This is a genomic window from Anaerolineales bacterium, from assembly GCA_003105035.1.
Classification (GTDB): Bacteria; Chloroflexota; Anaerolineae; order Anaerolineales; family UBA4823; genus FEB-25.
On the sequence record PQAL01000005.1, the window covers coordinates 115,344 to 173,014 of the forward strand.

The 57,671-nt window shown below is 52.3% G+C and carries 52 protein-coding genes and 1 tRNA gene (2 of these 53 cut by a window edge); 22 read left to right on the plus strand and 31 right to left on the minus strand.

Annotated features, from left to right (window positions below; genetic code table 11):
• Nucleotides 1-1,126: the 3' portion of a hypothetical protein gene (locus tag C3F13_03460; GenBank protein ID PWB55739.1), read on the plus strand. Its footprint begins 125 nt before the window's first position; 1,126 of the gene's 1,251 nt are visible here — the last part of the coding sequence; its start codon lies off the left edge, out of view; it ends in the stop codon at nucleotides 1,124-1,126.
• Between the two features lie 77 nt (nucleotides 1,127-1,203).
• Here the strand turns inward: C3F13_03460 and C3F13_03465 are convergent, their stop codons facing one another.
• Nucleotides 1,204-1,932, minus strand: a complete 729-nt coding sequence (locus C3F13_03465; protein PWB55740.1) for a hypothetical protein — start codon at nucleotides 1,930-1,932, stop codon at nucleotides 1,204-1,206.
• Between the two features lie 231 nt (nucleotides 1,933-2,163).
• Between C3F13_03465 and C3F13_03470 the strand changes: the two genes are divergently transcribed.
• The 6 genes from C3F13_03470 to C3F13_03495 all read left to right on the plus strand — a co-directional run bounded on the left by C3F13_03470 (nucleotide 2,164) and on the right by C3F13_03495 (nucleotide 7,499).
• Nucleotides 2,164-2,733, plus strand: a complete 570-nt coding sequence (locus C3F13_03470; protein ID PWB55857.1) for a hypothetical protein — start codon at nucleotides 2,164-2,166, stop codon at nucleotides 2,731-2,733.
• 78 nt (nucleotides 2,734-2,811) lie between these two features.
• A complete protein-coding gene (gene dnaB, locus C3F13_03475) occupies nucleotides 2,812-4,188 on the plus strand; it encodes a replicative DNA helicase (GenBank protein PWB55741.1) in 1,377 nt (458 codons plus the stop codon).
• A gap of 2 nt (nucleotides 4,189-4,190) precedes the next feature.
• Nucleotides 4,191-4,886, plus strand: a complete 696-nt coding sequence (locus C3F13_03480) for a hypothetical protein (GenBank protein ID PWB55742.1) — start codon at nucleotides 4,191-4,193, stop codon at nucleotides 4,884-4,886.
• Nucleotides 4,813-6,249 (plus strand): DNA replication protein DnaC, encoded by a 1,437-nt coding sequence (locus C3F13_03485; GenBank protein PWB55743.1) that lies wholly within the window; start codon nucleotides 4,813-4,815, stop codon nucleotides 6,247-6,249. Before C3F13_03480 ends, C3F13_03485 begins: the two co-directional genes overlap by 74 nt.
• A 153-nt stretch (nucleotides 6,250-6,402) precedes the next feature.
• Entirely contained in the window at nucleotides 6,403-6,675 is a 273-nt protein-coding gene (locus tag C3F13_03490; GenBank protein ID PWB55744.1) for a hypothetical protein, read from the plus strand.
• Nucleotides 6,672-7,499 (plus strand): iron permease, encoded by an 828-nt coding sequence (locus C3F13_03495; protein ID PWB55745.1) that lies wholly within the window; start codon nucleotides 6,672-6,674, stop codon nucleotides 7,497-7,499. The genes C3F13_03490 and C3F13_03495 overlap by 4 nt, the downstream gene beginning before the upstream one ends.
• Here C3F13_03495 and C3F13_03500 read toward each other — a convergent pair.
• On the minus strand, nucleotides 7,483-8,064 hold the full coding sequence (locus C3F13_03500) for a TIGR00730 family Rossman fold protein (GenBank protein ID PWB55746.1): 582 nt from the start codon (nucleotides 8,062-8,064) through the stop codon (nucleotides 7,483-7,485). The genes C3F13_03495 and C3F13_03500 overlap by 17 nt on opposite strands.
• A 177-nt stretch (nucleotides 8,065-8,241) precedes the next feature.
• Here C3F13_03500 and C3F13_03505 point away from each other — a divergent pair, with 177 nt between their 5' ends.
• Genes C3F13_03505 through C3F13_03515 form a run of 3 tightly spaced genes read left to right on the plus strand, consistent with a single transcriptional unit; the run spans nucleotide 8,242 to nucleotide 11,590 of the window.
• The gene (locus tag C3F13_03505; protein ID PWB55747.1) at nucleotides 8,242-9,156 is read left to right on the plus strand and encodes a sodium ABC transporter; all 915 of its coding nucleotides are present in this window, start codon (nucleotides 8,242-8,244) and stop codon (nucleotides 9,154-9,156) included.
• Complete coding sequence (locus C3F13_03510; protein PWB55748.1) at nucleotides 9,101-10,351, plus strand: hypothetical protein; 1,251 nt, start codon at nucleotides 9,101-9,103, stop codon at nucleotides 10,349-10,351. Before C3F13_03505 ends, C3F13_03510 begins: the two co-directional genes overlap by 56 nt.
• Nucleotides 10,352-10,354: 3 nt before the next feature.
• A complete protein-coding gene (locus tag C3F13_03515; GenBank protein ID PWB55749.1) occupies nucleotides 10,355-11,590 on the plus strand; it encodes a hypothetical protein in 1,236 nt (411 codons plus the stop codon).
• Nucleotides 11,591-11,627: 37 nt separating this feature from the next.
• Here the strand turns inward: C3F13_03515 and C3F13_03520 are convergent, their stop codons facing one another.
• The 4 genes from C3F13_03520 to C3F13_03535 form a co-directional block, all read right to left on the minus strand.
• Nucleotides 11,628-12,065, minus strand: coding sequence for a D-tyrosyl-tRNA(Tyr) deacylase (locus tag C3F13_03520; protein PWB55750.1), 438 nt, complete (start codon nucleotides 12,063-12,065; stop codon nucleotides 11,628-11,630).
• Nucleotides 12,066-12,087: 22 nt separating this feature from the next.
• Nucleotides 12,088-13,080, minus strand: coding sequence for a tryptophan--tRNA ligase (gene trpS / locus C3F13_03525; protein ID PWB55751.1), 993 nt, complete (start codon nucleotides 13,078-13,080; stop codon nucleotides 12,088-12,090).
• A 166-nt stretch (nucleotides 13,081-13,246) separates the two neighbouring features.
• Entirely contained in the window at nucleotides 13,247-13,432 is a 186-nt protein-coding gene (locus C3F13_03530) for a hypothetical protein (protein PWB55752.1), read from the minus strand.
• 558 nt (nucleotides 13,433-13,990) lie between these two features.
• Nucleotides 13,991-15,586, minus strand: coding sequence for a hypothetical protein (locus C3F13_03535; GenBank protein PWB55753.1), 1,596 nt, complete (start codon nucleotides 15,584-15,586; stop codon nucleotides 13,991-13,993).
• Nucleotides 15,587-15,818: 232 nt separating this feature from the next.
• Between C3F13_03535 and amrB the strand changes: the two genes are divergently transcribed.
• The 5 genes from amrB (at nucleotide 15,819) to C3F13_03560 (ending at nucleotide 22,126) form a co-directional block, all read left to right on the plus strand.
• A complete protein-coding gene (gene amrB, locus C3F13_03540; GenBank protein ID PWB55754.1) occupies nucleotides 15,819-16,682 on the plus strand; it encodes an AmmeMemoRadiSam system protein B in 864 nt (287 codons plus the stop codon).
• A 57-nt stretch (nucleotides 16,683-16,739) separates the two neighbouring features.
• Complete coding sequence (locus C3F13_03545) at nucleotides 16,740-18,074, plus strand: HlyC/CorC family transporter (GenBank protein PWB55755.1); 1,335 nt, start codon at nucleotides 16,740-16,742, stop codon at nucleotides 18,072-18,074.
• Nucleotides 18,075-20,630 (plus strand): primosomal protein N', encoded by a 2,556-nt coding sequence (gene priA / locus C3F13_03550; GenBank protein ID PWB55756.1) that lies wholly within the window; start codon nucleotides 18,075-18,077, stop codon nucleotides 20,628-20,630. It abuts the gene before it with no gap.
• Nucleotides 20,631-20,708: 78 nt separating this feature from the next.
• Nucleotides 20,709-21,593, plus strand: coding sequence for a hypothetical protein (locus C3F13_03555; protein ID PWB55757.1), 885 nt, complete (start codon nucleotides 20,709-20,711; stop codon nucleotides 21,591-21,593).
• 32 nt (nucleotides 21,594-21,625) lie between these two features.
• A complete protein-coding gene (locus tag C3F13_03560) occupies nucleotides 21,626-22,126 on the plus strand; it encodes a phosphoribosyltransferase (protein PWB55758.1) in 501 nt (166 codons plus the stop codon).
• A gap of 201 nt (nucleotides 22,127-22,327) precedes the next feature.
• On the opposite strand, the gene C3F13_03565 is transcribed toward C3F13_03560, so the two are convergent.
• From C3F13_03565 to C3F13_03590, 6 genes are all read right to left on the minus strand, one after another.
• Nucleotides 22,328-23,254 carry a hypothetical protein gene (locus tag C3F13_03565; protein PWB55759.1) on the minus strand — a complete coding sequence of 309 codons (927 nt, stop codon included), beginning with the start codon at nucleotides 23,252-23,254 and terminating at the stop codon, nucleotides 22,328-22,330.
• Nucleotides 23,255-23,256: 2 nt separating this feature from the next.
• Nucleotides 23,257-24,534 carry a nitrate reductase gene (locus C3F13_03570; protein PWB55760.1) on the minus strand — a complete coding sequence of 426 codons (1,278 nt, stop codon included), beginning with the start codon at nucleotides 24,532-24,534 and terminating at the stop codon, nucleotides 23,257-23,259.
• Nucleotides 24,535-24,797: 263 nt separating this feature from the next.
• Complete coding sequence (locus C3F13_03575) at nucleotides 24,798-25,967, minus strand: hypothetical protein (GenBank protein PWB55761.1); 1,170 nt, start codon at nucleotides 25,965-25,967, stop codon at nucleotides 24,798-24,800.
• 2 nt (nucleotides 25,968-25,969) lie between these two features.
• Complete coding sequence (locus C3F13_03580) at nucleotides 25,970-28,531, minus strand: hypothetical protein (protein PWB55762.1); 2,562 nt, start codon at nucleotides 28,529-28,531, stop codon at nucleotides 25,970-25,972.
• 16 nt (nucleotides 28,532-28,547) lie between these two features.
• Entirely contained in the window at nucleotides 28,548-29,783 is a 1,236-nt protein-coding gene (locus C3F13_03585; GenBank protein ID PWB55763.1) for a hypothetical protein, read from the minus strand.
• A gap of 33 nt (nucleotides 29,784-29,816) precedes the next feature.
• Nucleotides 29,817-31,157 carry a hypothetical protein gene (locus C3F13_03590; GenBank protein ID PWB55764.1) on the minus strand — a complete coding sequence of 447 codons (1,341 nt, stop codon included), beginning with the start codon at nucleotides 31,155-31,157 and terminating at the stop codon, nucleotides 29,817-29,819.
• Between the two features lie 368 nt (nucleotides 31,158-31,525).
• Here C3F13_03590 and C3F13_03595 point away from each other — a divergent pair, with 368 nt between their 5' ends.
• A complete protein-coding gene (locus C3F13_03595; GenBank protein PWB55765.1) occupies nucleotides 31,526-32,857 on the plus strand; it encodes a hypothetical protein in 1,332 nt (443 codons plus the stop codon).
• 53 nt (nucleotides 32,858-32,910) lie between these two features.
• Here the strand turns inward: C3F13_03595 and phoU are convergent, their stop codons facing one another.
• From phoU to C3F13_03645, 10 genes are all read right to left on the minus strand, one after another.
• Entirely contained in the window at nucleotides 32,911-33,573 is a 663-nt protein-coding gene (gene phoU / locus C3F13_03600; GenBank protein PWB55766.1) for a phosphate transport system regulatory protein PhoU, read from the minus strand.
• Between the two features lie 15 nt (nucleotides 33,574-33,588).
• Nucleotides 33,589-34,443, minus strand: coding sequence for a phosphate ABC transporter ATP-binding protein (gene pstB, locus C3F13_03605; protein ID PWB55767.1), 855 nt, complete (start codon nucleotides 34,441-34,443; stop codon nucleotides 33,589-33,591).
• A 28-nt stretch (nucleotides 34,444-34,471) separates the two neighbouring features.
• Nucleotides 34,472-35,479, minus strand: coding sequence for a phosphate ABC transporter, permease protein PstA (gene pstA, locus C3F13_03610; protein PWB55768.1), 1,008 nt, complete (start codon nucleotides 35,477-35,479; stop codon nucleotides 34,472-34,474).
• Nucleotides 35,437-36,387 carry a phosphate ABC transporter permease subunit PstC gene (gene pstC / locus C3F13_03615; protein ID PWB55769.1) on the minus strand — a complete coding sequence of 317 codons (951 nt, stop codon included), beginning with the start codon at nucleotides 36,385-36,387 and terminating at the stop codon, nucleotides 35,437-35,439. The genes pstA and pstC overlap by 43 nt, the downstream gene beginning before the upstream one ends.
• Nucleotides 36,388-36,565: 178 nt before the next feature.
• Complete coding sequence (gene pstS, locus C3F13_03620) at nucleotides 36,566-37,696, minus strand: phosphate ABC transporter substrate-binding protein PstS (protein ID PWB55770.1); 1,131 nt, start codon at nucleotides 37,694-37,696, stop codon at nucleotides 36,566-36,568.
• Between the two features lie 188 nt (nucleotides 37,697-37,884).
• Nucleotides 37,885-39,636, minus strand: a complete 1,752-nt coding sequence (locus C3F13_03625; GenBank protein PWB55771.1) for a PAS domain-containing sensor histidine kinase — start codon at nucleotides 39,634-39,636, stop codon at nucleotides 37,885-37,887.
• 6 nt (nucleotides 39,637-39,642) lie between these two features.
• A complete protein-coding gene (locus C3F13_03630; protein ID PWB55772.1) occupies nucleotides 39,643-40,347 on the minus strand; it encodes a DNA-binding response regulator in 705 nt (234 codons plus the stop codon).
• Between the two features lie 44 nt (nucleotides 40,348-40,391).
• On the minus strand, nucleotides 40,392-41,102 hold the full coding sequence (locus C3F13_03635) for a hypothetical protein (GenBank protein PWB55773.1): 711 nt from the start codon (nucleotides 41,100-41,102) through the stop codon (nucleotides 40,392-40,394).
• Nucleotide 41,103: 1 nt separating this feature from the next.
• Nucleotides 41,104-42,237, minus strand: coding sequence for a hypothetical protein (locus tag C3F13_03640; GenBank protein ID PWB55774.1), 1,134 nt, complete (start codon nucleotides 42,235-42,237; stop codon nucleotides 41,104-41,106).
• Nucleotides 42,238-42,430: 193 nt separating this feature from the next.
• A complete protein-coding gene (locus C3F13_03645; protein ID PWB55775.1) occupies nucleotides 42,431-43,294 on the minus strand; it encodes a hypothetical protein in 864 nt (287 codons plus the stop codon).
• 276 nt (nucleotides 43,295-43,570) lie between these two features.
• Here C3F13_03645 and lipA point away from each other — a divergent pair, with 276 nt between their 5' ends.
• Entirely contained in the window at nucleotides 43,571-44,503 is a 933-nt protein-coding gene (lipA, locus tag C3F13_03650) for a lipoyl synthase (GenBank protein PWB55776.1), read from the plus strand.
• Between the two features lie 8 nt (nucleotides 44,504-44,511).
• Here the strand turns inward: lipA and C3F13_03655 are convergent, their stop codons facing one another.
• From C3F13_03655 to C3F13_03665, 3 genes are read right to left on the minus strand one after another with little or no spacing between them, the layout of a single operon-like run.
• A complete protein-coding gene (locus C3F13_03655) occupies nucleotides 44,512-45,006 on the minus strand; it encodes a hypothetical protein (protein ID PWB55777.1) in 495 nt (164 codons plus the stop codon).
• Complete coding sequence (locus tag C3F13_03660; GenBank protein PWB55778.1) at nucleotides 45,006-45,782, minus strand: hypothetical protein; 777 nt, start codon at nucleotides 45,780-45,782, stop codon at nucleotides 45,006-45,008. The genes C3F13_03655 and C3F13_03660 overlap by 1 nt, the downstream gene beginning before the upstream one ends.
• Nucleotides 45,783-45,821: 39 nt before the next feature.
• On the minus strand, nucleotides 45,822-46,721 hold the full coding sequence (locus C3F13_03665; GenBank protein ID PWB55779.1) for a quinate 5-dehydrogenase: 900 nt from the start codon (nucleotides 46,719-46,721) through the stop codon (nucleotides 45,822-45,824).
• Nucleotides 46,722-46,976: 255 nt separating this feature from the next.
• On the opposite strand from C3F13_03665, the gene C3F13_03670 reads away from it, so the two are divergent.
• Entirely contained in the window at nucleotides 46,977-47,903 is a 927-nt protein-coding gene (locus C3F13_03670) for a branched chain amino acid aminotransferase (protein ID PWB55780.1), read from the plus strand.
• Nucleotides 47,904-48,523: 620 nt separating this feature from the next.
• On the opposite strand, the gene C3F13_03675 is transcribed toward C3F13_03670, so the two are convergent.
• The 4 genes from C3F13_03675 to C3F13_03690 all read right to left on the minus strand — a co-directional run bounded on the left by C3F13_03675 (nucleotide 48,524) and on the right by C3F13_03690 (nucleotide 52,370).
• Nucleotides 48,524-49,072, minus strand: coding sequence for a YfcE family phosphodiesterase (locus C3F13_03675; GenBank protein ID PWB55781.1), 549 nt, complete (start codon nucleotides 49,070-49,072; stop codon nucleotides 48,524-48,526).
• Nucleotides 49,069-50,427: a hypothetical protein gene (locus C3F13_03680; GenBank protein PWB55782.1), complete on the minus strand. Its 1,359-nt coding sequence runs from the start codon at nucleotides 50,425-50,427 to the stop codon at nucleotides 49,069-49,071. Before C3F13_03680 ends, C3F13_03675 begins: the two co-directional genes overlap by 4 nt.
• Before the next feature lie 71 nt (nucleotides 50,428-50,498).
• A complete protein-coding gene (gene msrA / locus C3F13_03685; protein ID PWB55783.1) occupies nucleotides 50,499-51,056 on the minus strand; it encodes a peptide-methionine (S)-S-oxide reductase in 558 nt (185 codons plus the stop codon).
• Nucleotides 51,057-51,386: 330 nt separating this feature from the next.
• Entirely contained in the window at nucleotides 51,387-52,370 is a 984-nt protein-coding gene (locus C3F13_03690; GenBank protein ID PWB55784.1) for a cation transporter, read from the minus strand.
• Between the two features lie 206 nt (nucleotides 52,371-52,576).
• Between C3F13_03690 and panB the strand changes: the two genes are divergently transcribed.
• The 4 genes from panB (at nucleotide 52,577) to C3F13_03710 (ending at nucleotide 56,536) form a co-directional block, all read left to right on the plus strand.
• Nucleotides 52,577-53,428: a 3-methyl-2-oxobutanoate hydroxymethyltransferase gene (panB, locus tag C3F13_03695; protein PWB55785.1), complete on the plus strand. Its 852-nt coding sequence runs from the start codon at nucleotides 52,577-52,579 to the stop codon at nucleotides 53,426-53,428.
• Between the two features lie 38 nt (nucleotides 53,429-53,466).
• Entirely contained in the window at nucleotides 53,467-54,678 is a 1,212-nt protein-coding gene (locus C3F13_03700; protein PWB55858.1) for an aspartate aminotransferase, read from the plus strand.
• Nucleotides 54,679-55,183: 505 nt separating this feature from the next.
• The gene (locus C3F13_03705; protein PWB55786.1) at nucleotides 55,184-56,131 is read left to right on the plus strand and encodes an EamA family transporter; all 948 of its coding nucleotides are present in this window, start codon (nucleotides 55,184-55,186) and stop codon (nucleotides 56,129-56,131) included.
• A gap of 330 nt (nucleotides 56,132-56,461) precedes the next feature.
• Nucleotides 56,462-56,536: transfer RNA gene (locus C3F13_03710), tRNA-Gly, on the plus strand.
• A gap of 312 nt (nucleotides 56,537-56,848) precedes the next feature.
• Here the strand turns inward: C3F13_03710 and C3F13_03715 are convergent.
• Together C3F13_03715 and C3F13_03720 are read right to left on the minus strand one after the other, a co-directional pair.
• On the minus strand, nucleotides 56,849-57,451 hold the full coding sequence (locus tag C3F13_03715) for an SAM-dependent methyltransferase (protein PWB55787.1): 603 nt from the start codon (nucleotides 57,449-57,451) through the stop codon (nucleotides 56,849-56,851).
• A gap of 92 nt (nucleotides 57,452-57,543) precedes the next feature.
• On the minus strand, nucleotides 57,544-57,671 hold the 3' end of the coding sequence (locus C3F13_03720) for a hypothetical protein (GenBank protein ID PWB55788.1). 1,180 nt of this gene lie beyond the right edge of the window; 128 of the gene's 1,308 nt are visible here — the last part of the coding sequence; its start codon lies beyond the right edge, outside the window; it ends in the stop codon at nucleotides 57,544-57,546.

A 57,671-nucleotide genomic window follows, 5' to 3' on the forward strand; every position in this document is an offset into this window, starting at 1 on the left:
CCTGGGAGACAACCTGGTGATCATGCATACCCTGTTGCCGGAATATCGTGGCAGGGTGAACCTCATCTACGCAGACCCGCCTTTCTTTACCAACCGTCATTACCCCATGCGCATTGGGAGAGGTGAAGACTCGCGCCGCCCGCAGGATTGGCAGCTGGCAGAAGGCTACCCGGACCACTGGCCTGATATTGACAGCTACCTGGATATGCTCTACCCCCGCCTGAAGCTGATGTATGAGCTTCTCGCTCCCACCGGCACGCTTTACCTGCACCTGGATTGGCATGCCGATGCATATGCCCGCCTGCTGTTGGATGAGATATTTGGCGCTGAGAGACTGCTGAATGAGATCATCTGGGTCTACCATGGTCCATCTCCCATCCGCACAGCCTTCAACCGCAAGCATGATACTATCCTCGTATATACAAAAGGTGATGAGTACACATTCAATGTCGATGCGGTCCGCCAGCCGTATGATCCAACCACGGTAAAAACATTTGCATCCTCGCCAAAAGCAGGCTTCGGCAAAGTCCCTGACCTCGCCCGCGGCAAAGTGCCTGAAGACTGGTGGTATTTCCCGGTGGTGGCTCGCTTGCATCGTGAGCGTACAGGCTATCCTACTCAAAAACCTGAAGCGCTACTGGAACGTATCATCCTGGCATCTTCGAACCCGGGTGATATTGTTTCTGACTTCTTCTGCGGTTCAGGAACGACTGCCATCGTTGCTGCAAGGCAAGGTCGCAGCTTCATCGCCACGGATGTGAGCTACCGGGCAGTCCACACCTCCCGTTTGAGGCTGGTTGGTGCTGGTGTACCGGCATTCTCCATCCAGCACACCTCTGCTGGTGGCTTGTTGAATGAAGAATCTAATCTGGCTACTTCGTTAGAGCTAAGACGTGAGGGGCATATCGTATTTCTGCAGGCTGAACGGTTGGATGAAATTGATTATTGGGAAATTGACCCTGCATATGATGGATATTTCTTCCGTAGCGCTGCCCAAGCTCTCCGACCGCCTCGCACCGGCAGCCTGCCATGCCAGCTGAACATTCCTTCGATGAGTAGCGCCTATCCGGTAAATGCCCGAATCGTAGATATCCACGGGAATTCCTGTACTACTAAATTAGATTAACCCTCCCGCTCGGCTAAAAATAAAAATCCGTTAACAAATTTGTTAACGGATTTATCCATTAGTATGTATACCGCAGTTTATGCGTCGAGCCGGTAACCAATCCCCCGTATCGTCTTCAGGAACTGTGGTCTGCGTGGATTCTCTTCGATTGCCTCGCGCAGCCAGCTGATGTGCACGTCAAGCGTGCGGGTATCACCGGTATATTGTGTGTCCCACACTTCAGAGAACAGTCGTTGCCGCTCCACCGCCTCACCAGCATGTAAGAGCAGTACTTTTAATAAGTGAGTGAGGCGCGGGGTCAGCCGGGCTTCGCGCCCCTTGCACCTTACACGCTTCAGCTCCAAATCCAACCGGATAAATCCCACGTGAAGGATATTCTTCCCATCGCCAGGCAGCAAGGGTGCGATGCGATTCAATAGCTTACGCGACGTGAAGGGAAGCTCAAGGACGACATTCGCCGAGGTTTGGGTTGGTGCGTGTTTTTTGTTCCTTTGTGTTACTGATTCTGCTGGATTGCTCTTTTCTGATTCTGTGCTTTCATCTTTTTCTTGGTTAGCCGAAGGTAGTATTAAAACGATGGGAATATTTTTAGACTTGGCGCGGATATCATTACAGATGCGCTTACCACTGCTGCGCAGTGAAGAAGCATTCACTACCACCAGGTCTGGGTCAATTTCAAACAATCGCCTAACAGCCTCGCTACCTGTTGGCACTGTTTCCACCAAGTATTCTTTTTTTCTTAGGGAGGGGACGAAGGATGCAGATTCCATTCGCTTTCCCTCCACCCATAATAAACAAGCCTTCATCTACCAATATTCCACTGTTCAGTTTTGACAGGCGCAAGTAATTCCCCGCAAAAGGAGTGCACGTATTATACCGTAATCCGTATCTGCGGCAAGATGTTAAAGGATTCCTTTAACATTAAGAGAACACATGATTCAATAATTCTTTAAATCATTAATGGTTTGTTATCCTGATATCCATGTTAGAATCACCCAACTAAGGAACAATGGTGCCGGAGGCATCTTATGTCTGATATGGTTGAAGTTGTCATCGATAGTATCCGGGTTAGTCTGATTTCTCAACAGCGGATCGTTATCTTGCGTGAGGTGGATGCTGACCGTTATCTACCGATCTGGATTGGTATCTATGAAGCCGAAGCCATTGCCTTGGCCCTCCAGGATGTAGAAGTAGCTCGCCCTCTAACCTGGGACTTACTGAAGAATGTTTTTTCTGTCCTTGATGCCCGCATCATTCGCGTTGAGGTAATTTCCTTACATGACGATACATATTATGGCAATATCGTCGCCGAGTTCGATGGACATAAACTTGACATCGATTCACGACCTTCCGATGCTATCGCTCTGGCAGTGCGCGCCCATGTGCCTATTCTTGTCTCCCGCCAGATCCTCGATTCAGTCGGGGTGATTCCGGAGGAAGATATGCAGGAAGGCTCTGGCGAGAAAACCCAGGCAGCCGAAGCACCTACCGCAGAGATCAATGAAGAGAATTTATCGGTATTCAAAGACTTCCTTGAGAACCTGGACATCGATGACGAAGACAAGGGCAACCAGGAAGATGATGATAAGAAAAAGCCTGATAGGTAAGTCAAACATTGGGCGTTTAACGCAGTAAAATTGAAACATCCGTCTTAAAAAATCCATTCTGGTTGATGAAAGCAGGGAATGAGCGATTTCATTTCTTTTGAGGAAGCTCCTGCACCTACCCCGCAAGTAGTGCCTCACAGCCGTGAAGCCGAAGAAGCTGTATTGGGGGCAGTGTTAATTAATCCGGAGGCGTATTACGAAGTCTCGCAATTCCTACGCCCCGAGGATTTTTATATCCAGCGTCACCGCTGGCTGTGGGAATCCTTCATCCGCCTGCAGGAACGCCGTGCACCCATTGATTTTCTCACCGTTGTAGAGGAGCTGGATCAGCTTGGCCAGCTTAATGAGGTTGGTGGGGCGGTTTATATCACCATGCTGATTAATAACGTCCCCTCCTCCTTGCATGCCGAGGCGTACGGCCGCATCATCGAACAGACTGCTATTCGCCGCAGGATGCTTGAAGCCGCCAATCAGATCGCCAAGCTCGCCTATCAGGAAGAAAACCGCCTGGAAGCGGTGATGGATGAGGCGGAGAAGGCCATCTTCGGTGTCAGTGAGCGGCGCATGACCCGCGACCTGCAATCCATCAAGACGGTGCTTAGTGATTATTACAGCCGTATCGACCAGCTTTCCAAGCGTGACGAGGAAACTTTCGGTGTCCCCACCGGTTTCATCGACCTTGACCGCTTATTAGGTGGCCTGCAGCCATCCGACTTCCTGATCATCGCTGGCCGTCCTGGAACTGGAAAGACTTCCTTCATGCTCTCTGTCGCCAAGAATGCTGCCCTGATCCATAAAAAGCATATCGCCATTTTTTCCATGGAAATGTCCAATGACCAGCTGGCCCAGCGTTTGATCGCTCAGGAAACCGGCATCGACGCCCACCACCTGCGCACTGGCAAACTCTCTGATGATGAATGGTCTCTCTTTGCTCAGGCAATCGAAGTCCTCAACGACACAATGATCTTCCTGGATGATACCCCCGGTCTGACGCCGATCCAGCTGCGCACAAAATGCCGCCGCCTGCACATGGAATATAATCTGGACCTGATTCTGGTGGATTACCTTCAGCTGATGAGTGGTGGGATACGCTCAGAAAACCGTGTCCAGGAAGTGTCTTACATTTCACGCAACATGAAAATCCTCGCCCGTGAGCTGAATGTCCCCGTCCTGGCGGCTGCTCAGCTCTCACGCGCCATTGAGCAGCGTACAGACAAGGAGCCACAGCTTTCCGACTTGCGTGAATCAGGTAGCCTGGAGCAGGATTCTGACGTGGTCATGTTCATCCACCGTCCTGAGCTCTACGAGAAAGACACCCTCAAGCGCCATCTGGTCCAGATCAAGATTGCCAAACACCGCAATGGCCCGGTTGGGAATATTGAGCTGGTGTTCCGTGAAAACCTGACTAAATTTGAAAACGCCGCCACCCAGATAATTGACCTGCGGAAGGTCTAGCCATGACCTTTCCAGGTTTCTCCGATGAAGCTACTGCCCAAATTCGCATACCTGAGCAGTTTTTTCGCCAGGTTTTACCCGATATTACCAACCTGACTGAGCTAAAGCTCACCCTCTATATCATCTGGCGTCTTGAACGCATAGAAGGCGCCATTCACTACCTGCGTTTCTCCGATCTTTTAAAAGACCCCAACCTGCTCGCATCGATCGCTAAAGATCCTCATAAAGCTCACTCCACCTTGCAAGCTGCCCTGAACAGGGCGGTTAAACGGGGTACACTCCTCCAGGCTGATGTTACGGTAGCCGGCGGATCGGAAAAGCTGATATTCCTCAATTCTCCTCGGGGTCGGGCGGCTGTGGCAGCCATTCAGCGGGGCGAGTGGCACATGGCAGATCATCCTGAGCAGTTGCCGGAGCCTTATCCTGAGCACCCTAATATATTTCAGCTATATGAAGCGAATATTGGACCTCTCACCCCATTGATTGCGGATGCTTTGCGTGATGCCGAGAATACCTACCCGCCCGACTGGGTAGAAGATGCATTTCGCCTCGCCGTAGAACGCAATAAACGCAATTGGCACTATATCGAAGCCATCCTGCATCGCTGGCAGGAAGGAGGACGTGATGACCGAAAAGATCAGCAAGCTCGACGAGACACTGAGGAAGCTATCCGAAAATACGGAGACTGGGAGAGATGAGATAGCCGAAGAAATGGATGATTTGAATTACCTCTCATCAAGCGACCTGGCTGGTGATGTAAACTGCCCGTATTGTCACGGTTTAGGCTACCTGCGTCGCGACCTTCCCCTTGGTCACCCTGATTTTGGTCGTTTGCAGATTTGCTCCTGTCGGCAGGGCCAGGTGTCTCAGCAGATCCACCAGCGCTTGTTCAGCATTAGCAATCTGGAAAATCTCCAGCACCTCACCTTCGAGAACTTCCAGCCTCGCGGCCGGATTGGTTTGGGACCATGGCAGGCAGATTCTCTTGAGCGAGCCTATAACCAGGCGCAGCAATTCAGCCAAAAAGCGGATGGCTGGCTGCTGCTTCAGGGAGGTTACGGTTGCGGAAAAACCCACCTAGCTGCCGCGATTGCTAACTTCACCGTTAGCCTGAGCGTCCCTACCTTATTTATTACGGTTCCCGATTTATTGGATGCTCTCCGCTTCACTTATTCGAGTGAGGAAAGTACTTTTGAGCAACGTTTTGATGAGATTCGCCAGGCGTCCTTGCTCATCATGGACGATTTCGGCACGCAAAATGCCACCGCATGGGCACAGGAGAAATTGTTCCAAATATTAAATTACCGCTATATCAACAAGCGACCCTTGGTGGTGACTACCAACCTGCTGCTCGAGCAAATCGAAGGTCGCATCCGCTCGCGACTTGAGGACCCTGAGCTGGTGACACGTGTCTTTATCCAGGCACCCGATTATCGCCGGCCAACCGATGACACCACGCATTCAGACCTGTCTTCCCTGGCCATGCACAGTGAACAGACATTCAGCAACTGGGATGACCGTCAATCAGAGAATCTTTCTGCTGAATTTTGCGAAAGTTTGGCAAATGCATTAAAAGCTGCCACATCCTATTCCCGCGAACCGCGTGGCTGGTTGGTATTCACCGGCCCATACGCCTGCGGCAAGACCCACCTGGCTGCTGCCATCGCTAATTCTCGCGCCGATTTGGGCCAGCCGCCCTTGTTCATCAGCGTATCTGACCTTCTGGATCATCTGCGGGCAACCTTTAGCACAAACAGCCCGGTCAGCCTCGACCGCCGCTTCGAGGAGATGCGCAGTGCCCCGCTGCTCATTCTGGATGCCTTGGGTGAGCAGTCGCCCACAGCCTGGGCCAATGAGAAGCTGTTCCAGCTGATCGATTACCGCCATATTAACAAGTTACCCACGGTGATCACCACCGCAAAATACCTGAATGAAATCGATGAGCGTATCTTAAGCCGCATCCTGGATGCCCGCTTGTGCACGGTTTACGCCATAAAAGCACCCGGTTATCGGGGAGGCGTAAGCGTGAAGGTCACGCGTCATCGCAAGCGCTCAAAATAACCGCAAGATCATCATCGGCGGGAGGATCCCTCCCGCCTTTTTATTTTCTGTCTTCAATGGGTGGAATGAAATTAATCACAGCCTGTTGGGTTTCTAAATATCGGGGTTCCCTTAGCTTTTAATCCCGATCAAGACGCTGCGTCCTGAAATTCTATGGGATTTATTGACAGCCATTCAATGATGCGATATTATATCCAAATTGTCATATATAATATTGATGAAAGGAATACGATAACCATCATGTCACCGGCTTGTATCTTCTGCAACCATTCCGATCAGGAATCCCCTTTATTGTCCTTCCAATATCAGAATGAGCAATACTGGATCTGCCCAGAGCACCTGCCCATCCTGATCCACCATCCCGAGCAGTTGGCAGATAAGCTACCAGGGTTCCAGTCGAAGTTTGTGCCTGCGGAACATTCATGATCGCCAGCCTGGTACTCTCATTGCGTGAAGGGCTTGAAGCTGCTCTGATTATCGGTATTGTCCTGGGCGCTCTCCGCCGCACGGGCCATGCCCATCTCAACCGTTACGTCTGGGCTGGAGTGGCAGGTGCTGGCGGGGTCAGTTTACTCACTGCCTTCCTCCTGCGCCTGGTGGACCAAGAGCTAGAAGGTACCCGAGAGCAAATCTTCGAAGGGGTCACTCTGCTTCTAGCAGCTGCTGTACTCACCTGGATGATCTTCTGGATGGGTAAACAAGCCAGCAGTATGAGATCTAATCTCGATACCAAAGTCAGCCAGGCAGCCAATCTGGGTGGCCGGGGTGCTTTATTCTTCCTGGCCTTTTTCGCCGTCTTGAGGGAAGGCATTGAGCTGGCCTTATACCTGACGGCTTCGGCATTCACCTCCACTGGCCTCCAGACGTTGCTGGGCACATCGATTGGGTTGTTCGTTGCCGCTATACTCGGCTATCTGCTATATACCACCACCCTTCGCCTCAACTTGAAACGCTTCTTTCAGATTACTGCCTTCATTCTAATCTTTTTCGCTGGTGGTCTTATTGCTCATAGCGTGGCTGAATTCAACGAAGCGGGGGTCATCCCAGCCATCATCAGCCCCATCTGGAACCTCAACCCCCTTCTTAATGATCATTCCTCAATCGGAATGATCTTCAGCACCCTCTTTGGTTACCATGGCAGCCCATCACTGACTGAAGTGATCGGCTACAGCATATATGTCCTGGCTGCCTTGCTGATTCTTTTCAAGCCGAGACTTTTACGCTTCAACAAACTCACTCCTCCCGTGTGACCCACTTTTCCATCCCTTGCGGATAGCGATACTGGCACATTAGGTCAAGCAAAGCTTCCGGCTGGTCTGCCACCACAAACAAAGAAGAATGCTCGACATACAAAAAGCCTTCAACGCTGGCGTGCTTGATCGTCTCCAGTAATGGCTCAAAATAATTTTGGGTATTGAGCATGCCAATTGGCTTCCGATGTAGGCCGATTTGAGCCCAGGTGAGGATCTCAAATAGCTCTTCAAATGTCCCATAACCTCCTGGTAGGGCTATGAATCCATCGGAAATATCTGCCATACGCTGTTTGCGTACGTGCATGTTATCCACGATTTCCAGGCGTGACAGTCCATTGTGCATCAATGTAGGCGTGGCAAACATGCCTGGGATCACCCCGATCACCTCCCCGCCTGCTCCCAGGGCACCATCCGCTACGGCTCCCATCATCCCGGTGGAGCCTGCCCCATAGACCAGGGTCATTGCACGTTTCGCGATGGCAATGCCCATCTCGCGTGCAGATCGCAGGTAAGCTTCCCCCATCTTATCCGAAGAACCGCAATAAACACATACCGATTGCATCACCGCCATCCTAAGAGGTATTTGGAGAACCACGCCATTATAGCATCCATGGCGATTGGGCAGTGAATGGCTGCAGTTACCACCAGAAACCTCAGGAAATCTTTGCCCGCTGGCCCGTACTTGTAATACAATAGCTGTAAGCTTCTATTCGAAAAGCCGGAAAGGAAGTTTATTCGTATGCCTGCTGTCGAACTATCCCATATCAGTAAGTCCTTTGGAACGCTGAAAGCCGTGGACGATGTCTCTTTCGATGTGGAAAAGGGAGAGATCTTTGGTCTGCTTGGCCCCAATGGTGCCGGGAAAACAACTGCCATCCGGGTGCTGTTGGATATATTCAAGCCCGATTCTGGCGAAGTCTCTATCCTGGGCGGACCGATGACAGAATCCAAAAAAGACCACATCGGTTACATGCCAGAGGAACGTGGTCTATACCAGGATATTCCCCTTGACCGCTGCCTGGTTTATTTGGGCACTTTGAAGGGCCTATCTCCCATCGAAGCACAAAATCGAATTTCCAGTTATTTGGTTCGATTCGACCTCGAATCCTCTCACCGCAAGAAAGTCAAAGAGCTCAGCAAGGGTATGCAGCAAAAGGCTCAGCTCATTTCCACGCTGATCCACCAGCCAGAATTGCTCATCATCGATGAACCGTTCAGCGGCTTGGACCCCATCAATACCCAGATGGTGAAGGACCTTCTTCGTGAGCAGCGCGACAAAGGTGTGACCATCCTGATGTCGACCCACCAGATGCACCAGGTGGAGGAGTTATGTGATCGCATCGTGCTGATCGATCATGGCCGTACTGTTTTATATGGTCGTCTAGATGATATTCGCAACCAATTCGCTGGTCACGCGGTAATCGTTAGTACACCAAATGAGCTTCCAAAGTTGGATGGCGTAATTAAGAAAGAGGAGCACAACTCATCGGCATTTCGACTGACCCTTGCACCCACCGTGAGCGCTCAGCAAATCCTGCACCAGCTGGTCGAATCAGGTATCGAGGTCAACCAGTTTGAGATTGCTGCTCCAACTCTGGATGAGATATTCATCCGTGTTGTCCAGCAAAACGACCCGGAGAAAAGTTATGAGTAAGTTCTGGCGAATTACCTGGAGGGAATACTCCAGGCATGTGTTCCGCAAACGCTTTTTAATCACCCTGCTAAGTGTTCCGCTCATGCTGGCTTTGATGGTGGGTCTCGTGGTGATTATCATCTGGATGGATTCAGACCCGACCCCAATCGGCTACATTGATAATTCGGGGATCCTGGCAGACCGCATCCCGCAGCCACCAGTCAAATTTCCCGAACGGAATGCTACATTTACATCTTATGCTGACCAGTCCAGCGCAGAGAAAGACCTCTTAGCTGGCAAGCTCCAGGCATACTATATCATTCCAGCGGATTACTTGCAGACAGGTGATGTGAAGGAAGTGTACCTTGAGGAACCGCGTGGCATCGCAATCCAGCAATTTTATTCCTTCCTGAGCATCAACCTGCTTAAAAACCAGCCCCCCGAAATTGCCAGTCGGCTGATGGATGGGAACAAGATCGTTGTGCAATCCGCAGACAAGACCCGTGAGGCTTCCCAGGAAAAAATCATCAACCTCATTCTGCCATTTGTCGCCGGGATCTTGTTCATCGTTGCCATGAGTACCAGTTCGGGCTATTTGCTTCAAGCCGTGGTCGAAGAAAAGGAAAACCGCACCATGGAGATCATGGTGACCTCGGTCTCTCCCAATCAGCTGATGAGTGGAAAAACCATCGCGGATATGGCAGTCGGGATCACTCAATTGCTCGTATGGGGGATATTTATCTTCCTCATCCTGTTATTCGGAAAATCTTATTTCTCTTTCCTGAGCGGAATCGCCTTCCCACTTGAAACAGTTGCCATATTGGTCGCAGTGATGATCCCTGCCTTCATCATGATATCCGGGTTAATGGCTGCTGTAGGAGCTACCGTGACTGAAGCCAGTGAAGGCCAGCAGGTGATGGGATTGTTTACCATCCCCATTTGGTTGCCCTACATCCTCATCGCCGTCTTCGTTCAAAACCCCAACAGCCCCCTGGCAATTGCCATGACCCTTTTCCCACTCACGGCGCCTATGACCATCGCCATACGGATTGGTTTTACCTCCATCCCAACCGCGCAGTTGCTAGCCAGCTTCATCATCCTGGTGGCATCCGCAATTGGTGCGATTTGGCTGGCTGGCCGCGTTTTCCGTATGGGTATGCTGCGTTATGGGCAGCGCTTACGCTGGAAGGAAATCTTTGCCCATCAAAAGGGATAAGCTATGAATAAGACCTGGTTGATAATTCGGCACGAAATTTTTACCATCCTCTCACGCCCCTCTTTCTTGTTTGTCTTGTTTGGGATCCCAATCATTGGGGCATTAATATTTAGCGTTGGTGGGCAGTTATCCAGGGGTAACCCGGCTCAGAACATACTGTCCTCTTTGATTGGTAGCCCCCAGACTGTGCAGACTGAAGGCTATATCGACCAAAGTGACCTGATCAAACAAATTCCAGCCGATGTACCCGCAGGGCTGCTGATTGCCTTTTCTGATGAAACCAGTGCCCGGCAGGCGCTGCAAACCGGTGAGATCTCTGCTTATTATGTTGTCCCGTCAGATTACCTTCAAACCGGGCAGATCACCGCGGTGAAAGCAAATTTCACCCCAATCGGGGACGGAGGTCAATCTGGTTGGCTTGAATGGACCTTGAAGGTCAACCTGTTGGGAGGCAACACCCAGTTGGCTCAATTATTGAATGGTCCAATCAATGTCGAAAAGACCGCCTTATCCGCAGCACCCCAGCGCGAACAAAGCAGCATGCTTACCTATTTCCTTCCCTACGGGGTTACGATGCTGTTCTACATCATCATCCTCAGCGCTGCCAGCCTGCTGCTGAATAGCGTTGCCAAAGAGAAGGAAAATCGCACCATGGAGATCCTACTTGCCTCCGTCACTCCCACCCAGCTCCTGTCAGGCAAGATCATCGGGTTGGGGCTGTTGGGTTTGCTCCAAACCATCATCTGGGTGGGCACTGGCCGTATCCTTCTGGCGCGTGGAGCGACGACGTTTAACTTGTCACAGGCATTTCAGCTACCGCCTTCATTCCTCTTCTGGGGGCTGGTTTTCTTCCTGCTCGGCTATGCCGTGTATGCCAGCCTGATGGCTGGGCTTGGCGCCCTGGTGCCTAATCTGCGTGAGGCTACCCAGGCTACTATCTTAGTGATCTTTCCGTTGATCATCCCCATTGTCTTGCTCAGCGTCTTGATCCAGGAGCCAAACGGTACACTGGCTGTGTTTTTAAGTCTGTTTCCTCTGACCGCCCCAGTGACCATGATGACCCGCCTGGCGGCGGGTACTGTACCCATATGGCAAACCTTACTTTCAGCCGTTCTCCTGGCTATCACTGCCGTGCTCATCGTCCGCTCAGTGGCGCGCATGTTTCGGGCACAGACGATTCTATCTGGCCAGCCATTCAGCCGAAAGTTATTCATCTCAACGTTGTTTGGGAAACCCTGATCAAGCCTCACCCAGGTCCAGTAACCCAATTGCTGGTTCAGGCTTCCAGCCAGATGGTTACTGGACCATCGTTGATAATTTCAACCTGCATATGTGCCCCAAACTCACCAGTTTGGGTCGGAATACCCAGCTGGCTAAGCTGGCTTGCAAATCGCTCCACCAGTGGGCGGGCAACCTCCGGTAAGGCAGCGTTAGTGAATGAAGGGCGCCGGCCTTTGCGGGTGTCAGCATACAGCGTAAATTGCGATACCACGATCGCCTCTCCGCCAGCCTCCAGCAGGGAGAGGTTCATCTTTCCCCGCTCATCTTCAAATATTCGCAGGTTGCTGATTTTCTCGGCCAGGAAGTGAACCTGCTCCTCCCCGTCCTGTGGGCCAATCCCCAACAGGATCACCATACCTTTGCCGATCTCGGCAATGGCATGCCCTGCCACCAGTACCCTGCCCGATTTCACCCGTTGTAATACAATCCGCATTGGGTTTCTTTCCAGGTTTTGTCTATGACAGTCCGACCGCTTCTCTCACGTCTGCCATGGTTTGCTCCGCGATCTTCCTCGCCCGGTTGGCTCCATCATCAAGCACACCCAGCACGTATGTCGGATCCTTGGCCAGCTCATTGCGACGCTCTCGGAAAGGTGCCAGGTGAGCGTTAAGATTCCGGGCGTACAACATCTTGCAATCCACACAGCCAATTCCCGCTCGCCGGCATTCCTGGTTCACCATGGATACCTCGTCCTTTGAAGAAAATATCTTGTGCATGGTGAACACATTGCAAATATCCGGGTTGCCTGGGTCGCTGCGTAGCTTGCGGTTGGGGTCGGTCACCATCATTCTCACCCGCTTGGTCGTCTCCTCCGGAGTCGCCGAGATCTCAATATGATTATTGAGGCTCTTGCTCATTTTTCGCTCGCCATCGATGCCCAACACGAGCGGAATCTCGGTGTTTTTCATTTGTGGCTCAATCAGCACCTTGGTGTTATAGCGGTAGTGGAACGAGCGTACGGTTTCACGCGCATACTCAAGGTGCGGCGCCTGGTCAATGCCTACCGGCACGATATCAGCCTTGTATAGCACGATATCCGCGGTCATTAACACCGGGTATCCCACCAGTCCATAATTGACATTCTCTGGTTGGTCGCGCACTTTATCCTTGAAGGTCGGCAAGTCGGTAAGCTTGCCCAGGGGTGATACCATGGAGAGGATCAGGTGCAGTTCGGCGACCTGGGGCACATGCGATTGGATAAAAATGATCGTTTCCTGGGGGCGGATACCCGCCGCCAAGAAATCCAGTGCCATATCCATGGTGTTTTCGCGCAGGTTCAGGGTATCCTCCACCGTGGTCAGCGCGTGCAAGTCGACGATGCAGTACACACAGTCGTATTCATCCTGCAAGGCAACGTAGTTTTTTATTGCACCCAGGTAATTCCCCAGGTGCTGCTTGCCGGTGGGCCTGGCACCCGAGAAAACGCGGCCTTTCTTTTGTTGAGTCATATGCCCTCCTTTTTTGTCATTGCGAGAAGTTAGGTCAGGTTTTTTAACCAAACGACGAAGTAATCTTCCTTTGCCATTACGAATGACTGGCCTGCTCGCCGACCTCGACCAAAGCAACTTGTGGATTTGCTAGGGTTTTTGTCGATCTGCAATGATCGTTTACTAGTTACTTCTTCTCTATAAACTTCCTCACAATATCCGTTATCTCACCAGGGTCAGCATGGCGGTGAGTTTCCAGCTTGGAATACAGCAGCTTGCCATTGATCGAAAACTCATACTGTCCACCATCCGATGGCACCAGTGTGATCGTTTCAATCTCCGGCTCAAACTCCTTTAGCAATTCGGCTGCCAGACTGACAGCCCTGTCGGTATAGTGTCAGACTGCGCAGTAAACCAGGTTGATTTTCATTAACATGACGCACCTCCATTTGATTAGTAATGAACACCCCCGCCAGTGATGCGACGGGGGTGAAAAAGCCAGCTTCACGCTTCAGGTACAAGACCTACGATACCTTTTGCCTTGGTAACGGTGGCAGCTCCGGCACGGGCTACTTCTTGTGGTTTCACCCTGCAGCTCCGAGGTCCATTTTGCGCAGGCGCTCTGGCGGGTTTCTCAGCATCTACCGCTTTCTGTGCAGCCGCTTCCACGTATACTCGTCCTCATCGTGGCTGTTACGAATATTGGCGAATAGTATAACATAAATGCCTGCGGGCAAAAAGGACCCACATCAATGTGAGGCTAAGCAACAACTCCAAGCCAGGCTCGCTGGATGTTCCGACCACAAGCTCCATCATCAACAGCTGTTAAAATACTGGTGTATTCCCCTGAGCCATGAGATGAAGATGTGTAGATTGGCAGGAACATCCGAAAATCGGTAAAAGAACCAGTTTCTACCTTTTTCTATATGATTCACGGGAGTGAATAGGCCGTGAGATTTCCACTCTGATCTGTGATATACAACCTGCCATTCGCTACAATTGGGCTTTCCCAATGGATTGAGCCAATCCGGTTATCCGACCATAAAAGGCTGCCAGTTACTGCGCTGAATGCACTGATTACTCCCGAACGAGCTATAAACACTACACCATTCGCAATCAGGGCAGACGTTCCACCACTGCTGGTCCATTTTGGTGTCAGGCTCGCCTCCCCGCTGGCATTGACGGTCAGCTGCAAACCCGCTGAGCCATTACTATTGATTACAAATACCCAGGCGCTGTGATCCGCTGGATTCACCCACACCGCTGGTTGGCTAAAGATACCTCCACCCATAGGTACGCTCATGGTAAACACTTCGCCTCCCGTGTGCCCGGTTCCGTTCTGTCCGCTCAATTGATCCAGGTTTAATAATCTTAAGATCCCGTCCTTGCCGCCTTGTATTGCTAAGTATGGGTATTTCCCAGCTGCTGGGGGAAGGATGGCTGGAGCAGTGCTGCCAAGATCAGCATCGGAATCATCTAGGAACTGGAAGTTTGTCGGCGTGTAGCTATCCAGGGGGGCTCCTGCTGATCCGCTGCCATCTGGTTGAAGGCTGAATACCGTATCGCCCCACATGAATCTGGATGGTTGAAACGTGCCATTTCCCGTGGTCATCAAGATGCGATCATGATAAGGGTCATAGATCACTCCCGGTCGTGCCCAAATCGCGCCCATCGTTTCAGGATAACAATCTGCTCCATTCGTAACCCTTGAATCGATAAAATGTACCGCTTGGTCGCTGCACAACGTATTGAATACTTTCTGTGACCCGTCATTGAGATTGATAGCGGTAATGTGTCCCTGATAGTTGCCTTTGTCGCCCGGATAACCTGCCTGAGCGACATACAGATAACTAATCCCATTGCCTGAGGTGGCAATACTTAAGGCTGATGATCCCTTTTCATCATAACCCTTCAAAGTAGTCAATTCTGGCCAACCACCTGAGGTGATCTCCACCCCCGTTCCAACTGCATACTTATGTACATAACCGTCCAGTCCATAGCTATATACATATTTCCTGTTCGGATCGATAGCCGGAGAGGAGGTGGTATAACAAATTTCATTACGGGTCAGGTTGTTATTGATCAGGCAACCGTTTGGGCCATTTTGCTGAGACCAGACTATCACTCCTGTATGGGCATCCAGTGCCGTAATATGGCCGTCCTTGGTCGTGACGAAAAGCAGGTCATGGATTCCCGATCCGGTGCTTACTGCTGATAGGTATACCGGAGTGCCGTCAGCGATGCCTGGCAGGGGTACTTTGAAAAGCAATTGTAGTTGGGCAACTTTGTTTATGTTGATGTCACTCTCTAAGGTATTATTTCCAGAATGTTCTGCGTCGCCATTGAACTGAAGCCAATCATAGCCTTTTTGACTGCTGACGAGGGGTAGATACTTGGTATATGTATTAGCAGCCGCTGCAGGTTCCGGCTGGCGTAGGTGCAAGCTAAAATATATAGCTATGCTGAGGACACCAATGAGGATTAACGTGATCAACTCGGTATTACGTTTTGCATTCTTGGGTTCCATTTACTTTTCTCCCTGGAGAAAATTATAACAAATAGGGCTAACATTGTGCGATTAATAATTATTCATAAATCGCGGGGCTGAAAAGCGTGTGCTAATTCTTTGTGTTGCATCTGGCCGCACTTGCCGCTCATCTGAGATGGGTGGAAGCAAATCGATTATGCATACCGGTGAATTAATCTCACGCACTCACCCCTAGATATGCTACAATTTGTTACGCGATCAGGAGGGTACGATGAACGCTAATCTTGATATTCGTCCATCACCCATTGCCGGGCAGTGGTATCCAGGTGATCCCAAACGGCTTTCAAGCTCTGTGGATGGTTACATCCACGATGCTGTTCTTCCAGAGCTGGATGGTGAAGTGGTGGCCATTGTCACGCCTCACGCCGGGCATATCTACTCTGGGCCGGTGGCTGGCTATGCCTTTGCTACCCTACGTGGGCTGAAACCTGACCTCGTGGCTGTTATTTCACCCATGCACTATCCGTATAACGAGCCTTTCCTGACCACCGCCCACGATGCCTACCAGACGCCTCTCGGCCTGCTCATGGTGGATCGGGAAGCTGTTCAAAAGTTAAGCGGATGTCTGGAAGAGCAGCTCGGTTACGGCCTGAGCCAGGTGAAGCGTGATCGTGAGCATTCGCTGGAGATTGAGCTCCCCTTCCTGCAGCGGGTGATCGAGTCAGAGTTCAAATTACTGCCGGTCATGGTCCGCGAGCAGGATCGTAGAGGCACACAGGCCTTGGGCATCTGCCTGGCAAAAACCCTGGAAGGACGGAGTGCCGTGCTTGTTGCCAGCACCGATCTTTCGCATTTTTATCCCCTGAACCTCGCCAATCAGTTGGACGAGGTGATGCTAAATGCCATCGCCTCTTTCGACCCCGACGAGGTGATTCGTGCGGAAGAAGAGGGCCGCGGCTTTGCCTGTGGCCGGGGAGCCTTAGCGGCAGTCTTGTGGGCCGCCCGTGACCTGGGGGCTGACCGGGTTAAGGTTCTCAAACACGCCACCTCCGCAGAAGTCACCGGTGATAAATCTCAGGTGGTGGGCTACGGGTCAGCCGTGGTGCTTCGCTCTACGCCAGGTTCACCCGGGTAAGTAGTCGGTGCTTGATAACTTCTGCATGTGTTGATCGCATAGGGTTAATATAAAAATATGTTAGCTTGGGATTTCTTACTGATCATGGCGCTGGTGGCGTTGAATGCCTTTTTCACCAGTATAGAATTTGCATCTGTCGCCGCTCGCAAGGCGCGCATTGAGCTTGCCGCAGAGGAGGGCAATAAGGCTGCGGAGATCGTCAAAGGTTGGCTCGATAATCCTGTATCACGTTCCAGGTTGATCGCAGCCTGCCAGCTGGGGATTACCATCGTCAGCCTGACATTGGGTGCCGTCGGTGAGAACACCTTTGAACAACTCCTGACACCCCTGTTTCGCCAGGTCTCAATGCCACCCAGCCTCGAACGGCTTTCACCTTTGATGGCTGCCCTGCCGCTAATATTCTCGCTAATTATCATCACTAGCATCCATGTTGTATTGGGTGAGCAGGTACCCAAGGTGGCTACTCTGCACCAGCCAGAACGGGTGGCCCTGCTGGGTGCCCAGCCCATGCGCATCTTCAGCCTCGTCTTCAAATGGTTTATCGACCTGCTTGACTGGGTTACCAGGCTAATCCTGCGCTTGTTTGGTTTGGAGCTTGTCGGCGGCCATTCACTGATCTATACCGTGGACGAGCTAAAGCAAATGATCACCGAGTCGGAAGAGGGGGGCGTGCTCGAGCCTCCCGAACGTGAGATGCTTGAATCAGTATTCGATTTTGGCGAGCTGCTCGTGCGGCAGGTAATGGTGCCCCGCACAGAGATTGTCGCTATCGAAGCCAGTACCAGGCTGGATGACATCATCGCCATAGTGACCCAACATAGCTACACCAAGCTACCGGTCTATGAAGCTGACCTGGACCAGATCGCTGGCATTCTGCATGTCAAAGATGTGCTGCGGGTGATGAAGCAATCCGATTGCGAGGAAATCACCGCTGGCGAGCTCGCTCGTGAGACCCTCTACATCCCGGAGACCCTGCCGGTAAATGACCTGCTGCGCCAGTTCAGGCACAACCGCCAGCATATTGCCATTGTTCTGGATGAGTTCGGCGGCACAGCTGGTTTGGTCACCTTGGAGGACCTGCTGGAGGAGATCGTCGGGGAAGTCAGTGACCAGTTTGATAAAGCCACACCTGAGATCCAAACACAACCGGATGGGAGTGTGCTGATCGACGGGCTAACCTTGATGGAAGCTGTTAATCAGCAGCTTGAGCTCAACTTGAGTGACCCCCATTACGATACCATTGCAGGATATTTCTTAGGCAAGCTTGGGCATATCCCAAAGGTGGGTGACGCGGTCGATTCTGGCGGGGTCCAGCTGAAGGTTGAAGCAATGGATGGGCTGCGTATCGCCCGCCTAAGCCTGGTTCGCTTGAAAGACAACCCGCCTGAGTAAATGACCACCTACGTCGAAGTTGGAGTCAATGTCCCGCAGGTGAGTGGGACTTTCCATTACCACCTGCCACCCGAATTGGAGGGGCAGATCAAACCTGGGCACCTGGTCGAAGTACCCTTCAGCCGACAGCGTGTCCAGGGTGTGGTCTTCCGCCTTGTAGACCAGCCTGAAGTGCCCGAGACGAAGCCAGTGACAGCCCTGCTTGATCCATTGGCAGTGCTCACCCCGCAGCAAATCAGGCTGGCTGGTGAGTTATCAGAATCAACGCTGGCTCCCCTGGCAGCCTGTATAGATGCCATGATCCCCCCCGGCCTGGCCCAACAGGCTGATACCCTCTACCAGAAGAGCACGCCTCTCCTACCCGTGGCTCATCCACTGACCTCTCTTCAAAATCGCATGCTTAACCTGATTTCCGAGCGTGGGCCCCTCCGCGCCCGTCAGCTGGATAGTGCTTTCCGCCATGTGGACTGGCGTCCGGCGGCCAGGTCGCTGGTCAATCAGGGTCTGTTGAGCACCCAGACGGTCCTGCCTGGTCCTGCTGTCGGGCCCAAGACGGTACGCACAGCACAGCTGACGTGCACGTCTGAACAAGCTGAGGCTGATATGCCCAGGCTTTCCAGGTCTGGCAGCCCGGCCTTACGACGCCGGCAGGCCATACTCAGTATGTTGCTGCGCGAGCCTGGTGAAGTAGAAGCCGCCTGGTTGTACGCGGAGAGTGGCGGTAACCTGACTGACCTGCAGGCTCTCGAGAAACGCGGCCTGGTTCGGCTCGGAGAAGCCCAGGTATGGCGCGATCCGCTGGAAAGCCTGGATTTTGTCGCCAGCCAGCCGCCAAAGCTGACCAATGACCAGCTGAGTGTTTGGAATACGATCGAAAAAGGTATCCAGCAAGCCGCCACTGTTGAATATATTAAACCATTTCTACTCCATGGAGTCACTGGCTCGGGCAAAACTGAGATCTACCTCCGCTCAGTGGAGGCCACCCTCCAGCTCGGAAGGCAAGCCATCGTGTTGGTGCCTGAGATCGCTCTGACCCCCCAAACTATCCGACGCTTTGTCAGCCGCTTCCCCGGTCTGGTGGGGAGTATGCATTCGCGCCTTTCCCAGGGCGAACGCTTTGATACCTGGCGCAGGGCCCGCCTGGGAGAAATCTCTCTGATCGTTGGGCCGCGTAGTGCCTTGTTCACTCCCTTTGCCAATGTGGGTTTGATTGTCGTCGACGAATTCCATGATGACACCTATTACCAATTCGATCTGCAGCCCCACTATCATGCCAGGGATGTGGCCGTCAGATACGCCCAACTCACCGGTGCAGTCTGCGTGCTTGGGTCAGCCACACCCGATATCGTCAGCCGCTACCGTGCCGAAAAACAGGAATGGCACTATTTGAGCCTGCCTCAGCGCATCCTCGCTCACCGAAAAGCGGTTGAAAACCAGGTGAAAAAGCTGGGCATCAGCTCGCATTACCAGCCAGTCAGCAACGATACCGAATTCATCGAGTTGCCTCCTGTGCAGGTAGTGGACATGCGCACGGAGCTCCAGAACGGCAACCGCTCAATCTTCAGCCTTTCATTGCAACAAGCGCTTGAAAAAACCTTAGCCCACAATCTGCAGGCGATCCTTTTTCTTAATCGGCGTGGCAGTGCCACTTACATTTTCTGCCGCGACTGTGGCTATATTCTCAAATGCCCGCGTTGCGATCTGCCGCTCACCTATCATATGGCTAGCCCGAGGCTAGAGCAGGATGCTGCAGCCTCACCTGATTCCCTCACCTGCCATTATTGCTTTTATAAACGCCAGATGCCCAAGACCTGTCCCCAGTGTGGTAGCGAGCGTATCCGCCAGTATGGCACAGGCACCGAAAAGGTGCAGGCCGAGGTTAATCATCTTTTTCCCACTGCCCGTACCCTGCGTTGGGATTTCGAGACCACGCGTCAGAAAGGCGCCCACGATCTCATCCTGGCGAACTTTGTCAACCACCAGGCGGATGTCCTGATTGGCACCCAGATGATCGCCAAGGGGCTGGACTTGCCCCTTGTCACACTGGTGGGGGCAGTCCTGGCCGATGTGGGTTTGAGCCTTCCCGACGTGCGTGCCGCAGAACGCACCTTTCAAGTGCTCACCCAGGTAGCGGGGCGTGCCGGGCGAAGCCCGCTGGGAGGCCAGGTCATCCTGCAGACTTTCCTGCCGGAACATTATGTCATTCAGGCTGCCTCCCGGCATGATTATCAGGCTTTCTATCACCAGGAGCTGGAGTACCGGCGCCAGCTGCATTACCCACCTTTCTCGCAGCTGGTTCGTCTTGAGTATCGCCACCGCGATGTTGAACATGCCGAATCTGCTGCTAACATCATGGCTCAGCAAGTCCGCAGGTGGCTGGAAGAAGAGAATCGCCTGGAGACCGAGCTGGTCGGACCAACACCCTGCTTCTTCTCACGCCTGGCTGGACTGTATCGCTGGCAGATCGTCCTGCGTGGACCAGACCCTGCCTCATTACTGCGTGGTCGTCACTGGGCTGACTGGCGGGTTGAGGTGAATCCGCCATCTATACTATAATATACTACTCCACCCATACGACGAAATGATTCGTCATGAGGTGGCATCCAGGCTAGTAACATTGTTTGGGAGGTCCATATGGAAAGTTTCAAGCGGGGATGGGGATTCTTAAAACAAGCATGGCAGATGGCTCTCAAAGATAAAGACCTGATCAAGCCTTCCATTTATGCCCTGATCGCTGGCTTTATCATAACCCTGGTTTTAGTCGTCCCCGTCGGGTTTGCAACCTATCTTCTGCAAGATACCCTATATGGTAGATATATCATCTATGTCTTGTGGGCTATCATCATTTTTATCCAGTACATCACCGGGTATGTCTTCTCTGCCATGACCGTCTATCTGATCTTCGGCTACCTGGCTGAAGGTGATGGAAGGATGGATAAAGCCTGGGGCATCGTCAGGCGGGATTTGTGGGATATCGCCAGTTTGGCTGCTGCTTCGACATTAGTCAACTTGTTAGCCAGCGCAGTACGCGGTAAGGATAGAGGCGCAGGTAGGGGCCTCTTGGCTGGGATCATCGAAGCCGTCTGGACTGAAGCAGCTTTCCTGATCCTGCCTGCCATGGTTATTGAGGATATCAACCTGAAAGGCGGTATCAAGCGAGCCACTCAGATCATCAAGGAAAACCTGCTTCTGGTAGGCATCAGCACGGTGGGGGTAAAAGCAATCGTAGGCTGGGTCGGCTTTTTGTTGGGCACAATCGGTGTTGCACTTGGTTTAGGGGTAGGCCTCGGGATCATCTCGGTTAGCCAATCCTCCACGGTCGGGTTGATCAGCGGTGTGACTCTGGGCATTTTGATTGCTACACCCTTCATCCTGTTCGCCACAGTGATCAGCACGTACACAGCCACAGCTTATCACACCTGCCTGTACCTGTGGGCCAGGGATGTCGAGCGTGCCCGCCTGGAAGGTCAGACTGGTGCGGTAACTGCTCCAGGACCGTTAGCCAGCGTGCTGCAGTGAGCCAAGTCAATTGAGCGGTTACGGAGAAAAGCATGACCAAACTACGTCGTGAAGCCTTAACCTGGAATGATGTTGATCAGCTGATCGACCACCTCCTGCCTCAATTTCAGGGTGAATTCGATACGATGGTGATCATTACGCGTGGGGGTATTGTGCCAGGTGGCCTGCTGGCTGAAGCAACGGGCATCCCTACCATCCTCACTGCCGCAGTAGACTTCCCTGCCGAAGCAGAAGCTCAAAAAACCGGGCTTTTCGCCTGGCCAAGGTTTATCGAATTCCCCAGTGATGAGTTGTTGCACGGTAAACGTTGTCTGGTTGTGGATGATGTCTGGGGGTCGGGGCGTACCATCACCGCCGTTAAAAACCGCATCGCAGCTGCTGGCGGTATTCCCTTTACCTGCGTGCTGCACTTCAACCCCCATCGGACGTTATTCGGCACCTTATGCCCTGATTACTATGCCGCCATCACCGATGCGTATATTATCTACCCGTGGGAGATGAACCGCGGCCCCGACAAGGTGCGACTGGGCTAAATTTGAACTGTTGGTCGGGGTGAGGCTGGCGTGTCTCCAGCCGAAACCCAACTTTTTTGGCATAGCTAGATGTAGGTTGGGTTGAGGATGTGTTTCCCTATCCGAAACCCAACGTTTTTTTACCATTTCTACCAATTGGGTTGAGGATGATCGTCTCCCATCCGAAACCCAATTCTTGCCATTACGCCCAGCACACTCAAATCATTTACCTGTTTTTGCTGGTTCGTTTTTTTCTTTTTCATTTGGGTCGAGCAGAATGACCAACCCCAGGGCACCCATATCTGAAAACAACATGGGGGCAAGGAAGGGTGCCCCGCGGATGAAGCGTTCCACCACCACCGCGTTCTCATAAGCCAGGTTATGCAGGATGTGTAAAACCACCCCAACCAAGCCCACCAGCGCAAGCAGCATCATCGCCACCACGTAAATAATCAGGTCGCTTCGCCGGGGTGTGGTAATGGTTCCCAGCACCAGGGCCACCACAGTCCCGAAGATACCAATCCCAGTGGGTACCCACAACCATGGGTTCTCGAAATTGGTGCGGGCGTGGTCCAACACGCTGCTGATCACTGTCGCCAGAGTGCCTAGCCCCACCATAAAGAAGAAGGCGCTGGTTTTGCTGAATGGTAGCCTCAGCTTCCTGCCTCCGAATAAATTTAATATGCCGCTATCTGGGGGTTTCTCCATCCATACCGCGCTGATACCCATCAACCCGACCAGGGCGAAGGTGAGCGGTCCAAGGATGGGTGGTGCCCAGACAAACAGCGGGACGGATACTTTTTCGCCCAGTGGGGCATAAGGCAGGATGGCCCTCACCAGGTGGAAGAAAATCCCCAACAGCCCCACAATGATGCTTGCCAGATAGACCAATGAAGCCATGATTACAGCCAGGGTTCGCTTGCGGATGGCGATCAGGCCGGCGATAAAGAGGAAGATGCCAGCCACGGGGCCGAAGATGATCGGGATCCACTCCTTCGGCATGATTGTCCCGCTGATGGAATGCGCCAGGTAAGTCTCGAGCCCTAATAGCAGCTCGTTCAGGGCAAGCATCAACAGCATGGCCTGGTCACGCGTGATAGGTACGCGCACCCGTTTAACAATTGGGAAAACCGTGGCAAGGTGATACATGGTCAGGGCGTGGCTCCCGCCGCCTGCTGTTTAAGGTCGACCATCTCCTTGAGGTCAGCAAGAGTTTCCTGCAGAGGGTACGCACCGTGCCATTGGGTATAATCCGGGCCTTGCATCCAGGTACCAAACTTGGTTGTCCGGCCCCAATAATGCCACAGGTTGAAATAGGTGAAATCGATCGGCTCGCTGAAATCTGCTGTATTGATCAAACCTGCTTTCTGCAATGGCGCCACCAGGTCATTGCTCTCTTGTACCCAGGTATTCACCTGTTCGGTCGCTCCATCTGCATCTTCGTACAGGGCAGTGATGAAATTCTGGTTATGGCACTCGAAACAAACACTTTGCATGTGCGAGCGGTTATCTTGCCAGTTCGGACGTTTTTGGCTGACCGAAGCAAACAGGAACCACGACAGCCGGTCGCCCACGTCATGCGTGGTGCCGGTGGCTCCGAAACCACTCATATGGCACAGGGCACAGGTGGGGGCAGGAAAATCATTCACCGTCAGGTTCCCAGCTTCAGCATCCCAGTTCCAGTTGTCACCCATCGTGGCATACAGGATGCCATGCGGTGATTCCTGGTAGATCTCCCATTGGGGATGGTCTGGCCCGATGTGACAGTTGTTGCACGTCTCTGGCTTACGCGCCTGCTCCAGGCTGAATTCATGCCGGATGTGGCATTTCTGGCACCTACCGACTGACTCGTCGGCAGCGGGTGCACCAATGCTGTGGCAGTTCTCACAGGCAAATGGTGTGATGGCTGGACCTTCCAGCGCAGCAATCGCATTGCGACCCTTATCGGGTGCGAACGAGCCTTCCGGGATAGCCTCGTACATGGCCATCAGTGTCGGCGAAAGGTCTTTTGAGCCTGCCACAGCGACATACGAAGGTAAGCTGTGCCTGCTCTGATAGTATTGTGCCACCTCTGCTTCATGGCAGGTCTGGCACATGGCGGTTGTCGGTGATGCCAGCACATACAAACCTTCATGCTCAACAGCACCAGGGTAATCAGCTGCCACCTCATGGCACTTGCGACAGGTCACTTCCGCGGCAGCCATACTGCTGTGGCTATACTGGTCGACAATCCCCGGGGTGGCGGTGCGGTGGCACGTCACACACTCGTCGTTGCTGCCCGCTAAAACATCCACTTCGGCCAAGTCAACCGGCTGCCCGGCATTTCCGATAACCAGGATGATCAGGGCTACACCCAAGACCAGGATTACCGCAATCAGGCCGATGATCAATACTCGTAGTGTATTTATCTGCTGCTTTGGTTGATCCATCGATGCCTCCTTATTGGAGATATGAAGGGTTTTCAGGCCAAGAGAAAAGGGTTAAACCACCAGCGATATCAGTCTGCCGCTTGGTCTGCAGAACGTCTTGTTTAGCTTTTGTTGGTACAGAAGTTCGCTGCAAATAAGTGCCTACGCCTACCTGCGATTGCCAGGGTATCTTAACGTAAGCGCATGTTCTTTGCTAAATTATACATTAACAGCAGATAAAAATTCGCCAGATACAAAAGCAAATCCCAAGGTTATACCAGTGATCAGCGGTACCGGCGGCCCTTCCAGCTCACTCCACGCCCTGAGATGACATTGAATGCCGATGTGCCCATCATCGCGGTAAACACCAATGCTCCAAGTGGGAAGGTGAAGGCGTATTGAGCAGCGATCCCAAACTCCCTGCAGGCTTGCACGCGCTTAATTAGCAGATATCCCCACAGGCAAAGCGCTTCCAGCGACACCAGAGTTGCTGGCTGTCCACCTGTGGAAATCAGCCAGGCTAGGCTGCCAAATAACCATACCGGCAGGGCAATCGAAACCACAAGCCCAACAAACGCCCCGAATAGTAACAGCCATAGCCTGTCCTGCAGTCCCAGGTAGATGTTCTTAGTCCAGCCTTCCCACATTTCCGGCAGGGATGTGTACATACGCGTGCTAGCTACCGTCCTACCGTCAGCCACCATCAGGCGGAAACCAGCCCTTTTTACCACGGCTGCCAGTGCCCGATCCTCATCAATGCGATCCTTGACCGCAGCATGTCCACCGACTGCATCGTAGGCGCTACGCCTGATCAGGATGAACTGCCCATTGGCGATAGCATCTGGCTTGGCTGGGTCATTGACCCGTTCAGCCGGGAAGCCATATGCCAGCCCCAGAAAAACAAGTGGCAGCACTGTGCGTTCCCAAAAGCTTCCCAGCTCTTGGGCAGTGAGCATGGAAAACATGTCTGCCGCGTTGTTGATCGCCGCCTGATACGCAGAAGTTAGTAGCTCGGGGCTGGCGAATGTGTCAGCATCCAGAAAACACAACCACTCCCCCCTCGCAGCCGCCGCACCCTGCACCAGGGCGTGCGGTTTTCCTGCCCAGCCTGGTGGCAGGTCGTTTCCATGCAAAATCTGCACCAAACGATGACCTGCTGCAAGCTTGGCCAGGATTTGCGGAGTGGCATCCGTTGAGTGGTCATCAATCACGATGATCTCATAATTGGGGTAGGATTGGTCGAGCAAGGCTTGCAGGCAGCGCAGGATATTGCGCTGCTCATTCCGCGCCGGGATGATGACAGAGATCAGTGGCGCCTGGCGACGTTGTGGCTCTTCCCAGGGTTCGGTGACGCGTTCGACAACAACCGTTATCCCCACGCTGGCATGCAGCTGCCAGGTGATGATGATCCCCAGGATCATCGCCAGGGTCGAGATTACGACGATTGCCGTCACGACTAAACCACCCGCAGGGTACTGCCTCGTTCGGTCTTCTCTACTTCGATGCGGTTGGGGAATGCCTCTTTGAGCTCGTCCAGGTGGCTGATCACCAGCACCTTGGCAAAATCCTGCCTGACCATGTTAATGGCTTCGATCAGGTGCTGCCTCCCGAGGGCGTCCTGGCTTCCGAATCCTTCATCGATCACCAGGGTTTGCAGTCGGGCACCTGCCCGCTGTGCAAGCAGCTCAGACAATGCCAGGCGGATGGCGAAGTTCACCCTGAAGGCTTCACCCCCTGAATAAAGCTCATAATCCCTGGTGCCCGAGCCATCTGAAATGGCGATGTCTAGGGTTTCTTTTAGATCATCGCGTTTTTTATCCTTGAAGGCCGCCTGGGTGACGAATCGCACCGACATATTGCCCTCACTCAGCCTCTCCAGCAGCTCATTGGCACGCGTTTCGATTTCTGGTAAAGCCTGCTCGATCAGCAAAGCCGGCACACCGTCCTTCCCAAATGCTCGGTCAAGCTGCTTATACTGGCTCACCAGCTTGGCTTGCTCCTCGCGCTGCACATTGATCTCCTTCAGCCGTACCTTCAGGTCCTTCAGTACAGCCACTTTCTGCTGGGCTGCGCCCACCTCCATACGCCGGGTATTTTCCTGTTCAAGCAGTTCATGCAGCAGGCGTTCGGTCTCCTCCAGGTCGGGCGCCGCAGCTTCAGCCGCTGCCAGGCGCGCCACAGCTTCGTCATGATCGCCCTGTTGGTTGGAGATATCGGCATGCAATTTCGTCAGCTGGGTCTGGTTATCTTCGATTTCACGCTCCAGGGGCTGCAAGGCTGCCCGGGCTGTTTCCAGAGACCTGAATTCAGCCTCAGCTGAGCGCAGCTGGCCTTCCTGCTGACGGCAGGTGTCGTGTGCTGCTGCGTCATATCCAATCGCCTTCAGTTCCTTATCGATGCCGGCCAGTGCTTTCCGGGCTTCGCTGGCATAATTCCCCCCTTGCAGCAGGGCATTCACTTCAGCCAGCCTGGGAGCACCCCTTTCTTCCCAATCTGCCCTGTTTTTCTCAATGAACTCCAGCTGACCTTGCAGGCGTGTGATATTCTGCAAGTGACCCAGGCGCTCATTTTCAACCGCTGCCAGTGATGCAATGTGTGCCTCGATTTCGCTCACTACCTGGTCAGCTTCGCTCAAGTAAGCCTGGTTGGCGCGATAGCGGTCACCCAGCTCGGTACCCTCGGCCGTGATCGAATCGATCAGCTGGTTGCGTTCATAGGTATCCATCGGCCGCCCGCACAGTGGGCATGCTGGTTCTTCGGTCTCAGTTAGTTTATCCACCCTGGCTTTCAGCTCGATCATTTCCTGTCTCAGGCGTGGGTTTTCAGCGCGTGCCTCCGCTTGCCTCTGGCGGGCGAACTGCAGCTCTACCTCCAACCCACTGCGCTGGTCGAGGGTCTCCTCAGCCTGGGCCAGGTTGTGCCTGGCAGCCTCGAGTTGTGCCTCAGCTTCCAGATGGGCAGAGGCTTGCTCTTGTACAGTTTTGCTGGTGCTGGTCAATTGCTGCATTTCCGTGGATAAGCGGGCTTTCTCAGCCTCAATTTCAAGCAGGGGTGCCTGACGGCGGGCATCGTGCTCCCGAAAACGCCTGGCTACTTCGTCCCAACGCTCTAGCTCCGCTCGTATCGCTTGCCAGCCTGCATAGGCGGCTTCAATCTCGCTTGCCCTGGCCAGCTTCTCTGCATAAGCTTTCTGCTCTGTTACCCGCGATTCCAGTCGTGATTCCATCTCAGCGTAACGCTGCTCGGCGGCTTGCAGCTGGCGTTTCAGCACGTCCACCAGCTTTCGTTGCTCGTTTAGTGATGCCTCTACCTTCCGTGCCTGTTCAAGCAGTTTTTCTTGGGCTCTCCGGGCTTTCTCCAATTGTTTGAGCTCAGTCTGCAGGGATTGTAGCCTGTCGGTGCGGCTGGTCTCTTCGCTTAATTCAGCGTTGATCTCCTGCATGCGTCCCTCCAGGTTCTGGATCTCTGCTTCAGCTGCCCGGCGGCGCCTGATCACCCGCTCACGGTACACCTCCCACACTTCCAGTCCCAGGATATTCCCCAGGATGCGTTTTCGGTCGCTAGCTTTCTGCTGGGTGAACTGGTCCGCCTTGCCCTGCAGGAAGAAAGACGCGTTGACAAAGGTATCGTAATCCAACCGCAAGGTGTGTTCAATCACTTCTTGTGTATTCCGCAAGGTTTCACCAGTCAGCGCTTTCCATTTCCCGTCCGCAGGCTGCAGGATCTGAAATTCCAGCCGTGTTGTCTTGCCTTTCGGCAGGGTTCGTTGGATGCGGTAGGTGTTGCTTTCATATTCAAATACCAGAGCCACCTCTGCTGCCCCAGATTGCAAATTGACAATTGACTCATCGCGCTTACGTGCCTGCCCGAACAAGGCCCAAGTGATGGCATCCAGCAGAGAAGACTTGCCTGCCCCGTTCTGGCCCGAGATACACGCCAGGTCGAACGATGTAAAATCAAGCTCGGTTGTGTCGCGGTAAGAAAGGAATCCGGTGAGGGTTAGTTTAATCGGGATCATCGCTGCTCCATTGGTTTTACACCAGATCCTCGGCTTGTTCCATGATCTCCTGCGCCAGCTTCTGCAGGCTCACCTGATCAGCGTGCGGCACATGGCTCGCACGCCAATACACATCTAACAGCTCGAGTGGGGTCAGGCTGCTCACCCCTTCCCCCGAAGCCAACCGGGCACGTGCTTCCACCAACGCGCGTTTGATCAGGTGGAACTCGAACGCCGTGGAAGCATATTCGCGCAGGGCTGCTTCATCGATCAATGCTTCCCAATCCCGCGGGTATTCGAGCACCAGGCGCACGATGGCATTCTCCATCTTGTCAGCTTTCGGTAGAACTCTCAGCAGCTGCCCGGTAACGTCTTCCTGGTTTTTCAGCAATAGGTGTCGATCAATAAACGGTCGAATTCCCTCTAGCTTACGCCATTCGAGTTCCGTATGACCTTGTTCAATTTTTGCGATGACGAAGAACTTGTCATCCGCAGCTTCTCCGAAATCCACCCGCTCGATGGAGCCTGGGTAGATCACGGGTGGGTGGCAGCCTTCATTCAAGTCTTGCGCCTTGTGGATGTGCCCCAGGGCTATGTAGTCCAGGCGAGGGTCCCGCACCATGGAACCGGGCAAGACCAGGTCTCCCCCCAGCATCACCGTACGTTCTCCGCCATATTCCGCACCTTGAACGGAAGCGTGTGCGGTGAGCACTATCGGCAGGCTCGGGTCAGCGCCTTCCAGCATGTCGTTCACGATCACGCTCAGCCGATCCTCGATCGCCTGGTCAATTTTTTCGGGTTCAATAGAAGTGAATTCCTGTGATGCGATTAACCCCGAGCGCGAGATCCAGGGGATGGCAATCACTTGCAGGGGTAGTCCCCATAATACGCTCGGACCCAAAAAAGAAGGTTTATCCAATACCAGCACCTTAGGCACTTCCAATGTACTGAACGGATCGAGCGTCGGGGCTCGCCCCAGGGCAGGTGAGGTATCGTGGTTACCCACCAACAGGAGGGTGGGGATGCCTGCCTTCGATAATTTCATTACCCGCTTACCCCATTCGCGTTGAAATGTAGGCGCCGGGTTGCGATCCTTGTAGGCATCACCTGCGAATATCACCAGGTCAACTTTCTCGCGGATGGCAGTATCGATAATGGTATCGAGTGATTTCAAAAAATCCAACACCCTGAGAGGCAGGCCGCTGATGGGGTCGTGCCGGCCATAATTAGCCATGTCTATGTGGGCATCGGCAAAGTGCAGGATGGTCAGCATGTTATTCCCTCCATGACCAGGCTGTGGGTTGGCTCAAGGTGAAACACCCAATTGTGATAATTGTTCCAAACCTGGGGCAAAATCAGGGTGCAGGCGCACGCTTTCCTGGAAGTCACTGATCGCTCCCTGTGTATCACCCAGTGCCAGCTTGGCCATGCCGCGCCAGTACCAGGTCTCTTCCAGTACATCGTTGGTGATGGTTTCGAATGTGGCATTCGCCAGGTCGATCACATCCTGGTAGCGCCCGCTGTAATAGTATGCGAAATAAGGTCCTGTCTGGTACCACAGCATGCGGAACGGGCGTAAGTCATCCTCGGGTAAGCCGGCATACAGCTGGAATGCATAATCATAGGCGTAGGCCGCATCCACATATTCCTTGAGGTTCACATGGCTGGTCCCCACATTGAAGGCTGCGAAATACTGGTCAACCCCACTCAATGTGGCTGTTTCCTGCTTGGCTACCTCAAGCGCATTCCGGCTGGAACCATCCACATCTGCGTAATCACCCAAGAGGTTCAGCACTTCAGCTTCCCTTGTTGTCGGGTAGACCACCATGAAAAGGTTGTCAAACGAGCGCCAGCCGTTATTAAAGTCGGTGTAAGTGAATTCGTGGTTCTCACCCTTGTCGATATAGGTATCCTGCACCACCAGCACATCCTTGGATTCGTCATATCCAGTGACGAACTGGTAGTGTCCCAGCCAGCCGTAACGCCCGGTCATATCATAGGTGTAATAGCCCTTTTCAGTGACAATCGGGAAACCAGCCGCCAGCAGCTCTTTCAACAGCTCAATATCCCCACCATAACGGATAACGGCATTGTATTCGTTAGTTTGGGTCCGCACAAAATCCTGCAGCTCATACGGCATGACATTCTTGTCATCCTTGTTGGTCTTCACGTACTCACCAACCACATCCCGGTTGCCGTCCCACCCCCAAAAGGTGAGTGCCATCGACAGGTTAGCCGGACCGCAGAAATTATAGCGGTTGTGCTGGTCTTCATATTTCACGCCCGCCAGGCGAATCGAAGCAGGCAGTGGGGTGGGCATGAGCGTGGGTGTTGGTGAAGGTTGGAGAGTCTCGGTCGGGCCGGACATCGTGGCTGTGGGCGCAAAAGGTGTCGGTGTGATTGTGGGTGCCAGGGCAGTCAGCGTGGCATTGACGATCGCATTTGCCTGGCTCTCGATCTGCGCCTGTTCCTGGGGTTGGAACACCACCTCTTCCGGCGGGTTGATGGCATATTGCAGGCGTATTCGTAGGTTATCGATCCGCCAGGCTAGCCGGCTGTGCACGAACGGGAGATTATAGATAGCCATTGCGGCTACCAGCAAGATTGGGATGGCCAGCAGGTATTTGGGTGAAAATCGGCGACGCATGGCGGGATTATAACACCCCCAATCACCTGCCCGCTACTCATCACAAGGTGCACGGAGTGGTAATGTTGTCCTGTTTTTAAGTTATTGACTACCCCTTCTCCTGATCATTTCCCTTGTTCAGATTTTCGTTGCGTATTCGTGGCTTTTTGTTTGTTAACGGTTAGATTCCCCTAAGCGTCAGATTGTTCACGCAATTATTCGTGTATTCGTGCTTTTATTCGTGGAAGGCTCCCTTCCCAGTCCTTCTCACTCCTCCGTTACTATTCTGTGTGCCAGCTTCCATTCGTATTTTCGTGAATATTTTCTATGCACAGCCCCTCCTCTGATACTCATCGTTAGTATATTTTATTGTAAGGTACAATAACTATATGAAGTCTTCCTTCAGGCGTCTTTTTCTTCTTGTCTGGCTTGGCTTTCTCTCCCTCAGCCTTGTGTTGAGTCTTCCAGCGCATGCCCAAACCGAGAATCCGGTCATCATCGTCCTGACTGCCGATGGACCGATCACCCCTGCCATGGCCTCCTACCTGTCGCGCGGCATTCGCATTGCCGAACGCCAGGGCGCAGAAGCGCTGATCTTCCAGCTCGATACACCGGGAGGTTCGCTCAGCGCGATGGAAACAATGGAACAGGCTATCCTGGCCTCCTCCATCCCTGTGGTGGTCTATGTGGCACCTTCCGGGGCGATGGCAGCCAGTGCTGGTACGGTTATCACCCTCGCCGCCCATGCTTCATCCATGGCGCCTAACACCACCATCGGAGCGGCCAGCCCGGTTGGTGGGCAAGGAGAAAACCTGCCCTCCACCGAAGAAATCAAGGTAAAAAACGCCATGTCTGCGGACGTCCGCTCGCTGACCGAGCGGCGTGGACCAACGGCACAGGCCCTGGCTGAAGACACCATCCGTAGTGCTGCCGCAGTCTCCGAAAGTGAAGCCCTTGAGGCTGACCTGATCGACTTCATCTCTGTCGACCTCAACCAGCTCCGTAGCCAGCTGGATGGCTTCACCGTGTCCGTCAAAGGTCAGCCGGTCACCCTGCACACCGCCAATGCTACTTTTGAGCCGGTTAATATATCGCTGATCGAAGAGCTGCTGTTAATCGTTACCGATCCCAACATCGTCTTCCTGCTCATCACCATTGGCGTCCAGGCCATCATCATCGAGATCTCCAGCCCAGGCGGTTGGGTGGCAGGCTTCATCGGGGTGGTTTGCCTGGCATTGGCCACTTATGGCCTGGGTATCTTGCCAGTCAACTACTTCGGGCTGTTGTTTATCGTCACTTCTTTCGTTTTGTTCATCCTGGATATCAAAGCGCCTACGCATGGGGGCCTCACCGCCGCCGGTGTTGGCAGCCTGATCATTGGAGCGCTGGTTTTATTCAACACACCCACCACCCCAAGTTTTCAACACGTCTCTGTGCCGCTGGTTGTAATCGTATCCATTGTAAGCGGAGCAGTCTTTTTCACCATTATGATGATTGCCGTGCGCGCCCAGCATACCCCTATCCACACAGGTGAAGAGAGCATGCTCGGGCGTGAAGGCATTGCTCGCACCGACTTGAATCCCAAGGGCAGTGTCCAGCTGGGCGGAGAGTTGTGGACTGCAGAGTTGGAAGAAGGTATTACGGACCGCGTGCGCCATGGCACGCGCGTGACAGTCATCAAAGTAGACGGGTTGCGCCTGATCGTCCGTAAAACAGAATAACAATTCCCCTATGGTGGCTGTTTTCAGTTAAGTTAAATCGGGGGCTTGCCTGCTTACTTGGTATCCAGCTCTTTCATTTCGCCTGTAGCTACGTAAACAATGCGCTCGCATATGTTTGTCACCCGGTCACCCATGCGCTCCAGGTTATGGGCTGCCCACATGATATGGTTGGCTCGATCAACGGTCGAAATATTCGTCGTCATCTGCTCCATCAGCTTGCGATAGATCCGATTGTAAAGCTGATCCACTTGCTCGTCTTCCACGGGTATCTGGCGTGCCGCATTCGCATCAATAGCCACGAAGGCATCCAAGGCGCGCTGCAGCATCTCCAGGGCAAAGGTTGCCATCTGTTGCAGCTCATCCAGGATTACCGGATCGATCGCTTCTTCACTGATCAACAGGGTAATCTTGCAGATTCCTTTAGCATAATCCGCAATCCGCTCTAGCTCGGTGATAATTTCAAGGATGGCTGCTAAAAAGCGCACATCACGCGCCATGGGTTGTTGGGTGGCGATGAGGGTGACGCACGCGCTCTCGATGGCATAACGTTTTTCATTGATTACGTAATCAGCCTCATAAATTCGTTGGGCCGCCGCTCGGTTGCGGTGTTTGAGAGCCTCTACTGCATCAATGACCGCCTGCTCTACCATGCTTCCCAACACAAGCACCTGGTCCACCATCATTTGAAGTTGTCGTTCGAATGTATCGCGCGCCATGCCTCTCTCCACCTGCTAACCAAATCGACCCGTGACGTAGTCTTCGGTCTGTTTGTTCTTTGGATTGGTGAATATCTGGGCGGTAGGCCCAAATTCCACCAGGATGCCTGTGCGTGTCTGTGGATCATCGATCATCATGAACGCAGTCAAGTCAGACACACGGGCAGCTTGCTGCATGTTATGTGTCACAATTATAATCGTATACGTTTCTTTTAATGCTTGCATCAACTCTTCTATCTTTAATGTCGCCACCGGGTCCAACGCCGAAGCAGGCTCATCCATCAAGATCACCTCAGGTTGAACAGCCAGGGCACGGGCGATACACAGTCGCTGTTGTTGCCCACCTGATAGCGCCATCGCCGATAGGTTGAGTTTATCTTTGACCTCCTCCCACAGTGCAGCTTGCTTCAAGGCGTCCTGAACAATCTCGTCCAAACCCTGCCGCTTTCCGATGCCATAGAGTTTCGGGCCATACGCCACGTTATCATAAATGCTCTTAGGAAATGGATTCGGGCGCTGGAATACCATCCCAATCTTTCGTCGGATATTAACTACATCCACCGATGAATCGAGAATGTTGTCGCCATCAAAAAGGATTTGTCCCACCGCTTTTGCACTTGCCACCAGGTCGTTCATTCGGTTGACCGAACGTAACAACGTGGATTTTCCGCACCCCGAAGGCCCGATGATCGCAGTGATCTGGTTGGCGGGAATCTGCATATTGATCTTACCCAGCGCCTTAAATTTTCCATAATAAAATGAAAAATCGACAAACTCGATTTTCGTCTGACTCGGCGGGGTTTCCACGGGTCTTTTAATTTCAACCTCAATTGGTTTAACCAAAGGAGAAACATTATTTTCAGCTGTCATAGTGAAATCCATATTGGTTGACATAAAACTACTTTACTTGCATACGCTTTGCGCGCCTCTGAACCCAGATACGGGTAATAATATTAATCGATAATACAAAGGTCATCAGCACCAGCGCAGCTGCCCACGATTGATTAATGCGTTCAGGATAAGGCTGTTGCGCATACTTCCATAAAGTCAATGGCAATGAATCCACCGGTTGATTAACAATATTGCCCATAATGACCAATAATCCCTGGTGGTTGGCAATCCCCGATTGAATGATCTTCCCAATCTCATAATGATCATTACCCAGGGCGGTGAAGAGTAAAGGTGCTGTCTCTCCCGAAGCCCTTGCGATCCCAAGTAGGATACCTGTGATAATTCCCTGGCTGGCGGCTGGGAGTGACACACTCAGCGCAGTTTTCCACTCTGGGGCACCTAATGCCAGGGATCCTTCCCGCATCGATTGTGGCACCAGTTTGATCATCTCCTCCGTTGTGCGGATAACGGTGGGTAGCATCAGGATCGCCAGCGCCACGCTGCCTGCCAGGGCAGAATAGTGTCCTTGGACTTTTACGATGATGGTATAGCAGAACAAGCCCAGGATGATCGATGGTACACCAGATAAGACATCCGTCCCAAATCGGACTGCTACACCCAATGGCGTGTTGGGTCGGTAGGCTACATAATATGCGGCCAGGATTCCCGGTATCACGGCAAATACCGAAGCCAGGATAGTGAGAATGATCGTCCCTTCGATCGCATTCAATACCCCTCCCCCCGGCATCCCTAAAGGCCGTGGCAGGTGGATGAAGAAATCAAGGTTCAGGTATTGCCACCCTTTTATTACTACGTAAGCAATGATCCAGAATAAAATAGCCAGGGCAGCCAACGAAAATAAGACCGATATCGCCATCATTAGCCGGTCGGTCAACTTTCTTCGCCGGTAGTTGGCTTTCGACTCCATCATTTGCCTGGTCGATGCACCCAGCCATATCACCGCCTTTGAGCTCATGCGCGCACCTCCTGGATGCTCCGCCGGCTCACTCGCCATTCGAGTAATCGGGCCAGAATATTGAGCAGCAGGGTAATGACGAATAAGATTAACCCGATCTCGATCAAGGCCTGTGTGTGAAGAGGTGACGCCGCTTCAGCGAATTCGTTGGCAATGATGCTAGACATCGTATACCCCGGCCTCAATAGTGATAATGAACCGCCAATGCTATTGCCAACCACCATAGTGACCGCCATCGTCTCCCCTAGTGCTCGACCAAGTCCCAGGATCACTGCTCCAAGGATACCGGAAAGCCCGTAAGGGATGAGTACTTTCGATATGGTCTCCCACTGTGTGGAGCCTAACGCCAATGAAGCTTCCCTTTGTGCACTCGGGATTGCCAGCAATACATCGCGGGTGATAGCGGTGATAGTCGGTATGATCATGATGCTTAAGATTAATGCCGCTGCCAGCAAGCTTGCCCCACTGGAGGGTACTGGCCCGTGTAGGAACAAGTTCAGTACTGGGAGTTTACCCAGGGTAGCGCCCAGGAAATTCCCTGAAGGCGCGACAACTTTAGGCAAGAAAACGAAGATACCCCACAGACCATAGATTACCGAAGGGATGGCTGCCAGCAGCTCAAACATCCCCCCTATTGTGATGCGCAGCTTCTCAGGGCATAACTCTGCCAGGAAGATCGCCGCTCCCAGGCTGATCGGTACCGCTATTACCAACGATAAAAGAGAGGATATGATTGTCCCATAAATAAAAGGCCAGGCCTGGAATTCGCTACTCACCGGATTCCACGAAGCATCATTGGTTGGTTTAAGAAAATTGAGTCCGAAAGCTGAGCGTGCCCCGGCTGAATCCTTCCAAAGTAAAACACCCACCATTATCACTAATACGATCGTTAATACAGCCATCGAGATAGTCAACGTGTTCCACGGCCGGTCCCCGTAATGGAGCATGCGCCGTAACCGGACTGGCCATGCACCTCCTGGAAGTCGGTTATCGATACGGGGTGTACGATGTTGATCGTTGGTTTTCATTGTGTGTACATCTAACCTGCGCTGTTCCCCCCAATCAGTGGGTTGCACAATATTCTTCACTGTGCAACTCACCTCAACAGGATAATGCAGTGCTCGATTATGGTTTTACAGGTGCGCCATTACAGGTGACTTCACCTAACTTTGCCAGCACCTGCGTTTGTACAGCCTCAGGCAAGACAGAATATCCCAAGTTAGCTGCCCTACTGGCTGCACTTGCATCGGTGAGAGACCAATTGAAGTATTGCACTAGCTTTTGAGCTTTGCCGCAATCAGTCATGCTGGAGGTGTGCAGGATGATATAGGTGTATCCCGCAATAGGCCAACTGTTGGCACCCGCCCCATTCACAATTGTATTGGTTAACTTATCGGTGAATGTGTCGGCATAATCGTTCATCGCTGATGCCAGGCTGTCTGCATTGGCCGTCACTGTTTTGCCTGCCTTGTTAACCATATTGACATAAGGGATCTTGTTGGCAATGGCATACGAAAGCTCGACATAGCCAATCGAATTGGGGGTGTTCTGCACCGCTGCAGCTACACCCTGATTGCCTTTACCTCCGATACCATTACCAGCCTTATCCACCGGCCATTCCACCGATGACCCAGCACCAACGCTGTTCTTCCATTCATCACTAAAGGATGACAAAGCCTTGGTAAAGATTTCAGTGGTGCCAGAACCATCCGAGCGGTGTACTGCCGTGATGGTAGCATCGGGGAACACCAAACCCGGATTGAGCGCCACGATTGCTGGATCATTCCATTTTGTGATTTTACCTGAGTAGATGCCGACCAGGCTAGCACTGTCCAGGGTGACCGTTTGGGTAATACCTTCGATATTGTAAATAGGGACCACCGCGCCTGCCAGCATGGGGTACATCTGCAGGTCCTTCCCAGCAGCGTACTCTTCATCGTTTAGGAGTGAGTCGGATCCAGCAAAATCGACAGTATTGTCGAGGATGGCCTTCTTACCGCCCCCAGAGCCGATGCCCTGGTAATTCAATGTTACCGATGGGTCTACATACTGGTAGGCATAGATCCACTCAGTATACACAGGCAGCGGGAAGGTTGCACCCGCACCGTTGATCTGCACCGATCCAGCCGGCAGTGAAATAGTTGCTGGGGTAGTGGGCGTGCTGCCGCATGCGCTCAGCAGGATGGTAAAGGTCGTTAATACCGTGAATAGTAGAATCGTTTTTCTTTGCATTTTTAGTTTCCTTATAGTTTTCATATGACCTATCTTATCTTGGATGGATTAACAACCCATCAAGACCAAGTTAATAGATCGTCATTGATTTGTAATCATTTGGTTAATAAACTGGCAAAGGATGGCGCTATTTCGAAGTCATTTTCCCCCATGTCATTTCATAAATTAAAAAGAACTGCGATCTTACTCGCAGTTGTAGATATCTTAAAAAGTTATGCTTTTGGAATTGTGAAGTAGAAGACGCTGCCTTTTCCCAACTGGCTCTCCACCCATATCCTACCCCCATGGGCTTCAACCAGGTGGCGTGCGATCGCTAAACCCAAACCAGTTCCTGAAGTGGCCCTTGAACGGTCCACTTTATAAAAACGCTCGAAGATGCGTGGAATGTCATCACCTGCAATGCCAATTCCGTTATCTTCAACCGTAAAGTAAATTTCATGCTCGTGCTCCAGCACCCTTACCTTTACCTCTCCACCCGATGGTGTGAATTTGATTGCGTTATGCAGCAGGTTAACCAGAACTTGCTGTATCCGGGTAGCGTCAGCCATAACCTGCGGTATGTCATCTGCACATTCGATAGAAAGGCTGAGCCCCTGGCGCTCTGCCTGCAGTCGCAATCGATCAACAGCCGGGGTGATGATTTCTTTAGGGTGGGTTGGAATAATAATAAGCGGTACCCGCCCTGATTCGATCCGTGAGAGTTCCAGGAGCTCATTGACCATCAGGCTGAGTGCGTCAACCTCCGTTTCGATTTGCTCCAAGAAACGCCGCGCAGCCAGCGGGTCGTCCAGTGCACCTGTCTGCAATGTTTCTGTGAGCGCTTTAAGCGCCGCTAAAGGTGTGCGTAACTCATGCGAGACGTTGCTAACGAAATCACGCCGTATGGTTTCGGTTTGACGCTGCCGGGTCAGGTCTTGGAATAGCAACAATGTTGCCCCAGGTAGCGCCGGGCTCAGTGATGTCGCAATCCCTTGTAGTGAGAGCCTTCGGCCGATTTCAAAATCGAGCCGTTGGGCTTTTCCCTCTACCTGGCACTGCTGCCACATCTCCACCGGCTGATGATGCCGGACAACTTCAATAAGTGGTTTCCCAATTACACTTTCTGGTGTGATGGAAAACATTCTCATTGCCGCGGGGTTGATTAATTGGACCGCTCCTTGGCTATCCACGATCAACACTCCATCCGTCATTTTTTCCATAACCGCGTTCAGCGTCGCTCGTTCTGACGTAAGATCATTAATTTGCTTGCTCAGCTGGACTGACATGCTGTGAAATGCGTGAGCCAGTTGGCTGATCTCATCGTTATCACCTTGAATTGTCTGCTCCGTTTGAGTAGAGGCCGCAATCTGCCAGGCGGTTCGTGTTAGTTCAACCACAGGTCGGGTGATTCGGCCGGCAATCACCATGGCCATCAATACCGCCACGATGGTAACCAGCACGGTGACCACTACCAGGATACGTTGTAGGCTGGCAATACTGGCCGATACTTGCTCGAGGGGCAGCGCCAGCCGAACGATCGCCAGCGCTTGGCTGCCCTGATCGATCCGCACAGCCGTGTAGAGCATATCCATGCTTATGGTCTGGCTGTAGCGGATACTGCTGCCTGTGCCTTCCGATAGGGCCGCGATTACCTCCGGGCGATCGCTATGATTGGGCATGGTTGAGCTGGCCTGCTGTGATTCACCTAACACTGTCCCTGTCGGAGAAATAACGGTCACTCGGGCGTTTAAAGTGTCCGCCCACTGCTTAGCCTGGCTGTCAAGATGGGCTTCCCCACCCCCTGCCTGAAGGTTTGGGGCCAAAACATCACCCACCATGCGCGCTTCTGTGGCAAGCTTCGCTTCCAGGTTATCAATGTAAGTCTGCCGGATGAATCTGGAGAGGTAAATACCCAACGCTAACATCGTGACTACGATTAATACCCCATAGGGTATGGCAATTCGCCAGCGTATTGATCGAAACATGCATTATTATCCTTCGAAGCGGTAGCCCGATCCGCGCACGGTCACCAACCGTGTAGGGTTAGCCGCGTCTACTTCGATCTTTTCTCTCAACCAATGCACATGCACATCCACCGTTCGCGTACCGCCACCATATTCCCAGCCCCACACACGCTCAAGCAAGAACTGCCTCGAAAGTGCCTGTCTGTAATGCTGGGCCATGAATAGGAGCAAATCGAATTCCTTAGGTTTCAGGTTGATGGGCGCATGTTCCATCAACACTTCGCGACGGCTAACATCGATGGTTAAGTTCCCAAAGGTTAGCCTATCCTGGGAAACCTCTTCCTGTTTACCCTCTGCTTCCTGGCGGATCAAGCGATCGCGGCGCAGGTGAGCTTTCACACGCGCCATCAACTCGCGCATGCTGAAAGGTTTGGTGATGTAATCATCAGCACCAATCTCCAGGCCAATCACCCTGTCAATTTCATCATCACGAGCGGTCAAGATCAGAATTGGGATGTTCATCTCCTGGCGTACAAGGCGACAGACTTCAATTCCATCCATTCCCGGTAGCATCAGGTCGAGCAGGATCAGGTCAGGGTGGATTTTTCGGGCTGCTTGCAGCCCCGCCAATCCATTCCCCTCTGCTTGGACGGTATAATCATCTCGAGTAAGGTTATATACCAACGTTTCGCGCAGTGCTGTATCATCTTCGATTACAAGGATAGTAGCCATCGCATCATCACTTTTAAAATCTAAGACGTAATTCTGATATCATTTTACCCCATGCTCCGATCATTCGGTTTCTCGCCTCTCACGTAGATATAATAAATCGCCTCCCCAAGCCTGGTATCTTGGTCATCCAACAGGTATGCGTAGCCCTGCCAGTGCGAGATAGCCCTATCTGCTTCGCGTCGCTCCTCCCACACCGGGCGCAGGATGGATGTAAGGTCTGCTACTTCTACGTGAATCAGACCCGCCTCAGCCATCCAGGCCCGAAACTCGTCTTGCGTTCCTTCACACAGGGTATCCAATCCGATAATTTCCAGATCTTCTCTGACTGACTGCGGTATAGGTTTGGTCACGATCACATCGGTCAGGATCATCCTGCCTCCTGGTATAAGCACGCGGTTCATTTCTACCTGGCTAATCTGGGTGGGTGAGCTTGTGGGGTAGACGATGAATTCGCTTACCACGGCATCGAAACTTGCCTCATCCATTGGGATGCGATCCATCTCGGCTGGCAGGAATTCCACCATCCCGTCCAGGCCCATCTCGTGCGCTGCCCGCCTGGAAAGCTCGAGTGCTTCTGGGTCCAGCTCAAGGCCGGTCACCTTGCCCACTTCCATCATCTCAGCCAGGCGGATGGCTACTTCCCCGCCTGCGCTGCACACCACGAGGATGCGTTTGCCGTCCACTGGTGCCAGGTCAGCCGATAGCTGTTCCAGGATTGGGCTTAAGCGATCGATTTCATTGCGGTTCCATTTCATTTCAGCCTCCACTGTTCCTGCTCACCTTGATACCCATACGCTCCATGTCACTCATAAATCGGGAAGGTTCAACACATAGGGCTTGCCACCATAAGCCCGGTCTTGCAGTCGTCCCATCCAGGTATTGCAGCAGGCAGGCGGCCACCGGGATGGCGGTGAACATATACCCATCGCCATGAGAAATATTGATGCGCACAATCGTGGATTGGCCATCTTTACGCCCGGAAGCATCCACTTGCAGCATGGTGGCAAATGGGGGCTTTGAAAATGCCTTCAAACCCCAATGCATCCATCTTGCCATCGGTTTTTCGGCTGCTTTAGGTGAGAGCTTCATCGCAACCATGGCCACCGGCATGATCACCCAATCGGTAAACCAATTAAAACTGCCAACGTAAAAACCCGTATCCCGCAATGCAGGGTATAAAGCCGGAAGCGCCCGCATTTCTTCCAGCAGCATAGGAGCACAAGCCTGCCTGCCAAATTCAGATCCAAAGTCCATTTTAATATAGTCCGATGTGCTCACCCAGCTCAGCCGTTTCCATCGCCCAGCTGTATAAATTGACATTTCAAAGTCATTCATCAAGTCCAACAATTCAATAATCGTTGAATCAGCTACTTCCAGATTCCTCCAGTCTTGTTTGATCACACTGCCTACCCGCGCGAGTTCGATCTCGTCGAAGAACTGCGCCGCATAGCGAACCATGAACGCTGGCAATCCGGGATGAAATCCACCATCGGTGATAAAGCAACAACCTGCTTGTTGGATCAATGTTTCAATTTCTTTGAGGAATCTTATTTTTCGGGACGAATATTGGATATCCAGGTAGCCAATCCTGGCGTCCAGTGCAGCTTGGGCTGCCAGGGGAATATACTCCGTGGTGGATGATGCCAACACGACAAAATCGACCCCTTCGAATGCAGAGTGTAAACTCTTCACGTCCGCAGCCTCGACTTGAATACCCTTCACACGATTGCCTTCAAATTCGCGATTGAATTCACTGGCCAGATTCTGTGCTTTTTCGAGATTACGCCCACCAAGCGCCAGGTTTACTTCAGAATTTTGTAGAAGCAGACGTGATAATGGTCTACCAGTATTGCCAGAGCCTCCCATAATTAAAATGGTTGGTTGCTTCACCTCTCCTCCAGTATGTAAATGATTTTCGTGTTCAAAAGATTACTGGTATCAAGCGCCATGAGGTCTTGCAATAAGCCTCCCATTCCACCCAGAACTCCTTTCGCATCCGCGTTTCTTCGCCTCGGATGCGGAAAAGCAAGGTCGCCAAGAAGAATATTACTGCTCTGCCCGCTTTCCTGATCCTCATCCAGTCTTATTCGCCTCCGATTGGTGTACTGAAGAAACCATACCGCTTCAGTACTTTGATGGCCTGGATGGTTGCGCCGACGGCAAAATTCTCCCCATCTTCTGCCGCCCAGCTGCCGTCTTCTTTCTGGCGTTGCAATAGCTGCGCGAGGCACACACTTACAAAAGGGTGTTCACCGGTCAGGCCTCCCCGACTCAGGCAGTCCACAGCCCAGGCAATCTGGCTGTCGTCAAGCTCGGATGTAGGGGTATTTGCCAGCACTTTCAAGCCCATGTCGGCAATATTTCGATAGCGTGTGCCTGACATCAAGAAAACGCTGGTGGCGATCCAGGTGGTATGCAGGTATCCATAGAACTTCCCCGTTTCATCTTGATTTCTGATCAGGAAGTGGATCGCCTTGCGGAAATTGGGCAGCCCTGTATATCCCCCCAGAACCAGCCAGTAGGTAGCATAAGCCGATAAGTAAAGGATCGTCTTTGGGTCATTCAGCTGGTTCCATGCCGGAAGCTCATATTGCGCGATGTATGGGTTTTCATTCCAGCTTCCATCTGCTTGCTGGCTGGTTACCAGGAAGGAATACGCATGTTTACCTGCCTGCGAGGCCAGCAAATCCAGTTCTTCCAGCCACCACAGCGCGACTGTGGTTTCGTTGATCGTGCTCAAATTCCCCTTGCGCATGCCAAAAGGATATCCACCATCAATATTTTGTAGCTCATTGAAATTGCGGATGACCTGGTAGTCGGGCTGCTTCCCATTTAGGATGCAATTCAGTCTGGCCTTTTCCAGCTCGGTACCTCGCTGTTGGATGTAAGCGATGGATTTTTGGACATCCATGATTCCCCGACCCCTATCTGCCTGCTCGGTCAGCATCAACAAATGGTTAATAAATCACATATGAGAACCTTCGGTTTAGATAATTTTACACCCCCGCTGCGCCTCATATGCAAATAGCCCTTTCAAGGAGGAATATTGTGCCATTAATACTCTTTAAGCTCGCATACGGGATAATGGAGTAAAATTCTTTCTGAATTCTGACTTTTGGGGTTTGATGGCGAGCTTCGCTTGCTGCAGACCCAAAGTTTATTGCTCGTTGAGCTGGTGATAGCCGCTTGAATTACCGGCCATCACTTACCAATTGGAAACATTATGTCTTTTACACCTACACGCGACCGGGTTGATCCCGAAAAAACACCCACCCCACCTCTCCGCCGACCCGACTGGATCAAGGTTCGCGCTCCTACGGGTGAGACCTATGAATGGCTGCAGGGCTTGATGAGAAAAAAAGCCTTGCACACCGTCTGTGAAGAAGCCATGTGCCCCAATCTTGGCGAATGCTGGGGTTCTGGCACGGCTACCTTCCTTATGCTAGGTGATGTCTGCACCCGTACCTGCGGGTTTTGCGATATTAAGCACGGCCAGCCCAGTCCACTGGATTGGCTTGAGCCTGAGCGCGTGGCCCAGGCTGTGAAAGCCATGCAGCTTAAGCATGCCGTGATCACCAGCGTCAACCGCGATGACCGCAAGGATGGCGGTGCGCCAATTTTCGCCATGGTAATTCGCCGTATCCGCCAAATTTACCCGGGTTGCTCCATTGAAGTCTTGATCCCTGATTTCAAGGGCTCGCTTGAAGCCTTACAAATCGTCATGGCTGCCCGTCCTGAGATCCTCAACCACAACGTGGAGACTGTCCCCCGATTATTTAAAGCGGTCCAACCTCAAGATCACTTCGAATGGGCTGCTGCCACCCTCACCAACGCTAAAAGACTCGACCCCGAAGTCCTGACCAAGTCTGGCATCATGGTGGGTTTGGGCGAAACGATGGATGAGATCAAGGAGGTCATGCGCCACCAGCGTCGCTGGGGAGTTGATATCCTGACTGTCGGCCAGTACCTGCAGCCTAGCAAGAAGCATCTGCCCATCGAGCGCTACTATACCCTGGAGGAATTCAACGAGATTAAGCAATTTGGTTTGAGCATCGGCTTTCAATGGGTGGAAAGTGGCCCACTGGTCAGATCTTCCTACCATGCCGCTGAGCAGGTACGTACGCTTAGCATTGTCCACCGAAAATTATACGGATAGCCTGCTGTTCAAACAACGAGCAGGACCAAACCACCCATAACGATACCCAGGATCATCCCTGCCACCACATCCGATAGGTAATGCACCCCCATGGCAACCCGCGCCAGTCCAACGAGCGGAGCCCAGATGATTAATACCAATCCCAGCCAGAGTGGTCCCAACCCGAGCATGACCACAGCCAGCATCATCGACCGCACCGCATGTCCAGATGGGAACGAGTGCGGGTCGGTGCTGCGGTAAAATTTCCCCCATTCACCTTGCGGGCGGCTGCGCCTTACAGTGAATTTTATGATAAAAACCACCCCGGCAGTGATCAGGATTGATATGATCAGCACCAGGGCCAGGTGTTTCCAGTACTCACTCCCCCATAGCCATACGGCAGCTAACCCGGCTAGCCAGAACCATGAATCACCCGAATGTGCCAGGATGACTGCCAGCGTGCGTAGCGGACCGGGCTTTTCTGCAATACGCAAGCGCTCGGACAGGCGGGAGTCCAGTTCCATCAATATTTCTCTCGCTTCAACAGGTCTGCCTTCATCAGTTCAAGCTGGACTGGTTTATCCACGTCCATGCCCACCTCAGCATATGGGCAAATAACCACCGCACCCGTCATATGTAGCCGAGCAGTTGCCTTCTCCAGCGCTTGCTCGAGTGTGATAATCCCCAGCAGTGCCAGCAACAGGGTATCAATGCCGATGATGGCGGCTTGCTTGATCGGGTTCTTACGTGCCGCCACCAGCCTCTCCCATATTTCCGGATTGGCCGAGACCACCGAAGTATGGAGCACATTCATGTCTCCGGTGCATATCTGCATGCCCTTAAAGCGGGTGAAAGTGCGCTTTGAACCGGGATAGCGGGCTTCCATGACCTCCCGTCTGACCACGTTGTAGCACAGGTCTACATCCTTAGGCAAACCCGTGTCAATCTCCCAATCAACCATCTCGCTGGTGATGGCAGGGATATCTGATGAAGCCAGTAGCACGTGTGTGGCAGTCGAATTGATCTCCAAGACTTTTTTAATCCCGGCGATGATATTCTCGATCATGCTGGCCTGGTTGGGGATGTATGTTAAAGGTTTACGGCAGCTCACCCCGCTGTCTTCGGTTAATCCGATCACCACCACATTTTCTACCTGTCTTGCCTCACCCAGGGCATCTAGCACCCATTGGACCATTGGTTTTCCATTAATATCCAACAAAGCTTTGGGTTTCCCTTGTGTATAAGGATATAACAGCTCATCAGGTTGCGGGATACCGCCCGCAGTCACTATCGCGTCCATCCATTACCTCCAGCTGATCTGCATCCAGCTAACTTAGAATCAATTTAATTCCTGAAGCTGAGGCTGAAATCCCAGTTGTCCAAGCATCTCTCGTAGCTCATCGCCTGTCAGCTTGCGTCCTTTTCCAGCCACGGCGATCATCGCTGCTTCCATCATATTTGTGCCGAACGATCGCCCATCCAACACAGGGGTGGATGTGACCAGGTATTTTATGCCCACTTGCCGGAACAGCGCCACATCCTCGGGCGTGGTCGTATTGGTCGCGATCACTTTGCCCTCCAGCCGATCGGGCATGTGGCCTTTCACATAGTGGCAATCCCCAGCGATCACCGTCGCCCATTGGTAATATTTCTCAAATTTCGGGGTGCGTACTTCCTGTTTCTCTCCCGTCGGGTAGACCAACTCAAATGGCAGCCTGCCGAAGATCGGTAGCATCAGGGCTGCTAACGTTTTAAGCTGGCTGAGCTTATGCAGGGGGATTGGTACCCCCAGGGCAAACATCAGGTCACCGAAAACGCAATCATACCCCGCAGCAACAAAGGATGTAGCTACATCCCACCGGTCCACACCGACCGTGACCATGGCCTTTTTTTCCTTGATGTAGCTTCCCAGGTTATCCTCCAGAAATTGCCCGATTTGGCTTTCCAGGCACGTGCGCAAGCCCCCACCGTCTACAAAGGGGGTCTGTTTTATGAAACGGACCATCGGTTGAATAGAATACAGGGGGTAATAGCGCCTTCCAACCGTCAAACCCAGGTCGGTGCCACCCACACCGAAGGCATCCACTTTTCCATCCAGCTCACGGTATATTTGGGCAGCTTTTTCCATCGATCCATCGGTTCCAATGCGTTCAATGCTCACCTTTTCACCCAGCAGGTCAATTTCCACTGCTTTGTCACGCTTCGAAGAACCGATACTGATGCTGACTGCACGTTTCATGATCTTTTTCCTGTCAATTTACCCTATCTTTGTAAGAGTATACTCGGGGCTCATCATTATTCTTAACCCCAATACACTAATTCGATGCTTGACCCATCCTGTAAGCAGATAATTAATACCTGAATCGCGCTTCTCATCAAAAATTAAACAGCATTCGATACAGCATTCAGGTTGAAAAGGTTATAATTCTATCATCGGTGACCAGGTTGTAAATGTCGTACACCTATAATACCATTCAATCTGGAGGAAAATTCTGTGGCACTTCCCAAGCATGCGTACTTTAAAGGCAAAATTGTACCTTATTCTGATGCAAAAGTCGGTGTCTTAACCCATGCGTTGAATTATGGAACGGCTGCTTTTGGAGGCTTGCGTGCCTACTGGAATGACCAGGAGAAGCAGCTATACATCTTCCGTCCGAAAGATCACTACAAGCGTTTCCTCAACTCAGCCAAGCTTCTCTGTATGCAGCTTGACCATACTCCAGAAAGTCTCACCCAGGCGACTGTTGATTTACTGCGCGTAGATGGCTATCAACAGGACATCTATATCCGCCCGCTGGCATATAAGTCCGATGAAGCGATTGGGGTAAAGCTGCACGGTCTGCATGAGGAGCTTTCAATCTGTGCCATTCCATTCGATAAGTACCTCGACGATGATACCAATGCCCATGTCACGATCTCATCCTGGCGGCGTGTGGATGACAACATCATCCCAGCGCGGGGTAAGATTTCTGGTGCCTACGCCAACTCGGCTTTCATAAAAACTGATGCGGTCAGGGCAGGCTTTGACGAAGCCCTGGTGCTCACCCAGGAAGGGCATATCTCGGAAGGCAGTGCAATGAACTTCTTCATGATCCGCGATGGTGTGCTGGTCACCCCTCCGGTGACTGAAAACATTCTAGAAGGTATCAGCCGCCGCAGCGTGATCGAGCTGGCTCGCGAGGAGCTGAATATGAACGTAGTCGAACGCCCGGTGGATCGCACCGAGGTCTACCTGTGCGATGAGCTTTTCATGACCGGTACAGCTGCCCAGGTGACTGCTGTGACCAGGGTAGACTACCGCCCGGTGGGTGACGGAAATATGGGCCCGATCACGGCCAGGTTATATAACCTCTATCAGGACATCTTACGTGGCCGCGTGCAGAAATACCATCACTGGCTCACACCCGTATACGATAAATGATCTGAACGATCGAGCAATATTGTTAAGGCGCAAGGCTTCCGTCCTGCTCATTAGTTTTTGACAGATTACTTCTTACATTACTCCGGTTTTTAACTGTAGAGGCGAAGGAGAGAGTTTTTTCAACAATCATTCTGGAACAACTCCTTCGCCTACCATCGTTTCCACACACCATACGCTAAAATCCATCCCGCTTGGTCAACCCGTAGGGGCGAAGGGGAGGATTTTTTCAACAGCCATCCAGAAACTACCCATTCGCCTTTTTTTCACTCTTAGCACGATAAGCTGCTTTCATCCAGCCTGATCTATATGTAGTGGCGAAGGAGAGAGTTTTTTCAACAACCGTTCTGGAACGACTCCTTCGCCCATTCTCGCGCCTCTGCGATATACATATCAATCCCTCAATCTCCACAAGCAGACAACTATTTTTCTCCTCCCCTAAATTTCGTTCTGTGAAATTTGGGGGAGGCGGGGTCACCTGCACGTTCTTTGTGCGGAGGGGGTGTTATTTGATCACTTGCCAGCACGTACTTATCACCCACGAAATCGTGGTCATGATTTTTGCCGAATGCTTCCGTTATCCAGTGGTGCTGTCCTGATTACTATTGATCATCCTGGATCTTTCACCCCAGCTCAATGATCTCTCCCACCGGGTCTTTCCCCGGCTCGAGATGCAGTAATCCATATGTTGGTGTTGATCCCCTTGGCCATGGGTAGCAGGTGGAGCCAGGATTGAACAATAATTTCCCCTCCAGGTGCAGGCTGCAGGGCACATGCAAATGCCCGAAGACAATCACATCCATCTCAGCGAAAGCCCTTAACACGCGCTTCAAGTAGCGTCCCACCAACCTGCCGTGGATAGAGCGGTGAATTTTATCCACCGTGTAGCGGGTGAAGCTCCCATGCCCGTGGGCCAAACCGATCTTGATTCCCTCATACTCAAGCTGCATATGTAAGGGTAATTTCATCAGGTAAAAAATATCCCGGTTACCGCGCACGGCATGCACAGGTGCGATCTGGCTTAGCTCATCCAATACTCTCGGTACTGAGACGTCACCTGCATGCAAGATTGCCGTCACACCCACACGCTTGAAGGTTTGAAGGATTCGCCCATCGAGCTCAGCCACCCGGTCAGGGATGTGTGTGTCAGCCAGCACTCCAAGCGTGGTCATGAAATCGGCCAGACGTCCGACGGCTGGCGCGGGAACAGGCTGTCCAGCAATACCTGTATCTCGTTCCCGTCAGTCCAGCAGTCAACAAAGCTGGTCTTCAGCATCTCCAGGCTGCGATACCCGAACAGCAACTGCAGGAAGGTGTGCGGTGGGAAACCTGCCTCACCTGAATGTCCATAAGGTGTGGGCTTCCACGGCGCGATGGTTGAGAGCTTCCCTTGCTCAAAAACCAGTCTCACGCCATCCTGGTAAAAGGTCAGCCTGACTTCCCCCGAAAAACCCGTTGCGGGCGAACCTGCCAGGCGCTCTTCCAGGACCGGTGATATTTGTCGCAGAAACGCCACGGTGTCGGGTAGCCGCAGGTACCATGCATACGGTTTCCGGATACGTGGCAATCGGTCGGAGATGGTGTGATAAACCGGATGATCTTCCCCCAGCCAAAAACCAAACCCACCGAATGGTTTTTTCTCCCCATGGTCCGGCTGAAGCTGCTGATAAATTGCCTCCAGGTAGCGTATCACGGCATGGGTTACCTCCATCCATGAAGTACCCGGCTTGACCTCATACCACTGCACTGCCATCATCTCCCCCCACGTAAACGCTGGATGAGTGATAAAACCGCATGGAGTACCATTCGCAGATTCAATGATGCGTACTTCCACGCGGTTCACATTTTTCTCGCTCTTGCCGCTCAGCTCATAGCGCCACAACGCTTCATCCCATTCACTGGCTACCAGCGAGCGCTTGCAACCCAGCTTATAGAGCTGGGTCAGGAAGGGAACGTCATCTTCGACCGCCGGTCTGAATCGATAAGCTTCGGCTTCACCATCCTTCAACCTGGGGATGAGCACCGGGTAGCCCACACGCCCGCCATGCAGGTTCATCGCCATCTCATAACCGAATATCCGGTAATAATAGGGGATGCCGGTGATTGCCTGCAGCAGGTCACCGTTCCCATCACTCCATTGGTGTACTACCTCAAACTGCTTCCGTACCAGGCCGCGGTTGCGATACTCAGGCAGGGTTCCCACCAGCTCGGGCCGGCCCACCTTGATGGGTATTCCCGCATAAGTCCAAGTCTGCGGGATCAGGTTCATGGCGGAGACGATTTTTCCGCTCCGAGTCTCCTCAATGATGGTGAAATCGCTGGCTTTGAATGTAGGGTGTGGTCTGGCCATCAGGTCATACGTCCATGCCCAGACCTTCTCGTCCGGGTTGTCGGGTCCTGCATCCGAATGCACCTTGGCATTGAAATCTGCCAGGGCTTCGGCGTCCTTGGCTGTCGAACGCCGCAGGATTAGCCCCTCCCCTAAATGAATTGGTAGTTCCGTAGTGTTTTGTGGCAGTATGCTCATGGTGATCTCCCGGTCGATGTGCTGAACCAGACAAGTCTATCACCAACCTGCCCCCTATGGCAAACGGCTCATCATCGTTTCAGTTTTTCCAGGTACTTATTCCGGAATTTAGCCACCTTTGGGGCGACGACTGCCATGCAGTAGCCCTGGTATGGATTGCGTTTGAAGTATTCCTGGTGGTATTCTTCTGCCGGGTAGAAGCTGCTGAACGGCTCTAGCTCTGTCACGATGGGCTTGGAAAATAGCTTTTGGGTTTCCAGTTCCTGAATGACCTGCTCAGCGATGGTTTTCTGTTCGATATCATGGTAAAAAATGGCTGAGCGGTATTGTGTCCCCACGTCCGCACCCTGTCGGTTTTGGCTGGTTGGGTCATGGATGCTGAAGAACACTTCCAGCACCTCGCGGTAGCTGATTACCGTCGGGTCAAACGTTACCTGCACCGTCTCGGCATGTCCGGTCGCCTCTGTACACACTGCTTCATAGGAAGGGTTGGCTATCTTCCCGCCCGAATATCCCGAAACCACATCCACCACACCCTTCAGTTCGTCGTAAACCGCTTCAAGGCACCAGAAACACCCACCTGCCAGAGTGGCTACTTCTAATGTTTTATCTTTTCCGTTATCTGACATATCTCACCTCTTATATACAGACATATTATATCGGATATATCCTGATATCCGCTTCGCAATTTCTGTAGGGACGCAATCATTGCCTCACTGTTAATCAATATCGCACCAATAATTGACTCCATCCGTCCTGACTTCGCCCGTACGGGCGAAGTGGAGGGCTTTCAAGAACGATCATCTCTCTTCTTCCCCATCACACTTCAAGGGATTGTAATGATGCAAGGCTTGCGCCTGGATTTATTTAAATCGAAGGGGTTGCTCCACTGACTTTTGAGCAACCCCTGTATCTGTTTCTATTGGCTTACCATTCGAAAAAACGAACCCGTCATCCCCTCAATCCATACACATGTGTACTTCCATCGTGGCATGCACAACCCCAGTATCTTTGGGAATCAAGGCTTTATAGGTATCGGGGCTCTCCGGATATTTCGTTACCACACCGATTGCCGACGAGTATATCCCCGGGCCTATCGACCAGATATGCAGGTCGCTTACCCGGGTATCCTTGTAGCTCTCCAGGCTGGTGACGATCTTTCGTTGGACTTCGATGGGAATCTGGTAATCCAGCAAGACCTTGAATGTTACTCGGATCAATCCGATCGACCAGCGGACCACCAGGATAGCCCCGACCACGCCCATCAGCGGATCCATCCAGGTTAACTTCAGATACTTGGCTCCCAGTAGCGCCACGATTGCCAGGACGGATGTCATTGCATCCGTAAGCACGTGCAGGTAGGCAGCCTTGAGGTTGTGGTCCGCTCCATGGTAATGGGCATGATGCCCATGTTCTTCTTCATGCGGGTGCCCATGTTCCTCTTCATGCTGGTGTTCATGTTCTTCTTCATGCCCATGCGTGTGACCGTGCTCACCCAGGATGACCATGCTGATGCCGTTAACCACCAGGCCAATCACCGCCACCAGAATAGCCTGGTTATATTCAATCTTTACCGGGTTAATAAACCTGAGTATGCTCTCGTATCCCATGTATAGGGCAATGACGATCAGGAACAGTGCGCTCGAGTAGCCAGCCAGGGCGTTCACTTTTCCCGTCCCAAAGCTAAACAACTGGCTTCTTGCTCGCCTGCGGGCGTAGATATATGCCCCAAAGGTGATCCCTAAACCAACCATGTGCGAGCCCATGTGGATCCCATCCGCAAATAACGCCATCGATCCAAATAATAAGCCGGCCGCAATTTCCACGACCATCATCAATGCAGTGATGATGATCACGACTAACGAACGCTTCTCTCCAGAACGGACCTTGTCCTGGTCAAAGACGTGAGTGTGCTGCCATTGAGCAACCGATTCAGTATGCATCCTAGTATCCTGATCCAAGGTATAAAACAAAAAATTTCATTAAGCTTGACTTTGAATTGTAACTCATGGCAAGACTATCTGGGAAGGGCGGCCATCTTGGTTCACCGGCACTTATGGATCCAACTGCCGATTGGATTTTACAGCACCGTGCCATCCGCATATAATTAGCTCATCCATCCTGAGACAACTTTGAACGGAGGAATCTAATGACCGATCGAAAAAAAGTAACCCTGCCTTATTTATTCGACAAGGTGGCCAACCACGAGCCGATCACCTGGCTTACCTGCTATGATTACCCGACTGCCTACTTAATGGAACAGGCGGGCCTGGACATGCTCCTGGTTGGCGACAGCCTCGCCATGACCATGCTGGGCTATGAGACTACCTTACCCGCTACCATGGATGACATGATTCGGCACTCAGCCGCCGTGCGACGCGGTGCCCCCAGTGTGTTCATCGTCGGCGATATGCCATACATGAGCTACCAGCCCAGTGTTGAAACCGCCATCCGTAATGCCGGCCGGTTTATGGCCGAAGCAGGCTGTGATTCCATCAAGCTAGAGGGCGGTTTCGAGATGGCCGATCGTATTCGCGGCATTGTCAATTCGGGCATTCCAGCCATTGGCCACCTCGGTCTCACCCCTCAGAGCGCCTCTGCCTTGGGTGGTCATAAAGTGCAGGGAAAGGCCGCCAAGTCAGCCAAGAAGATCATCGATTCCGCCAAAGCACTCGAGCAAGCTGGTGCCTTTGCCATCCTGCTTGAGATGGTCCCCGACCGGATATGCAAGATCATCACTGAGCGGGCGGAGAACTGCATCATCCTCAGCTTAGGCTCCGGTCCCGATGCGCACGGGCAGCTGTTAATCTACCACGATATGTTCGGCCTCTACCCACGTTTCAAACCGCGCATGGCCAAGGTTTTTGGTAACGCTGGCGAGGTGATCTTGAACGGCCTCAAGCAGTACGTATCAGAAGTTTCCGACAAGACCTTCCCCCAACCCGAAAACTGGTTCAATATGAAGGATGAGGAGTACGACGAGCTGATGGGCATGTTATGAGCGAAGCCTATGGCGCAGCCAATGGCAATGCCAGCGGTATGGTAGTTAACCCTGCTTCTGGCGGTACCAATGGAAGTGCGGGTAGATTCGCCTCCCGCACCACCCACTTGAAGCCTGAAGGCGCTTACCAGGTGCTGGCGCGTGCCCAGGAGCTTGAAGCCCAGGGGAAGAGAATCATCCACCTGGAGATCGGCCAGCCGGATTTTGAGACCTTTGATCACATCCGGCTGGCAGGCAAGCTCGCCATCGACGCAGGACAGACCCGCTATACCCCTCCTGCCGGGATGAAAGCTCTCCGTGAGGTGATCGCCGAAGATGCTGGTCGGCGGCATAATCTCCATATCCACCCAGACCAGGTAGTCGTCAGCCCGGGTGCCAAGCCCAATCTCTTCTTCCCCACCCTTGCTCTCATTGAGCCGGGTGATGAGGTGCTCTATCCCAACCCCGGCTTCCCGACGTACGAAGCCATGATCAAAGTTGCCGGTGGCGTGCCCATCCCCGTGCCCTTGCTGGAGGGGAATAACTTCTCATTCGACCTGGCAGCTTTCCATAAACTATTAAGCCCACGCACCAGGCTGGTCATCCTGAACTCACCCGCCAACCCCACAGGCGGGGTGATGCCGCTTTCCGACCTTCAGGAGATCGCCCGGGCAGCCGAGCAGCACGACTTCTGGGTGATATCTGATGAGATTTACATGCGCCTGGTGTATGATGGCTTGGACGCTCCGTCCATCGCCAGCCTGCCCGGTATGCAGTCGCGTACCATAATTGTCGATGGCTTTTCAAAGACATACGCCATGACTGGCTGGCGCCTGGGCTACGGCATCATGCCAAAGGAGCTCGCCCAGGCAGTTCAGCTATTGCTCACCCATTCAGTGGGCTGCACCGCTCAGTTTACTCAACTGGCAGGTATTGCCGCACTCTCCGGCCCTCAGGATGAAGTGAACGCCATGCTCAGCCAATATCAGCTGCGGCGCGATCTCCTCGTGGATGGCTTGAACCGTATCCCCGGCATCATCTGCCGGCGCCCGCAGGGTGCTTTTTATGTCTTTCCAAACATTAAAGCTTTGGGCAAGTCCTCATCTGAGCTGGCCAACCACCTGCTTGAGCATGCCGGTGTAGCCGCCCTGGCCGGCTCGGATTTTGGTAGCTACGGAGAAGGCTACCTCCGCTTGACCTATTCCTGCTCCATCGAGACGATCCACGAGGCAGTCGAGCTTATTGCCAGGGCAGTAAGCAGCTTGGTGTAGGTCTGGTAAATCAATTAGATAGGGACCTCATTAGTCAATTAACTCTTCACTACGATCACTCATCCCCCCTCGCCGGGGTACTTCCAGAACCCTGCCTTCACAGGTCGCACCTTCCCCCTGGATGGCTACACCACCGACGTTCCCCTCTGGACGGACGACTACAGCAACTTATTCCGCATATTGAGATAAATCAGGTCAGTACGTCTTGCCTATCCAGGTAAGAATCCGGTATCCCCATCTTCCATCAACTATTCAACGCGGATTTAATCCCGCTTTGACATTTCCTTTCTACGCAGTCAGGTGGGTTATATTAATCAATATATATTTATCATCAATTTATTAGAGATATCGGTGGTGTTGTTAGGTGAGATTGAGTCATATTTGAATTCCAAGTCCAATAATAATATGGTATAATTAAGGTCTGTTTTATCGTAATACCATGGGGTAATTAGGTTTTTACATTTATACATCAACATAAAACTTCTCATGCTCGAAGGAGCAGGCTATGTCCAATAAATCACCCGATCGGCGCACCCTTGTGGCATTTTTATTAGCTGTATTTTTCGCCGGCATTAACGGGATTGCAGTTCGGTTTAGTAATGCTGAGCTACCCCCGTTTTTTGGAGCTGGTGCTCGATTTTTTCTGGCTTCAGTTATTCTTTTTGGTATTGTCCTGGCCAGGCGTTTGCCGCTGCCCCGCGGGCGCAGCTTATTCGGGGTGATTATTTACGGGATATTAGGTACAGGTTTCAACTATGCATTCCTCTACTGGGCATTGGAATACCTCCCAGCAGGATTGTCAGTCACCATCCTGGCTCTCACCCCTCTCCTAACCTTTCTGTTTGCCTGGGCACATCGCCAGGAGGCTTTCCGTTGGAAAGTGCCTATCGGCTCGCTGCTCGCCCTGGCTGGAATTTTGATCATAACCTTCAATCAGCTGAGCACACATACAGCCTTGCTCCCTATCCTGGCAGTGATCCTTGCCGCGGCCTGTTTCGCTGAATCAACCGTCATCATCAAGAATTATCCCCAGGCCCATCCCGTCACAACCAGCGCCGTATCGCTCCTGGTAGGTTCGATCTTGCTGCTTATCTTTTCAGCTATCTGGGGAGAAAAGCTTGTTTTACCCACCCTACTAGCCACCTGGGCGTCTTTTGTGTATCTCATAATTTTTGGTTCGGTGATCACATTCATCCTCATCCTCTATGTCATCCAACACTGGACGGCTTCGGCTAGCTCATACTTATTCGTGCTCATGCCGATCGTCACCATCACCGTGGGTACCTGGCTAGCTCACGAGAGCATAACACTTTCGTTATTGCTCGGTGGGTTGCTCGTCCTTTTTGGTGCATACATTGGAGGAATTGCTAAACCTGAACAGCTACACCTTTTTTATGCTAGATTACGCACAAAGTTCAAACCGCAAGTGCCAGAATGCTGCCCTGAAACATAAGCTGAGCTCAGCTGTTGTTTAACAGCTGACAGCCAATCGTAGTCAAGGTTTTTGGCGCATCGAATCATCGTCCTCAAGCAGGGATTGATGGCACGGTAAAAGCTTATGCGCTGATCCAGTCGCGGTCAATCGGTCAGGCATCACCCTTCCATGCGATCTAGAGTTCTATGCATCCTTCACACCCCATTCTGATCTAAAACAGGCTACAACAATTCTCATCCCCAGGGCAGATCCAAGCAAATCCTATATCCTCGATCATGATCAAGCCCGTGATGAGCTTCCAACGGGATTGTGGTTGTGTAATCTATGATAAAATTATGCCGCTAAAACGCGGGCGTGGCCAAGTGGTAAGGCATCAGCCTTCCAAGCTGATATTCGCGGGTCCGAATCCCGTCGCCCGCTCTAAACAGAAACCGCAGCAACACTAGCCACAGATACACCGAAAGCTAATACTCTTGGAACAAGAGAGATACAAGCCCTTAGTGCTCCTGATGTGCACCAGAAGTATTTGCCTTTGCTACACTCAAAAGCAATGGGGTTTATTTTAAGCGGGATAACAAGTAGCAAGTTGGATTAGCAACCGGAGTAGAAAGCACAAGCCCTCTAGGGCCGAACGTCTACGAGCGCCCTAAGGGCTCGGGTGAGGCAGTTTAGGGTGGTCTCCTTGCTCAGGTGGGTATCGGATAAAGAATCACGATACGCAGCCCAACCTGTTGCTCACATTTTTCTAGCAATATACTCAATCTCTGCTCGTCTTCGCAGCTTACCTTCCCAAAGCTTATCCTGAATACGCTTCTCCTTCCGGACGATCACGTATGGCTCAAAATAGATATCCGCCTCATCATCCTCAAAATGCGCAAATGCTTCGCTTTTCAATAATTCAAGTGCCGGTGATGTCTTGCAAAAAGGCTCCCAGGTTTCAGCGTCATCCACCGAGATAAAATTCACGTAGCACAATCCATTTCTCTTTAGCACTCTCGTGATCTCGCTCATCGCGATGGCGATATCTGGTTTGGTCATGAAATCGATGGCATTGAAGGAGTAGATGAAACTGAACTCGGCACTTGGGAATGGGATGCTGCGCATATCCCCACGGATGATACCCAGTGGCATGTTGTTCTCTGCACTAAATCTTTGCGCGTCTTCTATGGGCTTCTCTGCGATTTCGATGCCGAAAGTCTGATAGCCGTATTGATAGAAGAGGGAGAGTGGCGGTTCCGATCCACCTGCTCCACAATCGAGTACGGTTTTACTCAGCGAACTCGCATTACATTGTCTCAAGAACTCATATAGGGGAGTTGCCCAGATTACATCCTTCATCAGGACTCTCTTTCGCTTGCATCTTGATACCCCAAACAGGTTAGATGGGGGCCGCAACCTGTTGCTGGCATATCATTTCCAGTTAATCGTCTTTATTGACATGCTGTTAGATTTATTGGTGCTTGACCTTCTTTGATTGCGCTACCCAGCGACCCGCCGATTAACATCCATACCACCACCCCTGTCAGGGTATATACAATCCAATCGATTGGTATGCGGT

Bases quoted from the DNA above. Each gene is read 5' to 3' on its own strand.
- lipA (PWB55776.1), top strand. From the start codon at position 43,571: ATGTCTTTTACACCTACACGCGACCGGGTTGATCCCGAAAAAACACCC.
- C3F13_03715 (PWB55787.1), bottom strand. From the start codon at position 57,451: ATGAAGGATGTAATCTGGGCAACTCCCCTATATGAGTTCTTGAGACAA.
- C3F13_03705 (PWB55786.1), top strand. From the start codon at position 55,184: ATGTCCAATAAATCACCCGATCGGCGCACCCTTGTGGCATTTTTATTA.
- phoU (PWB55766.1), bottom strand. From the start codon at position 33,573: ATGGCGCGCGATACATTCGAACGACAACTTCAAATGATGGTGGACCAG.
- C3F13_03655 (PWB55777.1), bottom strand. From the start codon at position 45,006: ATGGAACTGGACTCCCGCCTGTCCGAGCGCTTGCGTATTGCAGAAAAG.
- trpS (PWB55751.1), bottom strand. From the start codon at position 13,080: ATGACTCAACAAAAGAAAGGCCGCGTTTTCTCGGGTGCCAGGCCCACC.
- C3F13_03485 (PWB55743.1), top strand. From the start codon at position 4,813: ATGACCGAAAAGATCAGCAAGCTCGACGAGACACTGAGGAAGCTATCC.
- msrA (PWB55783.1), bottom strand. From the start codon at position 51,056: ATGTCAGATAACGGAAAAGATAAAACATTAGAAGTAGCCACTCTGGCA.
- C3F13_03585 (PWB55763.1), bottom strand. From the start codon at position 29,783: ATGCTGACCATCCTGCACTTTGCCGATGCCCACATAGACATGGCTAAT.
- C3F13_03465 (PWB55740.1), bottom strand. From the start codon at position 1,932: ATGAAGGCTTGTTTATTATGGGTGGAGGGAAAGCGAATGGAATCTGCA.
- C3F13_03580 (PWB55762.1), bottom strand. From the start codon at position 28,531: ATGATCCCGATTAAACTAACCCTCACCGGATTCCTTTCTTACCGCGAC.
- amrB (PWB55754.1), top strand. From the start codon at position 15,819: ATGAACGCTAATCTTGATATTCGTCCATCACCCATTGCCGGGCAGTGG.
- C3F13_03690 (PWB55784.1), bottom strand. From the start codon at position 52,370: ATGCATACTGAATCGGTTGCTCAATGGCAGCACACTCACGTCTTTGAC.
- C3F13_03505 (PWB55747.1), top strand. From the start codon at position 8,242: ATGCCTGCTGTCGAACTATCCCATATCAGTAAGTCCTTTGGAACGCTG.
- C3F13_03490 (PWB55744.1), top strand. From the start codon at position 6,403: ATGGGATTTATTGACAGCCATTCAATGATGCGATATTATATCCAAATT.
- C3F13_03565 (PWB55759.1), bottom strand. From the start codon at position 23,254: ATGTATCACCTTGCCACGGTTTTCCCAATTGTTAAACGGGTGCGCGTA.
- C3F13_03680 (PWB55782.1), bottom strand. From the start codon at position 50,427: ATGAGCATACTGCCACAAAACACTACGGAACTACCAATTCATTTAGGG.
- panB (PWB55785.1), top strand. From the start codon at position 52,577: ATGACCGATCGAAAAAAAGTAACCCTGCCTTATTTATTCGACAAGGTG.
- C3F13_03570 (PWB55760.1), bottom strand. From the start codon at position 24,534: ATGGATCAACCAAAGCAGCAGATAAATACACTACGAGTATTGATCATC.
- C3F13_03520 (PWB55750.1), bottom strand. From the start codon at position 12,065: ATGCGGATTGTATTACAACGGGTGAAATCGGGCAGGGTACTGGTGGCA.
- C3F13_03545 (PWB55755.1), top strand. From the start codon at position 16,740: ATGTTAGCTTGGGATTTCTTACTGATCATGGCGCTGGTGGCGTTGAAT.
- C3F13_03665 (PWB55779.1), bottom strand. From the start codon at position 46,721: ATGAAACGTGCAGTCAGCATCAGTATCGGTTCTTCGAAGCGTGACAAA.
- C3F13_03660 (PWB55778.1), bottom strand. From the start codon at position 45,782: ATGGACGCGATAGTGACTGCGGGCGGTATCCCGCAACCTGATGAGCTG.
- C3F13_03480 (PWB55742.1), top strand. From the start codon at position 4,191: ATGACCTTTCCAGGTTTCTCCGATGAAGCTACTGCCCAAATTCGCATA.
- pstC (PWB55769.1), bottom strand. From the start codon at position 36,387: ATGCTCCATTACGGGGACCGGCCGTGGAACACGTTGACTATCTCGATG.
- C3F13_03590 (PWB55764.1), bottom strand. From the start codon at position 31,157: ATGCGTCGCCGATTTTCACCCAAATACCTGCTGGCCATCCCAATCTTG.
- C3F13_03675 (PWB55781.1), bottom strand. From the start codon at position 49,072: ATGACCACGCTTGGAGTGCTGGCTGACACACACATCCCTGACCGGGTG.
- C3F13_03630 (PWB55772.1), bottom strand. From the start codon at position 40,347: ATGGCTACTATCCTTGTAATCGAAGATGATACAGCACTGCGCGAAACG.
- pstA (PWB55768.1), bottom strand. From the start codon at position 35,479: ATGGCGAGTGAGCCGGCGGAGCATCCAGGAGGTGCGCGCATGAGCTCA.
- C3F13_03645 (PWB55775.1), bottom strand. From the start codon at position 43,294: ATGCTGACCGAGCAGGCAGATAGGGGTCGGGGAATCATGGATGTCCAA.
- dnaB (PWB55741.1), top strand. From the start codon at position 2,812: ATGAGCGATTTCATTTCTTTTGAGGAAGCTCCTGCACCTACCCCGCAA.
- priA (PWB55756.1), top strand. From the start codon at position 18,075: ATGACCACCTACGTCGAAGTTGGAGTCAATGTCCCGCAGGTGAGTGGG.
- C3F13_03700 (PWB55858.1), top strand. From the start codon at position 53,467: ATGGTAGTTAACCCTGCTTCTGGCGGTACCAATGGAAGTGCGGGTAGA.
- C3F13_03635 (PWB55773.1), bottom strand. From the start codon at position 41,102: ATGAAATGGAACCGCAATGAAATCGATCGCTTAAGCCCAATCCTGGAA.
- pstS (PWB55770.1), bottom strand. From the start codon at position 37,696: ATGAAAACTATAAGGAAACTAAAAATGCAAAGAAAAACGATTCTACTA.
- C3F13_03595 (PWB55765.1), top strand. From the start codon at position 31,526: ATGAAGTCTTCCTTCAGGCGTCTTTTTCTTCTTGTCTGGCTTGGCTTT.
- C3F13_03625 (PWB55771.1), bottom strand. From the start codon at position 39,636: ATGTTTCGATCAATACGCTGGCGAATTGCCATACCCTATGGGGTATTA.
- C3F13_03470 (PWB55857.1), top strand. From the start codon at position 2,164: ATGGTTGAAGTTGTCATCGATAGTATCCGGGTTAGTCTGATTTCTCAA.
- C3F13_03510 (PWB55748.1), top strand. From the start codon at position 9,101: ATGAGATATTCATCCGTGTTGTCCAGCAAAACGACCCGGAGAAAAGTT.
- C3F13_03535 (PWB55753.1), bottom strand. From the start codon at position 15,586: ATGGAACCCAAGAATGCAAAACGTAATACCGAGTTGATCACGTTAATC.
- C3F13_03560 (PWB55758.1), top strand. From the start codon at position 21,626: ATGACCAAACTACGTCGTGAAGCCTTAACCTGGAATGATGTTGATCAG.
- C3F13_03495 (PWB55745.1), top strand. From the start codon at position 6,672: ATGATCGCCAGCCTGGTACTCTCATTGCGTGAAGGGCTTGAAGCTGCT.
- C3F13_03500 (PWB55746.1), bottom strand. From the start codon at position 8,064: ATGCAATCGGTATGTGTTTATTGCGGTTCTTCGGATAAGATGGGGGAA.
- pstB (PWB55767.1), bottom strand. From the start codon at position 34,443: ATGACAGCTGAAAATAATGTTTCTCCTTTGGTTAAACCAATTGAGGTT.
- C3F13_03555 (PWB55757.1), top strand. From the start codon at position 20,709: ATGGAAAGTTTCAAGCGGGGATGGGGATTCTTAAAACAAGCATGGCAG.
- C3F13_03515 (PWB55749.1), top strand. From the start codon at position 10,355: ATGAATAAGACCTGGTTGATAATTCGGCACGAAATTTTTACCATCCTC.